Here is a 56,256-nt window from a genome sequence, read left to right on the forward strand (position 1 = left end):
TCCTGTGGTGGCTGCTGATGCTGGGCATGAAAGAACCGCCACGCGTTTCGGCCGCCACCCTGCGCCTGAAGCGCCCGCTGGCAGACCAGGACCTGCCCGCCCTGCAAGCCCGCTTGCAAGCCGTGCCAGGTGTGCAGGAAGTGATGCTGGCGGCTGGCGAACGCGTCGTCTATCTCAAGACTGAACGCGGCCAGTTCCAGCGCGCCGATGCGGCTGCCGCGCTAGGCGACCTGACTGGCGAATAAAGGCGGCAGGCCAAGCTCCCCCGTAAACTCCCGCCAGCCCCCGCCAGCCCCCGCAAGCCCCAAAGCAAAAACCGGGGCCGCGCCACCCAAAGCGCGCGCATAAAAAAACGCTGCATGCCCATCAGGCATGCAGCGTTTTTTGTGCCAGGAGGCCTCGGGCGTTTGCCTGTCTGCCTGTCTGAGCCCAGGGAATCAGATCGGCTGGTAATCCACCGCCAGCGCAATGCAGAGCACCACGACAATGATGATGGAAATCCAGAATACCCGTCTCGCCCAGGCATTGATATCCGTCGTCCGCCAGCCTTGCAGGCTGACCCACAACCAGTAGAGCGACATGCCACCTACCGCGACGACGTAGATCCAGCCCACATACCCGGCCAACGGCAAGGTAAAGACCGACAGCAGGAACAGCACCACGAAACCGACGATATGGCGCCTGGCGGCATCCACGCCCAGCTTCACTGGCAGCACCGGCACGCCGGCAATGCGGTAATCCGCATGGCGGAAGATACCGATAGCGTAGGAGTGCGGCACTTGCCAGAGGCAGAAGATCAGCAGCAGGAACCAGGCGCCGGCATCCAGGTGGCCGCGCACGGCCAAATACCCGATAACCGGCGGCGCGGCGCCAGAGAAGCTGCCGAAAATCGTGGATGACGCCCAGCGCCGCTTGGTACAGAGGCTGTAAACCCCCACGTACACCACGAAACCCACCAGCGCAAAGATAAACGCCAGGACATTGGTCAGGCAGTACAGGATCGCCAGGCCGCCCAGGCCCAGCACGGTGCCATAGGCCAGGCCTGCGGGCCCGGAAATACGCCCCACCACAAATGCCCGGTTGCGCGTGCGCGTCATCCGGGCATCTATATCCTGGTCGATGTAGTTGTTGAACACGCAGCCCGATGCAATGACCAGCGCGACGCCCAACAAGGTGGACAGGAACAAAGCCCAGTCCACCTTTCCCTGCGAGGCCAGCAGGAAACCGCCAGCGACGGAAACCAGATTGCCGTAGATGATTCCGGGCTTCGTGACCTGCAGGTAATCCTTAAGCATTACACGACTTCGAATCAGCCGCTTAATACACCATCATGTTGTCATGCACGTGGATCATGATCCAGATGGAGCCAACAATGACGATGAATAGCGTGATGGCCGTATAGATGAAAGCCATCGAGTTCCAGCGCTGCTCGGAGGACGTGCTCAAGTGCAGGAAGAACACCACCTGTACCAGCACCTGCAGGATGGCGCACACACCCAGAACGGCAATCAGCGCGCCGTTGCTGAGGATGTTATTGCCTGCCACCCGCTCCATCACCAGCCAGAACGGAATGGCGGTGAAGATGACGGACAGTATGAAGCCGAGGATATACGACTTGGTATTGCCATGGCTGGCGCCGAAGGAATCGACATGATTGTCGTGAGCCATCAGAGCACTCCAAACAGGTAGACAAAGGTAAAGACGCAGACCCAGACGATGTCCAGGAAGTGCCAGAACAGGCTGAAGCAGCTCAAGCGCGTGTAGTTAGTCGCCGTCACGCCCTTGGTCTTGACCTGGTGCATCAGGATCAGGATCCAGAGCAGGCCGATGGACACGTGCAGGCCGTGGGTGCCGACCAGCGTGAAGAACGCCGACAGGAACGCGCTGCGGTCCGGGCCGAAGCCTTCCGAAATCAGGTGGCGGAACTCATAGAGTTCGATGGCAACGAAGCCCGCGCCCAGCAGGAAGGTGATGAACAGCCAGAACACCACGCCATTGATGGCCTTCTGGCCACCCTTGTGGCGGGCCAGCATGGCCAGGCCGGAGCTCAGGCTGCTGACCAGCAGGAACGCAGTGTTGATCAGGATCAGATTCAGGTTTTCGCTGAAGATTTCCTTGCTGGTCGGGCCATCAGCGAAGCTGCGGCCCAACACGGCATAGACGGCGAACAAGCATCCGAAGATGATCAAGTCCGTCATCAGGTAGATCCAGAAGCCCAGGACCGTGTTCTCGCCACTGTCGTGGTGCGCATGGTCGTCATGACCGCCATGCGCTGCATTGTTTTTCAGGACATCAGTAGACATGACTTAGGCCGCCTGCTGTTTCATTCGTTGATAGTACTCGTTCTCGATGCGCTCGACCTCGGCCGCAGGGACCCAGTAGTCGATATCGTCATCATAGGAACGCACGATGAAGGTAACGATGGCACCGACGAAGCCGACGATGGCCAGCCACCAGATGTGCCAGACCAGGGCGAAACCCATTGCCAGCAGGAAGCCGCTGATGATCAGGCCCACGCCAGTGCTGCGCGGCATGTGAATGTCTTCGTACTTGGCAGGACGCTGACGGAAGCGGCCTTCTTCCTTGGCCTTGACCACCGGTTCCAGATCATCGACGTAGGGCACCACGGCGAAGTTGTAGAACGGCGGCGGCGAGGAAGTCGCCCATTCCAGCGTACGGCCATCCCACGGGTCGCCGCTCACATCGGCCAGCTTCTTGCGCTGGAAGAAACTGACGATCACCTGCATGAACTGGCAAGCAATACCCAGCAGCACGATACCTGCGCCGACGAATGCCACCCACAGGTACGGCACCCACGGTTCGTAGTCCGTCGTGTTCATGCGGCGCGTCATGCCCATGAAGCCCAGGATATACAGCGGCATGAAGGCCACGTAGAAACCGATCAGCCAGCCCCAGAAGGCGCCCTTGCCCCAGAATTCGTTCAGCTTGAAGCCGGTCGCCTTCGGGAACCAGTAAGCAAAGCCTGCGATGTAGCCGAACACCACGCCACCGATGATGGTGTTATGGAAGTGGGCGATCAGGAACAGACTGTTGTGCACCACGAAGTCAGCAGCAGGCACGGACATCAGCACGCCGGTCATACCGCCGATGGCGAAGGTGATCAGGAAGCCCAGCGTCCACATGATGGGCACCGAGAAACGCACCCGTCCGCCGTACATGGTAAAGACCCAGTTGAAGATCTTCACCCCTGTCGGGATTGATATCAGCATCGTCATGATGCCGAAGAAGGCATTGACGTTGGCCCCCGCTCCCATGGTAAAGAAGTGGTGCACCCAGACGATGAACGACAGGAAGGCAATCGCCATCGTGGCGTAAACCATCGACTTGTAGCCGAACAGACGCTTGCCGGAGAACGTGGACACCACTTCGGAGAAGATACCGAAAGCAGGCAGCACCAGAATATAGACCTCGGGGTGACCCCAGATCCAGATCAGGTTCACGTACATCATGGGGTTGCCGCCCATGTCATTCGTGAAGAAATGCATGCCCAGGTAGCGGTCCAGCGACAGCATGGCCAGCGTAGCGGTCAGCACCGGGAAGGCAGCGACGATCAGGATGCTGGAGCACAGCACGGTCCAGGTGAACACCGGCACCTTCATCATGTCCATGCCAGGGGCACGCATCTTCAGAATGGTGACGATGAAGTTCACGCCAGTCAGCAAGGTTCCCAGGCCTGATATCTGGAGACTCCAGATATAGTAATCGACCCCGACCCCCGGACTCATTTCGATCCCCGACAGCGGCGGATAGGCCAGCCAGCCCGTCGTGGCGAATTCACCGATACCCAGCGACACGTTGACCAGGGCGACGCCGACCACGAACAGCCAGAAGCTGAGCGAGTTCAACAGCGGGAAGGCCACATCGCGCGCGCCGATCTGCAGCGGCACGATGATGTTCATCAGGCCGGTCATGAAAGGCATGGCCATGAAGAAGATCATGATCACGCCGTGCGCGGTAAAGATCTGGTCGTAGTGCTCAGGGTGCAGGTAACCCTCGTTGCCGCCAGTGGCGACCGCGAGCTGGCTGCGCATCATGATGGCATCCGCGAAACCGCGAATCAGCATCACCAGGGCAACCAGGATATACATGATGCCGATCTTCTTGTGATCGACGGAGGTGAACCATTCTTTCCAGAGCCACTTCCAGCGGCCCAGGAAGGTCACCAGAAGCACCAGGGCGACGATACCCGCCGCAGCGCCCGCCGCAGCGGACAAAGCGATGGGATCATGCGGAATGGCGTTGAGTGTAAGTTTTCCGAAAATAGGATCGGTGGGGATCGCATTCGGAGAGATATTTTCTAGCATTGCTGAGTCCTCGCTACCCTACTAGTGCTGGACGGCGGCGCCGTGCGCCTGGCCATCATGCTGCGCGCCTTCGACGGCGGCATTCTCGCCCTGACCAGCGGCGGGCTGTTCCGCAGCGCCGTGCTCCACGGCATCGGCGGCATGCTCAGCTGCGGCGGGCGCCGATGCGTCCGAACGCGGCTGGTGATGATGCTGCTGGCGCTGGCTCTTGCCGGCTGCCTCAACCTGTTGAACCAGGTCGGGATCCATGCGGCCACCCATGTAGGTGTCGAGGATCTGCAGGAACAGGCCAGGCTGCACCGAACCAAAGTATTCCGGCTTGTTATTGCGGCTCTTGACCATCAGCTGGTCATAGCTGGCGTCATTCAGCACGGCGGGCGACTGGCGCACCTTGTCCACCCACTGATCGAATTCAGCGTTAGACACAGCATAAGTCTGGAAGCGCATGCCGGAGAACCCTGCGCCGCTGTAGTTCGTCGATTGGCCGAAGTACGTCCCCGGCTCATTGGCGATCAGGTGCAACTGGGTCTGCATGCCGGCCATGGCATACACCATGCCGCCGAGCTGCGGAATATTGAAAGCGTTCATCGCGGTGGCCGACGTAATGTCGAAACGCACGGGACGATCCACCGGAATGGCGATCTCGTTGATCGTGGCGATGTTCTGTTCCGGATAGATGAACATCCACTTCCAATCCAGCGACACGACCTGAATCGGCAGCGTCGGCTGATCGGACTCGATGGGACGGTACGGGTCGAGCTTATGGGAAGTGACGTAGGTAACGTAGGCCAGGAAAGCGATAATCAGACAGGGGATGCCCCAGACCACCACTTCAATCGCCGTCGAGTGTGACCACTTGGGACGATACTTGGCTTTCGTGTTGGACGCACGATACTTCCAGGCAAACAGCACGGTCAGCACCATGGCCGGGATGACCGCAATCAGCATCAAGCCGAAAGCCTGGTAAATCAGGGCGACCTGCTGCTGTCCGATCTCACCCTTGGAGTTCAGCACCACGGCTTCGCTGCAAGCAGCGAGCACAACAGCAGCTAGCGCTACTGAGAAAATACCTAATAGTCTCTGTTTCATTTCACAACCCTGACGGCAGGCCCCTTTCGTTGCATCACTCGACCTATATGGAAACTGTGGCCACCACAAACGAAGTCCCAGTCATAGACCCTCATCCGACCCTGTGACAGCTTGCGGCGCAAGGCCGAAAGCCAGGGCAGAGAACGCTTGCAGGGCAGGCGCTTCAAAAGTGGCGATGGAGCAAAACCGGCGATGGCGACACGCTTGCGATCGGCAATAGCAAACGCACCGCGTCACCTTCGCGGCGCCCGCATCATAGCAACAAATCAAACCTAACTGTACCTCTGCAATGGTTTTTGGCGCTATCCCCTACTTTAATTAGGGTTTTTTCTTTCCTGTCAGCCGCCCTGAGTTAAACACCAGGCTTGCGAACGGCAGCGGCCCGTGCGCCGGCAGCTTGCCCGGCAGTGCCCGCGACCGTTCCCAATGCAGGCAAAGCGCTGCCGCATACCCTGCAGCAGCAGGACGGCGAATTCCCTGACAGCGCCCGAAGCTCCTGTGGATAAATCTGTGGATAAGCCGTTTGACGGCATGGTTCTGCGGCAGTGCCGCCCCTGGCGGGCTGGCGCCCCGGCCTGTCACCGGCCCAGACGGCCGGCGGCTCGGCCAGCCGCAGCGCCCCGGCGCCCAGCGGGATCTCAGGCGGAGGCTGCGGCGTGGCGCCATACCAGCTATGCACCAGCTCCACCGCATTGCGCACACCGAGCTTGCTGAAAATCCGGGCGCGGTGCTTTTCCACCGTGCGCATGGAAATGCCCAGGTCGATGGCCACCACCTTGTTCGAGCGCCCTGCGGCAATATATTCCAACACCTGGCGTTCACGCGCCGTCAGGCCCTGCGGCCCCGCCTCACGGCCCGCTCCCTGCCGCCAGTTGCCGCCACCCCATGCCGCCATGCCAGTCTCCCAGAAAGAGACTTCATTCTGTCACCGGCCCTGACCCGAGGGTAACTGTCAGTTCTGACAGGACGGAATCCCCCCATTCCACGCCCCCATTTTCACGCCCCATCGCGCCCCATCGCGCCCCGCGCGCAGCCAGCCTGGGCATCCTAAGGAGCCCGCCCAGGCTGGCTGCGCGCGGCGGGCAAGCGCCCGCTGGCAGCCGGTTCGCCTCAGTAGCCGCCGCCAAGCTCCGCGTCGTCCTGGGCCGGGGCGTAAGTCAGGCGCACATAAATAGGCGCATAAGGCTCAGCCTGCGTGATTTCCAGCAGCGACTCCCGCGCCAGTTCCAGCATGGCCAGAAAATGCACCACAATGACTGCGGCCGGTTCGCCCATTTCCAGGCGCTCGACGAACAAAGCTGTGAACTCCATGAAACGCACATCCCCCAGACGGCGCAGGATATGCGTCATGTGCTCGCGCACCGAGAGCTGCTCGCGGGTAATCTGGTGGCTGGCATTCAGCTGGGCGCGTTTGAGGATATCGGCCCAGGCAGCGCGCAAATCTTCGACGCTAACATCGGGCAAGGCGCGCGATACGCTGATATCAGGAAACGCCTGGGCGCGCTGAAAGTCACGCCCCAGCACTGGCAGCTCGGACAATTCGCGCGCGGCCAGCTTCATGCGCTCGTACTCCAGCAGCCGGCGCACCAGCTCGGCGCGCGGGTCCTCGACCTCTTCGTCGGTATCTGCCTTACGCACGGGCAGCAGCATGCGCGACTTGATTTCAATCAGCATGGCGGCCATCAGCAGATACTCTGCCGCCAATTCAAGATTTTGCGCGCGTATCTGTTCAATATAGGACAGATACTGGCGCGTCACTTCCGCCATCGGGATATCCAGCACGTTGAAATTCTGCTTGCGTATCAAATACAGCAGAAGATCCAGCGGCCCTTCGAAGGCTTCCAGGAATACCTCCAGCGCTTCCGGCGGAATGTAGAGGTCCTGGGGAATGGAAAAAAGCGGTTCACCGTAGAGACGCGCCAAGGCCACATGGTCCACGACCTCGGGCGTTGAATCCTGTGACGGATTCATGAGCGCATCCAAATCCTGCGGCGCCGCCATCGTCATGGGGAATCAGTCGTTCTGATAGACGTACGGGCGCTGCGGCACGCGCGCGGCGCGCAGACGCTCCTGCAACTCCAGGTCCTGCGCCTTGTCCCACAGGCGGGCGCGGCCTTCCAGCTGGCGCTCTTCCACGCCAGGGTGTTTATCGCGGTACTGGTGCAGGAACTGGGTGATTTCAGATTCGTAACAGGTTGGCTTGCTCATGGAGGCTCCAGCGTCGGGCTTTTCAAGAAAAATCGGCAAACATAGCGCATGCAACCGGCAAGGCAACTCGCAAAAGTACCCGCCAAGCGCCACACGACTGCCAGTGCGGCGGGAAACCCTGCTGCCAGCCCGCTGAAGCGGCAATATTTCCCTCTCCCCCTGATTCTACCAACCCGCACCCTACTTCCCAAGACCAGCCCATTTACAATGTCGTCCATGACGCCATCAGATACAGACCGTCTTTCCCGCAGCCCGGACAACCTGCAAGCCAGGATGATTCCCTATATCGTCGGCTGCGCGCTGTTTATGCAAATGCTGGACGCCACCGTCGTCGCCATTGCGCTGCCGACCATGGCCAAGGCATTCGACACCACGCCGGTGCGGATGAACGTGCTCATCACCACCTACCTGCTGACCGTGGCGGTTTTCGTGCCCATCAGCGGCTGGGCGGCGGACCGCTTCGGCGCCAAGCGGGTCTTTCAAAGCGCCATTCTGCTGTTCACGCTCAGTTCCACGGCCTGTGCCATCGCGCCGTCCATTTCCTGGCTGGTGACGGCGCGCGCCTTCCAGGGGCTGGCCGGGGCCATGATGGTCCCCGTGGGCCGGGTGATCCTGCTGCGCACCGTGCCCAAATCGCGCCTGGTGAACGCCATGTCGCTGCTCTCCATGCCCGCGCTCATCGGCCCCGTCATCGGGCCTTTGCTGGGCGGGCTGCTGGTGACCTACGCATCCTGGCATTGGATCTTCCTGATCAATATCCCAATCGGCATCCTGGGCCTGTTCCTGGTGCACCATTTCATCCGGGAAGCCCCAACGCTGGATCGCACCCCGCTGGATCTGCTGGGCTTCCTGCTGAGCGCCATTTGCCTGGCCTCACTGGTCAGCGCCTTCGATGCCATCGGCCATGGCAGCCTGAGCCCGCTGGAGCTGCTGGCGCTGGTGGCGGCCGGCGTGGTGTGCGGGCTGCTTTACCTGCTGCATGCCCGGCACACGCCCTTCCCCATTATCGACCTGCGCCTGATGCGCCTGCCGTCTTTCCGCATTGCCACGCTGGGCGGCAATCTGTGCCGTTTTGCCGTGGGCGGCTCACCTTTCCTGCTGGTGCTGCTGCTGCAAGTCGGTTTCGGCCGGACAGCCATGGAAGCCGGCATGGTGACATTCGCCGGGGCCGCTGGCGCCCTGCTGATGAAGCTGGTCGCCACGCCGCTTATCAAGCGCTACGGCTTTCGCCGCGTGCTGTCGGTCAATGCCCTGCTGACCGGCGTGTTTATCGTGGCCTGCGCCGCCTTTACCGCCAGCACCCCGGCCTGGGTCATGATTGCCGTGCTGCTGCTCGGGGGTTTTTTCCGCTCGCTGCAATTCACGGGCGTCAACTCGCTGACCTACGCCGAGGTCGGCCATGCCGACATGAGCCGCGCCAGCAGCTTCGCCGCCATGGCGCAACAATTGGGCATCAGCCTGGGCGTGGGCGTGGCGGCTGCCACCATCAACGTTTCCATGCGCCTGCGGGGCGACACGAACCTGGCCCAGCCCGACATCATGGCCGGCTTCATCGCCATCGGCCTGTTGTGCGTGGCCTCCGCGCTTTCGTTCCGGCGCCTGCCCGCCGATGCGGGCGCGCAACTGGAAAAACGCAGCTGACCGATAGGCGGGGCCGCCCGCCAGGAGACCCGCCATGCCTCACGCCCGCGCCTCTTATCTGCTTGCCCTGGATCAGGGCACAACGAGTTCACGCGCCATCGTCTTCGATGCCGATGGCAAGGTCTGCGGCCTGGGTCAGCAGGAAATCCGCCAGTTCTACCCGCACTCCGGCTGGGTGGAGCATGACCCCATGGAAATCTGGCACAGCCAAAGGGATACGGCTCGCACGGCCCTGCGCAATGCCGGGCTGAGCGCCGCCGATATCGCCGCCATCGGCATCACCAACCAGCGTGAAACCACGATTTTGTGGGAACGCGCCACCGGCCGCCCGCTGGGCCGTGCCATCGTCTGGCAGGACCGCCGCGCCGCCGCCATCTGCGAACGCCTGCGCGCCGCCGGGCACGAAGACTTCCTGCGCCAGCGCACCGGGCTGCCGCTGGATGCCTATTTTTCCGGCGTGAAACTGGCATGGATGCTGGAAAACATACCGGGCGCCCGGGCGGCGGCCGAGCGCGGCGAACTGGCCTTCGGCACTGTGGATACCTGGCTGACCTGGCAGTTGACCGGTGGCGCGCTGCACCGCACTGACCCCAGCAATGCCTCGCGCACGCTGCTGTTCGACCTGCATACCCAGGATTGGAGCGATGCGCTGCTGGACTGCCTGGAGATTCCGCGCAGCCTGCTGCCTGAAATTCTGCCCAGCAGCGCCCTGGCCGGGCAAGCGCTGGCCGAACATTTCGGCGGCGCCATTCCCCTGGGCGGCATGGCCGGCGACCAGCAGGCCGCCACCTTCGGGCAAGCCTGCCTGCAACCCGGCATGGCCAAAAACACCTACGGCACCGGCTGCTTCATGCTGATGAATGTCGGCGCCGAACCCAGACTCTCCACCCAGAAACTGATCTCCACCATAGGCTGGACACTGGCCGGCGGCCAGACCAGCCATATGCTGGAAGGCAGCGTGTTCGTCGCTGGCGCCGCCGTGCAATGGCTGCGCGATGGCATGGGCCTGTTTCACCAGGCCGGCGATATCGAAGCCCTGGCGGCGAGTGTGGCAGATTGCGGTGATACCTATCTGGTGCCGGCCTTTACCGGTCTCGGCGCTCCGTATTGGGACCCCTACGCACGCGGCACGCTTGTCGGCCTGACACGCGGCACCACCCGCGCCCATATTGCCCGCGCCGCACTGGAAGCCATCGCCTTGCAAAGCACGGATGTCTTTGATGCCATGCACCGGGACAGCGGCATCGCCCTGACCGAGCTGCGCGTGGATGGCGGCGCGGCACGCAATGATCTGCTGATGCAAATGCAGGCGGATTTCCTCGGCATCCCTGTGGTGCGCCCCCGGGAGCTGGAATCCACCGCCCTGGGCGCAGCGGCGCTCGCCGCACTGGCCTGCGGGCTCTGGCAGGAAGCTGCCCATGTCGCCGCGCGGTGGCAGCCCGAAAAGCGCTTTGAACCCCGCTGGTGTGCCGAACAACGCGAGACAAAACTGCGCCGCTGGCGCCAGGCAATTGCCATCAGCCGCCAATGGCAGGCTGAGCCAGGCTGACAGCCGCGCCCGGCCAGTGTCACCTGGCCCGGATGGCGCCAGCCTGCCGTATCAGGATTCCCGCGAACCCTGCCACTCGGGCCCGCCGACGTCGATGCCGAACATATCCAGCATGCGCGCAACGGTATGGTCCACCATTTCCTCAATCGACGCAGGCCGGTGGTAGAAGGCCGGCAGCGGGGGAAAGACAATGCCGCCCATTTCCGTCACGGCGGTCATATTGCGCAGATGCGCCAGATTGAAAGGCGTTTCGCGCACCATCAGCAACAGGCGGCGGCGCTCTTTGAGCGTCACATCCGCCGCGCGCGTGATGAGATTGTCTGACAGGCCGTGCGCGATCGCAGCCAGGGTCCGCATGGAACACGGCGCGACGATCATGCCGGCGGTATCGAACGCGCCGCTGGCCAGCGTCGCCCCGACATCGCGGATGTTGTATGACACATCGGCCAGCGCCTGCAATTCACTGCGGCCGATATCCAGCTCATGCTTGAGATTCAGCACACCGCTGGCAGAAATGACCAGATGGGTTTCCACATCGGGCACCTCCCGCAGCAACTGCAGCAGGCGCACCGTGTAGAGGGCGCCCGTCGCGCCCGTCATACCTATGACCAAGCGGCGGCGCCCTGCGCGGCTCACTGCGTCGCCCCTGCCTCGTCAAGCAGCGTCTTGAGTTCGCCGCTGGCGTGCATCTCGCCCATGATGTCGGAACCGCCCACGAATTCGCCCGCCACATACAGTTGCGGAATGGTCGGCCAATTGGAATATTCCTTGATGCCCTGACGCACTTCTGCGTCTTCCAGCACATTGACCGTGACCAGTTTCTTGACGCCACAGGACTTCAGGATCTGGATGGCCTTGCCGGAAAAACCGCATTGCGGAAATTGCGCGGTTCCCTTCATGAACAGCACCACGGGATGGCCCGTAACCGTTTCGCGGATAAAAGATTGGACGTCGCTCATATCAGGCTCGCTAAAAAATACCCCACGCTGCGCCATAGACTGCCCTCAAACGGGGCATTTTGCCTAGGCATGACGCGGGCATTGGGCCAGGGCGGCATTGCCTCGTACCGCACGGCGTGAAGAAAACAGGAAATTATAGGTAACCACCAGAAATACGGTCTATTCCCGCAAGGTCCGCATGGCTATTCACTCGCTGGAATCCTGCCCCGGCCAGGATTTCCCTGACTGCCGGCGCCTGATCCCACCCATGTTCCAACCAGAGCGCCCCGCCAGGATTCAGCCAGGCCGGCGCCCCCGCCGCAATCGCGCGAATATCCGCCAGGCCATCGGCCTCGTCCGTCAAGGCCATACGCGGCTCATAGCGCACATCGCCCTGTTCCAGATGCTGATCGCCCGCGGCCACATAAGGCGGGTTGGATACGATCAGATCGTACCGCGCTTTTTGCTGCAAAGCAGCAAACCAGTCTCCGGCCAGAAATTCAACTGTTGCGCCCAAACGTCTGGCATTGTCCTGGGCCACGGCCAGCGCCGCCGGGCTGGCATCGCTGGCCGTTACCTGCGCCTGCGGCGTGGCCAGGGCCAGGGAAATGGCGATGGCGCCGCTGCCTGTCCCCATATCCAGCACACGCGCCCCCGGCCCCAGGCGTTGCAGTTCCGCCAGCGCCTGCTCCACCAGCACTTCGGTATCAGGCCGCGGAATCAGCACGGCGGGCGACACCTGGAATTCATGCCCCATGAATTCACGCGTGCCGAGCAAATACGCCATGGGTTCGCCGTCGCGGCGCCGCTGGGCCAGCTCGTCAAACCGCTCGGCCAACAAGGCGGGCAAGAGATCGTCATCATGCGCCACCAGCCAGGCATGCGGGCGCGCCAACAGGGCTGACAACAACATGCGCCCTTCCAGCCGCGGCAGGCCGCAGGCTGCCAGCGCTGCGCGGATGTTCCGCAGGCCTGCGGGCGCGGCGGCGTCCTGGCCGGGCGCCATTACAGATCCTCGCCCAGCGCTGCCAGCTGTTCGGCCTGATGCTCGGCCAGCAAGGCCCCCGTCAACTCATCCAGATCGCCTTCCATGATGGCTCCCAGCTTATAGAGCGTCAGGTTAATGCGGTGGTCCGTCATCCGGCCCTGCGGGAAATTGTAGGTACGAATACGTTCTGAACGATCACCCGAACCCACCAGGCTCTTGCGCTGCGCCGCCTCCTTGGACTGGCGCTCACGCTGCTCCTTGTCTTTCAGACGCGCGGCCAGCACCTGCATGGCCTTGTCGCGGTTGCGGTGCTGCGAGCGGTCATCCTGGCATTCCACCACCAGCCCGGTCGGCAAGTGCGTGATGCGCACGGCAGAATCCGTCTTGTTGATGTGCTGGCCGCCCGCGCCGCTGGCGCGGAAGGTGTCGATGCGCAGGTCCGCAGGCTGAATCACGATTTCACCGGCCTCATCGGCCTCGGGCATGATGGCAACCGTGCAGGCCGACGTATGCACCCGGCCCTGGGTTTCCGTGACCGGCACCCGCTGCACGCGGTGCGCGCCCGATTCAAACTTCAGGCGGCCATAGGCACCCTCGCCCTCGATGCGGGCGATCACTTCCTTGTAGCCGCCCAGCTCGGATTCACTGCTTGAAATCAGCGAAGTGCGCCAGCCGCGCGATTCGGCATAGCGCAAATACATGCGCAGCAAATCCGCCGAAAACAAAGCGCTTTCATCGCCGCCCGTCCCGGCGCGGATTTCGAGATACACACTGCGCCCGTCGTCAGGATCCCGTGGCAGCAGCAATACCTGCAAATCCGCTTCCAGGGCTTCCATGCGCTCGCGGCAATCCTGCATTTCCTGTTGCGCCAGGGCCTTCATTTCCGGGTCCGACAGCAGTTCCTGCGCCGACAGGCGGCCCTCTTCGGCCTCGACATAGGCATTGAAGGCCGTCGTGACGGGCTCCAGCTCCGCCCGCTCTTGCGAGAGTTTGCGGAACTGGCCACGGTCGCTGGCAATATCCGGCTGCGCCAGCAAGGCGTCGATTTCGGTCAAACGGCGGGACAACTGTTCCAGCCGTGCACGCATGGATGCTTTCATAAAAACCAGGCAAAAACGGGATCGGGCCGGCGATGCGGTACCGCCGGCAAGCAGCAATGGCAAGAATAGCGCCGCTAACGGCGGCGGTCGCGCGCGGAGGGGAATAGACGCGGCAGCCAGTGCATGAGCTGCTCGCGCTCGTCCTGCGGGCTTTGATTGAGCGCTGCCATGGGGCCATGCAAATACTTCTGCGTCAGGCCGTGCGCCAGCTGTTCCAGCACCGCTTCCGGCGCTTCGCCGCGCGCCAGCGCGCGCCGGGCGCGCTCCAGCTCCTGCTGGCGCATGACATCGGCGGCTTCATGCAGATCACGGATCGCCGGCACGACCGCACGCGAAGACAGCCAGTGCATGAAGTTATGCACCCGCGCATCAATGATGGCTTCGGCCTGCAGGACCGCCGCACGGCGCGCGTCGCTGGCATGCTGCACCAGCCGCCCCAGATCATCGACCGAGTAGAGATAGACATCATCCAGACGCCCGACCTCTTGCTCGATATCCCGCGGCACGGCCAGATCGACCATCACCATGGGGCGGTGACGGCGCATGCGCACCGCGCGCTCGACCATCCCCAACCCCAGCAGGGGCAGGGAGCTTGCCGTACAGGACACGACCACATCGAATTCCGCCAGGCGATTGGACAATTCGGACAGCTTCATGGTCGATGCCGCGAAACGCCCAGCCAGATGCTCGGCGCGTTCCAGCGTGCGGTTGGCCACCATCATGCCTGCCGGCTGGCGCGCGGCAAAGTGCGTGGCGCACAGCTCTATCATTTCGCCCGCGCCGATGAACAGCATGCGAGTCTTGGAAAGATCGCCGAACACACGCTCTGCCAGGCGTACGGCTGCCGCCGCCATGGAGACCGAATGCGCGCCAATTTCCGTCTGCGTGCGCACTTCCTTGGCGACTGCGAACGTGCGCTGGAACAATTGGTTCAGCGTCACGCCCAGGCCGCCGACCTCTCCGGCGGCACGCACCGCGCTTTTGATCTGGCCCAGAATCTGCGGCTCGCCCAGCACCATGGAATCCAGGCCGCTGGCGACACGGAAAGCATGCCGCACGGCAGCGTCGCCATCATGGCGGTACAGATAGGGATACAGGTCGTGCGGATCCAGCTGCTGATAGCTGGCCAGCCAGGCCGGCAGTTCCGCCGCTGCGCTGCGCTCGGCAGCACAGTAGATCTCGGTGCGATTACAGGTGGACAGAATGGCGGCTTCGCGCACGCCCTTGCCGAATGCGCTGCGCAGACAGGCGATCGCCGGCCGGATGATTTCTTCCGACAGCGACACACGCTCGCGCACCGCGAGCGGTGCCGTGCTGTGATTCAAACCGAGTGCGAGGACTTCGACGGACATGGGCAGTGCGGTGCGGGCCATGGCCTGCGAATCCGCCCCCGGCAAGGCCGGGAGACTGAATATCATTCGCAAGCCATTGAGTTATATGATATTTCCGCGTAATTATAGCGCACTTATCCACAAGCAGCAGCGCATCCCCGCGGCGCTGCGGCGCCAGCCACGTTCCGGCCTCAGGCCGCCGGCGGCATTCCCCTGCGTTCCAGCACGACCGGCGCCGTTTCCCGCATCGACACCGCGCACCAGGTCGATACGACGCCCAGCAGCGAAAACAACACTGCCGGCCCTATCCAGCCCACCATGCTGTACAGACCCGTCGCAATAAACGGCAACAGGCCCGCCACGACGGACGCGCCGTTGTAGCCCAGGGAAATGCCCGACGAACGGACATTGGCAGGGAACTGTTCAGAGAACCAGCTGGACTCCACCGCGAAGATGGGGTCATGGCTCAACAGCAGCGCCAGCGAGATCGCCACGATGACCATCATGGCCGCCCCGGTATTGATGAGCATGAACATCGGGATGCCGAATGCGATCGTGAACAGCGACCCGAGCAGGAACACAGGCTTGCGGCCAATACGATCGCTCAGGGCGCCATAGAACAAATGGCTGATCAGCCCCAGCGCGGACCCGATCATCGTGCCCCACAACACATTATCCCGCGTTGTCACGCCGGCCAGCAGCACATAGGACAGCATGAAGCTGGTCGCAATGTAATAGCCGCCGGTTTCCGCCAGGCGCAGGCCAATGATGCGCAGGATCTTGCCCCAATCACGCCGCATGACTTCCAGCGCAGGGCGCTCCACCATCGTGTTGGCGGCCTTCACTTGTTCAAATTCCGGCGACTCTTCCACGCCCAGACGGATATAGGTGCCCACCGCGACCATCAGGATGGAGGCCAGGAACGGCGCCCGCCAGACCCAATCCCCTTCCAGCAAGGCGCCAGACAGCAGGAAAGCGCCATTGGCCATCAACAGCCCCAGCGGAATACCAATCTGCGGCACTGCGCCGAAAAAGCCCCGCCGCCTGGGCGGCGCGTGCTCGCACGCCATCAGCACCGCGCCGCTCCATTCGGCGCCAAAGCCCAGCCCTTGCACCATGCGCAGCAAAATCAGAAGAATGGGCGCCAGAACCCCGGCCTGCGCATACGTGGGCAAGGCGCCGATCAGGACCGTCGCCACGCCCATGGCCAGCAAAGACCACAGCAATACCGCCTTGCGGCCGATGCGGTCGCCATAATGGCCCGCCAGATAGCCGCCCAGGGGCCGCATCAGGAAGCCGACGGCCATGGTCGCGAAGGCTGCCAGCACACCAATGACCGGCTCGTCGGTATCAAAGAAGATCTTGCCGAACCAGCCCGCCGCAGCCGTTCCGTATATGAAAAAGTCGTAGCTTTCCACTGCGGATCCAATCATGGATGCAAAGGAAACCTTGGATGCGCTATCCCTGGACCCGGCCTGCGCCGCTGTCGTGTTACTCATGGTTTGTCTCCGTTCTTATCATTCGACGGGGGACGGGCAATAACGATGCCTGGCCCCCTTTATCTGTTTTTTTTACCGGTCACGGCACCGGCCTGCCCTGCGCCTGTGCTATTGCCAGGTTTCAATGACCCGGCTGTCGTCACGCGCCGCCAGGCCCTGCTTTTCCGCCTGCAGATAGCGGTCATGCGCCGCGTCCAGCAAAGGCGTGGCAGCGCCGCATTCCCGCGCCGCCTGCGCCACCAGGCCGCTATCTTTGACGAAGATGCCGATGGCGCTGGTCACCCGCGTATCGGTTCCTTCCAGCATGCGCGGGCCGCGATCGGACAGCATCCAAGACCCTGCCGCGCCGCGGCTGACCAGGTCCAGCACCAAACGCTGATCCAGGCCCAGAGACTGCGCCAGGCTCAAAGCCTCGGCCGCCGCGACGATATGCACCGAACACAGATGCTGATTGACGACCTTGATCGCCTGCCCGTCCCCGGCGCGGTCACCCACCGGGCGCACCGTGCCCATGGCGTCCAGCACGGGCGACACCGCTGCGATTGCCGGCTCCGCCCCGGCGGCGAAAATCATCAGCTCGCCAGTTTCCGCGCGGGCCACGCCGCCCGTCACCGGCGCATCCACTACTGTCACGCCCAGCGCCGCCAGCCTGGCAGCCTGCTCACACACACAATCCGGGCCAACCGTGGACATCACCACCCAATATTGTGTCTGCGCGGCCGGCAGCACGCTATCTACCACCTGCGCCAGCTGTTCCGGCGTCGCCACCATGACCACGACTACCTCGGCGGCGGGCGCTGCCGCCAGCCCCGCCACCGCCGTCACACCAGCCGCCGCGGCCCGCTCCCGGCCCGCCGGGGAAAGCTCCACGCCAGTCACCAAGTGCCCGGCAGCCTGAATATTCAACGCCATAGGCAGGCCGATTGCCCCCAGGCCAATAAATGTCACCTTCATGCCAGCTCCTTACACCAGCCACTGCTTGATGGCAGTGACCATGGACTGCGTGGAAATCCCGTACCGGTCATGCAAAGTCGGCAAGGCGCCAGCATCCAGGAAACGGTCAGGCAAAGCCACATGTTTCAAGACCGGCATCACCCCTGCCAGCAGCAAAGCCATGGCGACGGCTTCCCCCAGGCCGCCGATCTGGGAATGGTTTTCCGCCACCACCACCAAACGGCCCTCGCGCCTGCACTGCGCAATGATTTCCTGCTCATCCAGCGGCTTGAGGGTAGGCACATGCAGAACGCCAACATCCACCGCATCCCCGGCCAGCTGTTTGGCCACTTCCAGAGCGCGCATGGTCATGATGCCCGATGCGATGATCAGCACATCGCGCCCGTCACGCAGCAATTTGGCCTTGCCCATTTCGAACTGGTAGCCATACTCGTCGAGCACCAGCGGCACTTTGCCGCGCAGCAAGCGCATATAGACCGGCCCTTCATGCGCCACCATGGCAGCCACTGCCTGTTCGGTTTCCAGCGCATCGCAAGGGTCCAGCACCGTCATGCCGGGCACGGCGCGCATCATGGCCAGGTCCTCAGTCGCCTGATGGCTGGGGCCGTACCCTGTCGTCAGGCCAGGCAAAGCAGCGCAAATCTTAACGTTCAGATTTTCTTCGGCGATGACCTGATGAATGAAGTCATACGCCCGCCGGGTGGCGAAAACGGCATAGGTCGTGGCAAACGGGATGCAGCCTTCTTTCGCCATGCCGCCCGCGGCGGCCATCAGCAACTGTTCTGCCATCCCCATCTGGAAATGGCGTTCCGGCATTGCCTGCGCGAGGATATGCAAATCCGTATATTTGGACAAATCAGCGGTCAGCCCGACGATGCGATCATTTTTCCGGGCCTGCTCCACCAGGGCATGGCCGAAAGGCGCCGCTTTGGTCGCCTGGCCTTCGCCCGCAATGGAGGCAATCATCGCCGAGGTCGTCAGCTTGGGTTTCTTCATAGTGGTCTGACTCATGCCTGGCCTCCTTGATGATGCGCCGCGTCCAGCAATGCGATGGCCTCTTGCCATTCATTGGCCTCGACCCGGATGAAATGGTTTTTCTCGCGCGTTTCGAGAAAAGACACGCCCTTGCCCATGAGCGTGTCGAACAGAATGATGCGGGGCGCCGCTTCGGGAGACTGGCGCGCGTGATCGAATGCCTGGATGACCGCAGGCAAATCATTGCCATCGACCCGCTGCACATGCCAGCCAAAGGCACGCCATTTTTCCTCCAGGGGTTCCACGCGCAGAATGTCCGCCGGATTGCCGTCGGCTTGCTGCCGGTTCAGGTCAACCAGCACGATCAGGCGGGACAAACCATGGTGCGCGGCAGATAAGGCGGCTTCCCAAACCGCGCCTTCATCCAGCTCACCGTCGGACATGGACACATAGACATATGCCGGATTCTGCTTGGCGCGCAGCCCCAGCGCCATGCCGACCCCGATGGCCAGGCCTTGCCCCAAGGAACCGCCGGACATTTCCATGCCCGGCGTGTAGCTCGCCATGCCTGACATGGGCAGACGGCTATCGTCGGAGCCATAGGTTTCCAGTTCACTTTCGGCAATCACACCGGCTTCAATCAGGGCCGCATACAGGGCAATTGCATAATGCCCATGGGACAACAGGAACCGGTCCCGTCCTTCCCATTCCGGTTCATCCGCACGATATTGCATGGCATGGCAATAGGCCACGGCCAGAACGTCAGCCCAGCCTAGCGCCTGGCCTACATAACCTTGCCCCTGCACTTCGCCCATGCGCAAGGCAAAGCGCCTGATACGCCAGGCGTGATCGGCCAGGCGGGTCACGAGGCCGGCCTGGGCCGCTTCCGCTTCTGTTGTTTCAGTCATTGTCTCCACTCCTTTCCGAGTCAAACGTCCCGGCTGTCCTGATCGGCGCCTGGACTCACGAAAGGAGACTATCATTCACGATATAACAGTGACAAAAGGATTATTTACAAGGATTGATGAAATGAATTCATCTATAAGCGCTGGCCTGTTTCGCAAGATTCCATTGCCTGCATTGCGCATTTTCGAGGCGGCCGGACGCGCCCAATCCTTTGCCACGGCTGCGCATGAACTCAGCCTGTCTCCCAGCGCCATCAGCCATGCCATACGCAAGCTGGAAACCGACACCGGTTTGACGCTGTTCGAGCGCAGCACGCGCGAAGTCCGCCTGACGCGGCACGGCGAATTGCTACTGGAACATATTCAGCGCGGGCTGGAAGAAATGCGCCGCGGCTTCGCGCTGATTGCTGCCGACGAGCCCAAGCCGCTGCGCCTGCACACGGCCCCCAGCTTCGCCACCCAGTGGCTAATGCCAAGGCTGGCGGATTTCGTCCGCGACCATCCCAATATCGACCTGCGGTTCTCGGCCAGCACCGACTATGCCGACTTTGAAACCGACGCTTTCGATCTGGATATCGTCTATGGCGAACCGCGCCCTTCGCCCCATGAAAAAATTCCGCTCGCGCTGGAAAGCCTGACCCCGCTATGCAGCCCGGCCCTGGCCGCCAGCATCCGCTCCCCCCAGGATCTGTACCACCAGACCTTGATTCAATGCGATGTGCAAATGCGCCAGTGGAAAGGCTGGTTCGAAGCCAACAACCTGCTGCCTCCCACGCACTACGGGCTGCGCTTCGACCGCAGCTCCATGGCGATTGCGGCAGCCGCAGATGGCCTGGGCGTTGTGCTGGAATCTACCTTGCTGGCCGAGCGGGAATTGCAATCCGGGCGTTTGCTTGCCCCGCTGCGCCACAACTCCCGGGAAATCCGCTACATCGGCCACTATCTGGTCCATCCGCGCCGCCTGCGGCCGCATGATGCCTTTGAAGTCTTCAAGCATTGGCTGCTGAGCGCCCTGGGCCCCGCTGATGGCCAAGCCAGCGGGCCCCACCCGCCCTGATGCAAACAGGCCCGTCAGCACATGGCTGGCGGGCCTGCCGGAGTCTCTCTGGCAAACTCAATGCGCCAGGATTTTGTGCAGGAAATCCTTGGTGCGCGGCTGACGGGCTTCCGGGTCGCCGAAGAATTCATCGGTCGGGCAATCTTCCAGGATCTTGCCGCCGACATCCATGAAAATAACCCGGCTGCTGACCTTGCGGGCAAAACCCATTTCATGGGTCACGCACATCATGGTCATGCCATCGTGCGCCAATCCGACCATGACATCGAGCACTTCACCCACCATTTCCGGGTCCAGCGCGGAGGTCGGCTCATCGAACAACATGACGATGGGGTCCATGCTCAGCGCCCGCGCAATGGCCACACGCTGCTGCTGGCCACCCGACAATTGCCCCGGGTACTTGTTCTTGTGCGCAAGCAGGCCCACACGATCCAGATACTTCAGACCATGTTCGTGCGCTTCGTCCTTGCTGCGCCCCAGTACCTTCATCTGCGCGACGGTCAGGTTTTCAGTGACTGACAGATGGGGAAACAGCTCAAAATGCTGGAACACCATACCGACCCGGCTGCGCAATTTGGGCAGATTGGTCTTGCGGTCATGAACCGGCGTGCCGTCAACCCAGATTTCTCCCTGCTGAAACGGCTCCAGCGCATTGATGGTTTTAATCAAGGTGGACTTGCCGGAACCGGACGGCCCCGCCACCACCACGACTTCCCCTTTTTCGATGTTCGTTGAACAATCGGTCAGCACCTGGATGTCGCCATACCATTTCGAGACATTCTTCATTTCAATCATCTTGTGCTTCCCTTCTGACTAACGAATGATGGCGATCTTGCGATGCAGTTGCTTGACGAGCCAAGACAATGCATAGCAGATGATGAAGTAGGCGACAGCCGCGGCAATATAGGCTTCGATGGGCCGGCCGAAGTTCTTGCCCGCGGTCTCGAAGCCCTTGAGCATGTCATAGGCGCCAATGGCATAGACCAGCGACGTATCCTGGAACAGGATGATGGTTTGCGTCAGCAAGACCGGTAGCATATTGCGCAAGGCCTGCGGCAGCACCACGATGCGGATGTTCTGGCCGTACGTCATGCCCAAGGCCTGCCCGGCATGCACCTGGCCGCGGGGAATGGCCTGAATGCCCGCCCGCATGATTTCGCTGAAGTAGGCGGCCTCGAAAGCCACGAAAGTCACCACGGCCGATGTGCCCGCGCCCACCGGAAAACCGACAATCAGCGGCACCAGCAGGAAGAACCACAAAATGACCATCACCAGCGGGATGCTGCGCATGCCGTTGACATAGATGGCGGCCGGCAGAACCAGCCAGCGCCGGCCCGACAGGCGCATCAGCGCCAGCATGGTGCCCAGCGCAATGCCGCCCAGCGTGGCAACGACCGTCAGCCATACGCTGAAGTAAAAGCCCTTGAGCACATAATCGCTGATCAGCGCCCAGTTATAAAAACCGAAATCGAGATTCATGCTCAGTGCCCTCCCTGATTGCCGCCGCTGGCGATAAAGCCCGGGATGGTCAGGCGCGTCTCAATAAAGGTCATGACGCGATTGATGGCGAAGGCCGTGATGATGTAGAGCAGCGTCACGCCCAGGTAGATTTCAACCCCGCGGGAAGTTTCTTCCTGTGCCTGCATGGCGAACATGGTCAGCTCGGCAATCGACACCGCGAAGGCGACCGACGAGTTCTTGACGATATTCATGGATTCGCTGGTGAGCGGCGGAATGATGATCCGGAACGCCAGCGGCAACAGCACATAGCGGTAAGACTGGAACGTTGTGAAGCCCAGCGCCATGCCCGCGTAACGCTGGCCGCGCGGCAAGGACTGGATCCCGGCGCGCACCTGTTCGGCGATACGCGCGGAAGTAAAGACGCCCAACGCACAGACCACCAGGGTAAAGCCGGAGACGTGGCGCATGGCAGGGATCAGCGACGGCACTACGTGGTACCAGAGGAAGATTTGCACCAGCAGGGGGATATTGCGGAACAGCTCCACCCAGGCATTGCCCAGCCGCGCCCACACCCGGCTATTGGGCAGCGTGCGTATCGTGCCGACCAGAAACCCCAGCGCCAGCGACAAGACCAGCGCCGACAGGGAGACCGAAATCGTCCAGCCCCAGGCCGACAGCATCCAGTCCAGGTAGGTGACGTCCCCTCCCTTGCCAAAACAACCTTCGACCACCCGCTGGTCCAGATTGTCCTGGCAGAAAATCTGCCAATCCCAACTCATACTGCCCCCTTTGCAACCTTGGTTGCCCGCCACCAGGAGAAAACGCCGGCCCGGGCCTGGGAAATTGCAGAAAAAAGGCGCCCCTCAGTGCTACTGCAGGGGCGCCTGGACTTCAGAAAGATCAACGCATGATGCTAACTACATAACCGCCGGGATTACTGGATGACGTAATCTTCCATGGGCTTGTCGTTCGGGTGTTCCCAAGCCTGCTTGGTGGCTTCGGACAGAGGCAGGCCCACGACGGCGCCAGCAGGCGGCGTGGGTTTCAGGAACCACTTATCCCACAGCGCGGCCAGGGTCCCGTCGGCAATCTGGCGGTCGATACTCTTGTTGATGGCGGCCTTGAAAGCCTCATCATCCTTGCGCAGCATGCAGGCAATCGGCTCGACCGACAGCACTTCGCCGACGATCTTGTAATCCGCCGGGCTGCGCGACTTGGAAATATTCGCCGCCAGAATGGAACCATCCATCACGAACACATCGGCGCGGCCGGTTTCCAGCAGCAGGAAGCTGTCGGCGTGATCCTTGCCCATGACTTCCTTGAAGTCTATGCCTTCGGCGCGCTTGTTACGGCGCAGCGTCTGCACAGACGTCGTGCCGGTCGTCACGGCAACATTCTTGCCATTGAGGTCGGCGACGGAATTGATGCCGGAATCCGCCTTGGTGGCCATACGGACTTCTTCCACATAGGTGGTGTGGGCAAAGTCCACGTCCTTCTGACGGGCGCGATTATTGGTGGTGGAGCCGCATTCGAAATCAACGCTGCCGTTCTGGATCAGCGGAATGCGGTTCTGCGAAGTGATGGGCTGATATTTGATTTCGATTTTCTCAAGCCCAAGATCCTTGCGCAGATCGTCAATGACGTTTTCAGCCATTTCCGTGTGGAAACCGACGTACTTGCCGTTACCCAGGGTGTAGCCCAGCCCGGAAGATTCACGCACGCCCAGCGTCACGGCGCCGCTATCGCGAATCTTGGCCAGCGTGTCGCTTGCCTGTGCCATACCGCTACCTGCGGCCAGTGCGAAAATCGCTGCGGCCAGAATATGCTTTTTCATACCATCTCCTTGAAACAAAACTGCATCAACTGACGGATATAGACATATGGGTACAGCTCGGAATGCCTGCTTATCCATTCTAGCAACATTGTTAAGGAGAACCGGCACTATTTCCCACCCAGGAAAATACTAAGACTGCGTTTTTCTCACAATTCTTATCCTTTGGCTGCGCCGGAATAGCCCTTGCGCGAAGCATTCCGGCCTGCAAGCCAGGACTGGCGCCTCAGCCTGCGGCAGGCGCCCCGCCGGCATCAGAATACAAAGACCGTCCGCGCCTGCACGGCCCGCAGCGGGCTGCCATTGCGCACATGGACATCTTCGGCATACTGCAACTGCAACTGGAAGCTGTCCGTGAATTGATGCGCCCAGGTAAGCATCAGATTGGTATCGTTCTTGGAACCCAGCACCTTGTCGCCATACAGCGTTTCACGCGACCCCCAGCTCTGGCGCACGGTAAAGGCCAGCCGGGTCTGTTCCGACCAGTGGTAGCTCACATGCGCAAAAGCGCGCGCCATGGGCCGGCGGTGCGTATCGGCCGCGCCGTCATGGGTATAGGCTTCAAGCTGCCCGATGAGATCCAGCGACCAGCGCCCGCCCAAAGGGGTCAGGTAGGCAGCCTCAAGATCGAGCGCATAGCGGTCTTCGCTGATGGCAAAGCCATCCTTGCGATGCGACCCCGTCGGCAGCGTCAGATAAGCCGCCCATGCCGCGTAGCGGCCGGCTTCGGTGTCTTCCAGCATCCAGTAAGTGGTGCCCAGTTGCAGGTTGCCCAGGCCGCGCTCGCGGTCATCCATGGAGCGGACGCGCTGGCGCGCATAAGGCAGGATGACCTCGACATCCATGGTCTTGCCGCCAACGCTCATATAGTGCATCAGGCGCGCCACGCCAATATCCAGCCGCAATCCCAGCCCATCCTCGACCTTGTGGCCGCTGGCATAAACCTTGTCGGATTTCATGTGCTGCGCATACAGCGCAAATACGGTGGCGCCGGCCGGGGCAGGCATATAGTCGCCCGGATCCGGCGTGCCGGCGGCCTGGGCCGCCGGCACAGCCAGCCCGGCCAGCCCGGCAGCCGCCATGCTCAACACGGCACGCGCCAGGCGCCCGCGGAAGAACGGCGGCAGGCCAGGGCGGGCGGGGGCAGAAACATTGTGGTCAGTCATGATGCGGGGCTCCTTTTTTTTCGTTGTTGTGTCGTGAAGAGCGCCAGGCAAAAGGGCGGCTCGCACCTATTCATTAACCTCTAAATTTCGTTTTTCGGTATATAACGACCGTGCCACGTTCCTGCTCCCCCGTGACACGCCTGGCCTTCCCCCTGGCCGCACCCGGGTTAACCCGCACGCAGATTCTTGGGTTAACCCTAAATGAATCCCCCCGCGCTTCATGGTTTGATTGCAGCACTCCATTTGCCGCCTGGCCCTGCTTGGCCAGCGGCCTGATCACACCGACTGCGGCCTCAGGACCTTCCGCGACCGCAAGCAAAGGCTTGGACAGGCATGGCCGCTGCCAGACATTCCGTACCCGACCGGGCATTCGACGCCTGGATTACCGCCATCAACCAGACTTGCGGGCGCTTTCGCGCAGACCTGCACGCTGGCGGTTTCAGCGGCGGCCTGAAAGCCTATGAAAGCAGCGCCGTGCGGGCCAGCATGGTGGATGCCAGCGGCGGCACGCGCCTGTACCGCACGCCAGAAGAAGTCCAGGCGGACGACAGCAGCAAGTTCTTCGCCGTGCTGCAACTGCGCGGACACTGCGGCGTCGCGCAAAGCGATACGGAAACCGTGCTGTCGCCGGGCGACATGACCCTGGTCGATGGCGCGCACCCGTTCAGCGTGAAATACATGGCGAACTCCCGCCAGGTTTCACTGATCCTGCCGCGCCAGGCCATCGAACGGAACCTGCGCGCCATCCGCGTGCGCTGCGCCCAGCGGGTGCCAGCTTCCACCTCGGCGGCCGGCTTGGCGCGCCACCTGATCCTGGCTACTTTGCGCCAGACCCATCACGGCTTGAGCCGCACCGAGGGCGAAGCCGCCCTGGACGCCGTCGTGCATTTGCTGAGGCCCGCCCTGGGCCCTGCGGAAGAGCCGCGCCACCCTGGCGCTGACCGCCTGCAACAGGCGCTGGATTTCATCGACCGGCATATCGACGCCGATGCCCTCACCCCGGAAATGATTGCCCAAAGCATAGGGATTTCCGTGCGCGGACTCTATCGCCTGTTCGCCACCCAAGGGTTGGTCGTCGCCCAATACATCCGCAACCGGCGTCTGGATCTATGCGCCGACACCCTGCGCGGGGCCAACTGCCCGCAAAAGCTCGCTGCCGTGGGGTATGCCTGGGGCTTTACCGATTCCAGCCATTTTTCCACGGCCTTCAAGACACGCTTTGGCATGGCGCCGGGCGAATACCGGCGTCAGCACACTGGCAAATCTCTGGCTGGCTGAGCCCTGCCGCCACCGCTATTTCCGCCCCCCTTCGGCCACGCCCGCCACTTACGCCCTGCTGGCAGCCTGACACATGAACTAGGCAGGCACAACAAATCCCCCCTGCGCCATTACTCCTAATATCGGTCTCATCGCACCGGCCCGTATCCGTGCGCACAATAAATTCATGGAGACAACGATCATGGCGCAAGTCGAACTGCTGGCTGCCGTACAGGCATTCCTGGCCCGCCCGCACGGCAGCTTTATCGAAGGCAAGGCAATCGCGGCCAGCCGCACCCTGCCGGTCTATAACCCCGCTAGCGGCGAAACCATCGCCACTGCCGGCGACAGCGATGCCGATACCGTGGACCAGGCCGTGCGCAGCGCCCACACGGCGCTGCGCGATGGCCGCTGGAGCGGCTTGCGCCCGGCCGACCGTGAACGCATTCTGCTGGCCTTTACAGCGCTGGTGGAAGCCCACGCCGAAGAGCTGGCGCAGATCGAAACCCTTAACCAGGGCAAATCCATCAATCTGTCGCGCGCGCTGGACACCGGCGCCACCACGGAATTCATGCGCTATATGGCCGGCTGGGCTACCAAGCTGCACGGTGAATCGCTGGATCTCTCCATCGCCATGCCGCCAGGCACACGCTACACCGGCTACACCCGGCGCGAACCGGTAGGCGTGGTGGCAGGCATCGTGCCCTGGAACTTTCCGCTGATGATCGCCGCGTGGAAAGTCATGCCCGCGCTGGCGGCTGGCTGCAGCGTCGTCATCAAGCCCTCGCCGGAAACGCCGCTGTCGGCCTTGCGCCTGGCAGAACTGGCGCTGGAGGCGGGCGTGCCGCCCGGCGTCTTCAATGTGGTGACCGGCGCCGGCGCAACCGGCCAGGCGCTGGTATCGCACCCGCTCATCGCCAAGGTGTCTTTCACCGGCTCCACCCAGACCGGCAAGCTGGTCGGCCACGCCGCTGTGGAACACATGGCCCGCTTTACACTGGAACTGGGCGGCAAAAACCCGATGATGGTCTTTGCCGATGCCGACATCGGCAAAGCCGTGCAAGGCGTGATGCTGGGCGGCCTGCTGAACCAGGGCCAGGTCTGCGCCGCCGCATCGCGCATCTATGTGCACAAGTCGCGCCATGACGAGTTCGTCAATGCGCTGTCGGGCGCCGTATCTACCCTGACGCTAGGCCCGGGCATGGATCCCGGCGCGCAGGTCAATCCGGTGGTCTCGCGCCGCCAGCAGCAGGCCATCGAAAGCTACATCGAATCCGCCCGCCAGGAAGGCGCCACGCTTGCCGCCGGCGGCAAGCCCGTCGATGCGCCGGGATTCTTCGTGCAGCCCACGATTCTGTCTGGCGTGTCGCAAGAGATGAAGGTGGCACGCGAGGAAATCTTCGGGCCAGTGCTCTCCGTGCTGACCTTCGAAAGCGACGAAGAAGCCGTGCAACTCGCCAACGACAGCCACTACGGCCTGGGCGCCAGCCTCTGGACCAGCGACATCAGCCGCGCCATGAACCTGATCCCGCGCATCGAGGCCGGCACGGTCTGGGTCAACACCCATGTGTTGCTGGATCCGAGCATGCCCTTCGGCGGCTACAAGCAATCCGGCATCGGCCGCGAATTCGGGCGCCATGCGGTCGAAGGCTGCACCGAAATCAAGTCCGTCTGCATCGCGCACTGAAATTTGCCCGGCCTGTCTGGCGCGCGCCCCCATCCCCTCCAGGGATCTCCGTGAACTTCGCCCCCGCAGCCGCTTACCCGGCCCAGGGGGCATTTTTTTGACGGCGCTCAGACGCTGCGCATGCGCTCGCGGAAACGCGCGGGGGAAACGCCGAAGGTATGCCTGAAAGCCAGCGTGAAGGCGCTCTGGCTTTCATAGCCAGCCTGCAGCGCCACTTGCGCGATGGCCTGCCCCTGCAACAAGGCATCCAGCGCCGCCATCATGCGTGCCTGCTGGCGCCAGCGCCCGAAACCCAGGCCAGCGCTGTGGCGGAAATGGCGCTGGAACGTTTTGCTGCTCATGGCCAGCGCCCGCGCCCAGCCGTCCGCATCCTGGCTGTTGGCGGGGTCTGCCAGCACGGCTTCGCAAACGGCGGCCATGCGCGTGTCTTCCGGCCAGGGCAAATGGAACGGCAGTTCGTGCTGGCCGCGCAGTTCTTCCAGCAAGAGTTCGGCCAGCAACCGGCCCCGCCGCGTGGCGCACACATGCAGCCCCAGCTGGGCCGCCTGGGCGATCAATTCCCGCAGCAATGCGGACACATGCAGCACGCCATCGCGTTCCGGCAAACCCATGGCGGCATCCGCCGTGACAAAGACGCTGCGTACCTTGACCGCGCCCTGCATCAGCAAGCGATGCTCGATCTCCGGCCGCAGCCAGACCGCGGTTGTCGGCGGTACCGTCCAGCGGCCCGTCGCCGCCTGCACCACCATCACGCCCTGCACCGCATAGAGCAACTGGCACCGCTCATGCGCATGCCATGGCGTCGCATGCGCGGCCGGGTAATCCATCGCCACGCCGGTCATGAACGCCAGCGGCTGTTCGCCCCTGCCCAGGCCTGCCTCTATGCAAACCGCCTGCCCCTCACCCTCAGGGCCGGCGCCTGCCTCATCTGGCGTCGCGGCATGGGACAGCGAGGGCTGGCCCAGATTGTCCTTTTTCATATATGAATTGTCTTTTTAAATAAAGAAAGACACACATGCCCATCGTACACTTTTCCACACTGACACGCTGCGCCCAAGCGCCCTGCGGTCAGCCCGCACAACACTGCATCACGAGCTCCCCCATGTCTGGCTTTTTGTCGCTACGTTCCCCGCTGCTAGCCCTGACCCTGCGTCGGGGTCTGAGCACGTTTGCGTGCGCCCAGACCTGCACTGATTCCCCCTGACCCCGACCACGCCGCAGCTTGCCCAGGCAAGCCAGGGGAATCAGTCACACCAGGACACCGGAGAGACTCCCCATGCTGCAGCAACCCGACACCAAGTATCAGCCCTTCCCGCCCATTGCGCTGGCAGACCGCCAGTGGCCGTCACGCGTCATTACCCAGGCGCCTGTCTGGCTCTCCACGGATCTGCGCGACGGCAACCAGGCGCTGTTCGAGCCCATGAACCGGCAGCGCAAGCTGCGCCTGTTCCACGAACTCGTCCGCCTGGGCTTCAAGGAAATCGAGGTCGGCTTCCCCGCGGCCTCGCAGACCGATTTCGACATCGTGCGCAGCTTGATCGACGGCGCGCAGATTCCTGCCGATGTCACGCCCATGGTCATGACGCAATTGCGCGAAGACCTGATCCGCCGTACCGTGGAGAGCGTGCGCGGCGCGCCCCGCGTGATCGTGCATTTCTACAATGCCATTGCGCCGGCCTGGCGCGAACTGGTGTTCGGGCTGAGCGTGCCCGACATCATCACCCTGGTGGAAAAACACATCGCGCTGCTGAAGCAGCTGACCGCGCAGCACCCGGAAACCGAATGGGTACTGCAATACTCGCCTGAAACCTTCTGCATGGCCGAACTGGAGGTCTCGCTGGCGGTCTGCAACGCAGCCATCGCAGCCTGGGACGCCGGCCCGGCCCGCCCCATGATCATCAACCTGCCCACCACGGTGGAAGTCGCCACCCCCAATGTGTTCGCCGACCAGATCGAATGGATGGACCGGCATTTGGACCGGCGCGAGCACATCGTGCTGTCGGTACACCCGCACAATGATCGCGGCACCGGCGTGGCCTGCGCGGAGCAAGCCTTGCTGGCTGGCGCCCAGCGGGTGGAAGGCTGCCTGTTCGGCAACGGCGAACGCAGCGGCAACGTGGATATCGTCACGCTGGCGCTCAATCTTTATACCCAGGGCGTCCACCCCGGGCTGGATTTCTCGGATATCGCCGCCGTCGCCCGGGTCGCCGAAGAATGCACCTCGCTGCCCATCCATCCGCGCCACCCCTATGCTGGCGATCTCGTGTTCACGGCTTTTTCCGGGTCGCACCAGGATGCCATCGCCAAAGGCTTCGCCGCGCAGCAGCCCGGCAGCCTCTGGCGCGTGCCCTATCTGCCGGTGGATCCCAAGGATCTGGGCCGCACCTACGACAGCATCGTGCGCGTCAACAGCCAGTCCGGCAAAGGCGGCATTGCCTATCTGCTGGAACGTGACCACGGCATCGCCATGCCGCGCCGCATGCAGGTGGAATTCAGCGCCATCGTGCAGCGCCATGCCGATACCAGCGAAACGGAAATCAGCAGCGAAGCGATCTGGGATCTGTTCCGCCAGACCTATCTCATGCCGTGGCAGCCAGGCCGCTACCGCTACCTGTCGCATCATCTGCAAGAAGGTGGCGCCGGCCAGGAAATCAGCCTGCAACTGGCCACGCCGGGCGAGGCTGAGCGGCCCATGAATGCCAGCGGCCAGGGCAACGGCCCGATCGCCGCCACCGCAGCCGCGCTGGATGCTGCGCTGCGCATCGACGCCTACGAGCAGCGCAGCCTGGGGGCCGGCGCGCAGGCGCAATCCATCGCCATCATTGAAATGGCGCATCCCGGCATCACGGGCAGCCGTTTCGGCGCGGGCATTCATGAAAATATCGCCACCGCCTCCATCATGGCGGCGGTCAGCGCCTACAACCGCATCCTGCAAGGGCTGGCAGCGGCTGGCTAAGGCGCGCCACGCGGCGCCAGCACGCCATGCCCGCGCCTCTATGCAGAGTCATGGGCATGGCGATTACAGCAGCGTCGTGACAAACTGCCGGAACCGGCTGCCTTCCGGGCTATCGCGCAGGAAGTTGCGCAATTCGGCCTGGAAGGCCTGCAAAGCCAGGGGCTGATAGCGCTCCACATTGCGGACGGCCGATACCACCTCTTCCACCCAATGCCCGTTGAGCGTCAAAGGCACCACATCCTTGTGGTGCCACTGGCTGACCGCGCTGGATGACACCACGGCCACCCCCATGCCGGAGCGCGCCAGCGCCCACAGCGTCTGCGTGCTGGCGCTTTCCGTGATGCGGTTCAGGCGCAGGCCGGCATCCTCGCAAGCCTGGTCAAACATACTGCGCGTCATGAAACCGCGCCGCAAGGACAGGATAGGCCCCTCCCCCAGCTGCGTCAGTTCCAGTTCCCTGGCGCCTTCCGCCGCATGCCCGGGCGGCAGCACCGCATACAGGCGGGCCTTGAACAAATCCAGGCGTTCAAATTTCTGCTCGTGCGGCGCCCAGGCGATAGCGGCATGCACCGTGCCGCTTTCCACATAGTCCAGCAAACGCTCATTGGGCCCTTCGACCAGATGGATTTCTATGCCGCTGTGATTGCGGCGCAGCGCCCGCAGCACCGGCGCCAGCAGGGCTTCAATGGTCTGCGGCGTCGCCCCCAGGCTGAGATAGCCCGCCTCGCCGTTGTGCAGACGCTGAATGCGGTCGGACAGGCCATTGGCCTGTTGCAGCAATTGGCTCATCTTCGGCAGCAAGTCCTCGCCTTCCGCGGTCAGTGACAAGCGCTTGCCGGCGCGCTCGAACAAACGCACGCCCAGGTCTTCTTCCAGGCCCTGAATCTGCCGCGACAGCGCGGACTGACTGATATGCATGGCTGTCGCCGCGCGCGAGACGCTCAAGCGCTCGGCCACGGCAATGAACAACTGCACGGTACGCAAATTCAACACGGCGGCCGCCTTTTACTTATGCACGAATTGCATAAATTAACACGTTGAATTTGCATTGGACTCCCGAATAGCTCCTACCTATAGTGACCAGGCATGCCGCACACATAACAGCAGTTTTCCACCCGGAGAGAGACATGAAAAAAGCCGTGCTTGCATCCTTTGTCACCCTTGCCGTCCTGGTCCATGGCGCCGCGCGCGCCGACTGGCCCGAGAAACCCATCATTGTCACGGTCGGCTTTGGCGCCGGCGGCACGACGGATATCGTGGCGCGCGCCGTGGCGGACGTGGTCAGCCGCGAAATCGGCCAGCCGCTGGTCGTCGAAAACAAACCTGGCGCCGGCGGCGCCGTGGCCGCTACCGCCATTTCCCGCCAGAAACCCGATGGCTACAACCTGGTCGCCACGACCTCCACCACCATTACCCTGGACCCGCTGATTGCCAAGCTGGGCTACAACGCCGACGATTTTTCCTATGTCGCCGCCATCGGCCAGTTCCCTGAAGCCTATATCGCCCTGCCCGGCAAAGGCTGGAAAACGATCAAGGACGCCACCGACGCCGCCCGCTCGGCTGGCCAGCTGACCGTCGCTTCCAATACGGCGCTCGACAAAATGCTGACGCGCTATATCGCCAAGCAGGACGGCGTCAACCTCAAACCCGTGCCGACCCGCAGCGGCGCGGAAGTCGTTACCCAGATCATGGGCGGCCACCTGGATCTGGGCTATAGCTCTGGCGCCTACTACCCGCAGGCGGAAAACGGCGATGTCGTGGTGCTGGCGGCTCTGGCTGATGAACGCATCAGCGGCCTGCCGGATGTCCCTACCCTCAAGGAACAGGGCTATGACGTTTCCAGCGTCAATCTGGTGATGTTTGTCGCGCCCAAGGGGCTGCCCGCTGACATTCAGGCCAAACTCACCGCCGCCTTCGATGCCGCAGGCCGCGACCCGAATGTGCTGGCGCTGCTCAAACGCCGCAGCGTTGATCCGGTCGTGCTGAGCGGCGCGGCGCTGGAGCAAACCGTGGACGCGCATATTGCCGGTTATCGGCAACTGATAGATGCCACCAGCGGAGACTGAGCATGACCAGCGCGCAACACCCCCTTCCACACGACCTTCCTGACGCCGCCCCGCACGCCACGCCGCCCACGCCAGCGGCGGGCGCCGAGGCTGACGCCCCCCTGGAAACACGCCGCGCGGCGCCCGCCTGGGATATGGCGGCCCTGGCCGCCATATCCCTCTGGCTGGCCTTCGGCTTCATTCCGGCGCAAATTCCGGCTGCCGATGCGCTGGGACTATCGCCCGCGCTGTTGCCCAAGGCCGCGGCCTTGGGCATGGCGGTGCTCTGCGCCGCCGGCTTTCTGCTGTCTCTGCGCCGCGATGCGCCGGCGCTGCTGCTGGCCCGCCTGCCCTGGCGGCCAGTCACCAGCGTCATGGCGCTGTGCGTCGTCGGCGTGCTGATTGTCAGCTACGCCAGCCTGGCGGCCGGAGCGCTGTTCCTGATCCCGACCCTGATGCGCCTGCTGGGCGAACGCCGCTGGCTCTATTGCCTGCTGCCCGCGCTCTTCATCGCGGCCCTGTTCCACTTTGTCGCAGCCTGACGCAAGGAGACCATTATGGATATGGCACTCAACGGCCTGCTCGACGCCCTCGACCCCTCCGTCATTCTGTTTGTCTTCCTCGGCATCCTGCTGGGCTACGCCGTCGGCGTGCTGCCCGGCCTGAACCGCCCCGCAGCGCTGGCGGTAGCCGTCCCGCTGAGCTACTACATGTCGCCGCTGGCGGCCGTCGCTTTCCTGATCGGCATCGCCAAGGCCAGCGGTGCCGGCGGCGCGACCACGGCCATCCTGCTCAATACACCGGGAGAACCCAGTTCCGCCCCGACCTGCCTGGACGGCTACCCGCTGACCAAAGCAGGCAAAGGCGAAAAAGCCCTGAAAGTCGCGCTGTATGGCTCGGTCATTGGCGATCTCGTCGGCACCCTGCTGCTGATCGCCATTGCCTTGCCGCTGGCCCGCTTTGCGCTGCGCGTCGGCCCGGTTGAAATGACCGCCATTATGTTCCTGGCGCTGACCTTCATCGCTGCGCTGGCCGGTACCTCGGCCATCCGCGGATTGATCGCCGGTCTCTTCGGCATTCTGCTCGCCTGCGTCGGCATGGATGCGGAAACCGCCATGCCGCGCATGACCTTCGATCACGTCGAACTGATGGACGGCATTCCCCTGCTGGCCGTCACGGTAGGCATGCTCGCCATGACGGAAATGTTCATTCAGGCCGAACGCCTGCTGCTCCATGGCGAAGAGCGCAGCGAATTCACCGAACAGCCCAGCAAACGCGACCGGGGGCTCAGCTGGCCGGAATTCCGCCGCGTGCTGCCCACCATCGTGCAATCCAGCGGTGTCGGGATTGTCGTCGGCATCATTCCCGGCCTCGGCCCTACCGTCGCCTCCTTCCTGGCCTATGGCCTGGCCAAGCGCACGGCCAAGCCTGGCGACTGCTTCGGCAAAGGGGAAATCAAGGGCGTGGCAGCGGCCGAAACCGCCGATAACGTCGTCACGCCAGCCAGCCTGATTCCGCTATTTGCCCTGGGGATTCCCGGCAGCGTCTCGGCCGCGGTGCTGATTGCGGCCTTCATGATTCACGGCGTCGTGCCCGGTCCGCGCATGTTCGAAGAACACGGCCAGCTCATCTACGGCATCTATGGCGCCATGCTGGTCGCCAGCCTGCTCATGCTGCTGGTGGGCCGCCTGGGGCTGGTCGGCTTCGCCCAGCTCACCCGGGTGCCGGTACGCATCATCATCCCCATCGTCATCATGCTTTGCATGCTCGGCTCCTATCTGGAAACACGCTCCATGTTCTCGGTGCAGCTGATGTTCGGCTGCGGCGTGCTGGGCTACCTGATGCACCGCTTTGATTTCTCGCGCATCACTTTCCTGATCGGCTTTGTCGTGGGGCCGCTGTTCGAACTGTCACTGCGCCAGAGCCTGATCATCACCAATGGCAACCCCCAGGCGCTGCTGCAGCACCCGGTGGCGCTGGGCATTGTCGTGATCTCCCTGGCGGCCCTGGTTTCCTTCTTGCGCAAGCCTTCCTGAACCCACTCATCAAGAGAGTCTTCTATGAAAATCAATCTGAACGCCGATATCGGCGAAAGCTACGGCAAATACACCATCGGCGCCGACCCCGAACTGATGCGCCTGATCGGCTCGGCCAATGTGGCCTGCGGCATGCATGCCGGAGACCCGTCCATCATGGTGCGCACCATAGGCCTGGCCCAGGAAAACGGCGTGTCCGTCGGCGCCCACCCCGGCTTCAATGATCTCTGGGGTTTCGGCCGCCGCCAGATCCGCATGAACCCCAAGGACCTGGAATATCTCGTGACTTACCAGATCGGCGCCCTGCAGGCCCTGGCGCGGGCGCAGAACGTCAAAGTTACCCACGTGAAACCGCACGGCGCCCTGAACAATATGGCGCACGATATCGAGGACTACGCCATGGCCATTGGCCGGGGCATCAAGGCCGCCGATCCCGATCTGATCTATGTGGCCAATACCGGCTCACAGATGACGCAGGCCGCTGCCCGCCTGGGCCTGCGGGTGGCCCATGAATCCTATGTGGACCGGCGCTATGACGACAACGGCAAAATGCTGTCGCGCGAACTGGAAAACTCCGTCATCAAGGATCCTGACGAAGCCGTCGCCCATGTCATGCGCATTCTGGAAGAGCGCGCGATTTTCTCGGTCTCGGGCAAGCGCATTCCCTGCGACGTCCACACCTTTTGCATCCATGGCGACGAACCCTCGGCCGTGCCCGTCGCCCGCGCCGTGCGCCAGGCGCTGGACGCCGCGAATATCCGCGTGGTCTCCCTGCCGGAGCTGATCCAATGAGCCAGCACGCCTTCCAGCAACAGCTGCACATAGACGCCATCTGGCGCCAGAGCCGGGACGAGGCGGCGTTCCAGGCCGCCATCACCCGCACCGTGCCCGCCGAGCTGTGCCGGCAGGCGCAAGCCGACATCACCCGGTGGGAGCAATATCAGGCCACGCCGCTGCAGTCCCTGCCTGCCATGGCGGCCGCGGCCGGGCTTGCCGCCATCCATTGCAAGGACGAAGGCCCGCGCTTCGGACTGGGCAGCTTCAAGGCTCTGGGCGGCGCCTACGCCGTCGCGCTGGCGGCCGCCCAGCAGCCTGGCGGTATGACCGTGGCTTGCGCCACCGAAGGCAACCATGGCCGCTCTGTGGCATGGGGCGCGCAGCGTGCCGGCATAGACTGCGTGATTTTCTTGCACGAGGGCGTCAGCCCTGCCCGCGAAGCCGCCATTGCCCAATACGGCGCGCGCATCATGCGGGTGCCCGGCAGCTACGATGACGCCGTGCGCGCCTGCGCCCAGGTCTCCACGCAACAAGGCTGGCAAATCATCTCGGATACCACTTGGGAAGGCTATGAGGACATCCCGAAATGGGTGATGGCCGGCTATAGCGTCCTGGCGCAGGAGCTGCAAACGCAACTGCCACAAGCCCCCACCCACGTCTTTCTGCAAGGCGGCGTGGGCGGCATGGCCGCCGCGCTGATGTGCAGCCTGGAACGCACCTGGCCCGATGCCGCGATGCGCTACATCGTGGTCGAGCCGCGCAGCGCCGCCTGCCTCATGGCCAGCGCCCGCGCTGGCGGCCAATTCCGCAGCACGCCCGGCCCGTTCGATACCATCTCCGCCGGGCTGGCCTGCGGCGACCCCTCGCGCGCCGTGCTGTCGCTGATTTACGAGGGCAGTCAGATGATGCTGGCGGTGGACGACACGGCAATCAAGCACGCCGTGCGCGTCTTCGCCCGCCCGGCAGGCCAGGATCCGACCATTGTGTCCGGGGCCTCAGGCGCGGCCGGCCTGGCCGGACTGCACAGCGTGCTGGCCGTCCCGGCGCTGCGCCAGGCCCTGGCGCTGGATGCGTCCAGCCGGGTGCTGCTCATCAATACGGAAAATGACACGGACCCGCAGGCCTACCGCGACATTCTGCAAGAAGCCTGACGCGCCGCCGTGCTGCCTGCCCTGCGCCCGGCGCTGCCTTAGCAGAGCCGGGTGCCCAGCGGCACCGACTCGTCAGGCACGCACAGCGCAACCGCGCCGTTTTCATTGTGAAAGCCGGTGACCAGGCATTCAGACATCAAAGGCCCGATTTGCTTGGGCGGGAAATTGACCACCGCCACAACCAGCTTGCCCAGCAAGGATTCCGGCGTGTAAAGATCCGTGATCTGCGCGCTCGACTTGCGCTGGCCGATCTCCGGGCCAAAATCCACCATCAGTTTGAAAGCCGGCTTGCGCGCCTGAGCAAAGACTTCCGCCTGGACGATACGTCCGACGCGCAACTCGACCTTGGTGAAGTCATCCCACGAAATGAATGCCATGACAGATTTCCTGCTCCTGAATTGAAAAAATAACCTTCCAGCGCGGCTCACACGGCTGCGGATGGCGCCGCCCCGGACACGGCCCTGCTGGCCCGGCGCGGCCAGGTAATGCACACCAGACATGCCAAGATCAAGATGACGCCTATCCAGCCCGACGGGGGCAGGCGCTCGCCAATCACGGCAGCCGCCAGCCCCGCCGCAAACACTGGCTCCAGCAAGGTCACGGTGGTCGCCGTACTGGCAGAAACGCGTGCCAAACCGTAGCCAAAACACACATAGCCCAGGAACATCGGCACCAGCGCCATATAAATGCCCACCGCCGCGTTATTCCATGACGCCAGAAAGGGCGCCCCAGTCGCGAACAGCACCGGCATCAGCAACAGGCCGCCGCCGCCGAAAATCGCCCCCATCGAGGCACGCGACGGAATACCGTGCTGCATCAGGCGCCGCGCGGCCCATGAGTACAACGCATAACTCAAGCCTGCCAGCAAACCCAGGCCGACGCCCATGGGCACATCGCTGGCCACCGGCGCGCCTGGAGGACCGCCTTCCGCCAGGCTCAACAGCCCCATGCCTGCCAGCCCCAGCGCGGCGCCGCCCGCCCAGCGGGCGCTCACACGCGTGCCGTCCAGCACCCGCTCTATCACTGCCGATAACAGCGGCGCCGAACCCAGCGACACCACCGTGCCTATCGTGACCCCGGCCAGGCGCATGGAGGCATAAAAGGCCAGGGGATAAACCGCCACGGCCAGGGCGCCCAGCACCCACCACTGCCACTGCTCACGCAATGCCGCCATGCTGCGGGCAATGGGCCGCACGGCAATGGCGGCCTGAAGCAGCCCCCCTATCCCCATGGCAGCGGCCCCGATGGCCGCCGCTCCGACCTCTGGCGCGAAGGTGGCCGAAACACCGGTAGTCGCCCACAAGATGCAGGCAAACAGGATGGCTGCCACCCCCAGCAGATACTCCCTGCCCGCCGTCTTGCTCTCGCCTGGCGCGGTGGCGGGCACAGCATGCTTTCGTGTCTGCATCAGGGTTCCAGCCAGACCGCTGCCATCTGGCGGGCCTGCTTCAAGCATTGGCTATTGCCTTCCAGGCCGGCACGGGCCACCGCCCCTTCCAGCAGGAACGCCAGTTGCCGGGCCAGCAGCGCGGCACGCTGCGCATCTCCGTCCATCAGCCGCGCCACAGGCCGCGCTAGCAGCGCTTCCACTTCTTCCTTGTACGCCCGGATAGCTTGGCGGCTCTCATGGTCCGCCGGCAGTTCCGCCGCCGCATTCCATTGACCGCAACCGCGAAAGCCCTTGTCGTACGCAAACTCCGCGTGATCCACATAAGCATCGAACACGGCCAGAACCTGCTCCGCCGGGCTGCCCGTCAGGCTCAGCCGCGCCTGATACAAGGCCAGCCATTCTTCATGCCGGGCCTGCAAATACGCCGCCACCAGCTCCGCCTTGGAACTGAAATTGTTGTAGAGGCTTTTCTTGGCCACCCCGGCCTGCTTCACAATGGCATCTATGCCTGTGCCAGCGATGCCGTCCCGATAAAACAGCATTGCCGCCGCCCCCAGCAGCCGGTCATAGGCAGGCACGCGCGCCGTGCCAGGCTGTTGAACTCCCGCCATGGTCTTGTCCTTTACCCATAAAAGTAGTTAGACCAGTATAGCTACTTAAATGATAAAAAACACGCCGGGGCTTGCGGCCCAGGCGGTGAAACATGAAATCTGGCGCAGGGTATGCGGCGTTTCACGCCGCCCCGGGCATCGTCAAGGCTGAAAAGCCTGACTTCATGCGAATGCCTTAATGCGGATGCCTTAATGCCAGCCGTACCAGGTGTCGGCCAATTCGCCGACCGTCACTTGAGACACCTCGGGCCGTTGCTGCAGCCATTGCTGCACCGCTTGCCGGTCTTCTTCGGAAGGTGAACCCTGGCGGGCAGACACCACGCCATCGAGCACGCCGCGGCCAATGCTGCCGCCGAAGAACAAATCGCGCGCTTCGATCATGTCGATCAAACCATCAAGCAAGGCATCGCTGCCGTCATCCGCTTTGAATGCGGCCCGGACTTCGAAAATGAATTGCTGGAATTCGCCCGCATGCAGCTTTTTACGCTGGCGGGCATTGAGGCGACGCAGTCGCTTGCCCGTTGGGGCTTTGGAGGAGATAAAGGTAGCGGACATAAAAAATCCCCGATGATACGGGGATTTTTAGGAATTTTGAATTTTTTGGTGGCCTGGGGCGGAATCGAACCACCGACACGCGGATTTTCAATCCGCTGCTCTACCAACTGAGCTACCAGGCCAACGCTTGCACAAGCAAGAATTGCATTCTAGCACTGTTTTTTTGAGATTGTCCAATATATTTTTCAGGCCAGCCCAGCAGGCCATCTTACGCTGGCCTCATGCAATGCTCATACAGGCCTGGCCGCACGCGTCCTCCGGCGGCATACTCTCCCTTTCTTATGGAGCCACGCCATATTTGCCGCCACCCATGCCGCCACCCATGCCGCCGGACAGCCTGCCGCCAGCCCCGAGCACAGTGCCTCGTCCTGGCGCCGCTGTTTTCTGGCCCTGATACCGGACGCCGCAACCGCAGCCGCGCTGTCACAGACCGCGCTGCCTGCCACGGTGCAGCCCGTCGCGCCCGCAGACCTGCATCTGACGCTGGCTTTTCTGGGGGCAGTCACCCCTGAGCAAGGCCTGGCCCTGACCCAGGCGCTGCCGCAGCTGGCACGCCCCCTGCCGCCCCTGCCCGGCCAAGGCTGGGCAACCTGGCCGGACGCACAAGCCCCCAGGGTGGAAGTCGCCTGCTATGCCTTCCCGAGCGAACTCCAGGCCCTGCTCGCCAGCGTCCACACCGTTTTACGCCAGCTCGGCCTGCCCATTGAAGCGCGCGCTTTCCAAGCGCATATCACGCTGGGCCGCTACCCGCGGCCATCAGCCTTTCGTACGCCCGCCCCGGGCGCCGGACAACGGCCCCTGCCTTTGCCCGCCGCCCGTTTCACGGCACTGGGCCTCTACACCAGCCTGCGCCATACCGCCGCCGCGCCGAAGTCGCGTCTTCATGACTCAGATCAATCCCATGCCAGCCCTCACTATGCCGTGATAGCCAGACATGAGCTATAACCCTTTCAGGCTTATGGTTTCATTTATAAACATTTTTTGAGCTTCTTTGTCTCCAAAAATCCAGATATTCCTCATATGCTTAACAGGAAATATATGGCAGCAACAGGACGCCGACAGGCAGCCGCGTTGCCATATCGCCGGCAGCCGCGCTCCACGCTTGCCGGTGCTGCAGTGCAGGAGCCAACGAATTTCACAGTCACCCTTATTCGGAGTCTGAAATGAAAAAAACCGCATGCATGATCGCTCTCGCCAGCGCCGCCGTCCTGCCTTTCGCCAGCCAGGCCAATGCTGAAAAGCCCGTCGCCCAGTGGCTCTGCAGCGATTACGTCACCCTGGACGAAAGCTATCGCCCGGTAGCAGTCGGTTTCGCTGCCGCCGTCAACAACGACGGCAAGGTCGAAGATGCCGTGCTGGATTCCGCCGGTATCGCCAAGGTACAGCCGCAACTGCTGCAAGTCTGCAATGAAAACCCGCAAATCGCCCTGCGCGACGCGCTGGTTCAGGCTCAAGGCAAGATCGCCAAGTAAGGATGCCGTCCGGCAAGCCGGCCGCCAATACCGTTACCGCGCGGCCAGCGCAGCCTGACACGCCATCCTGAAGCCAAATAAGGCCGTTCCGGCCTTTCAACAGGCCCCGCCCCCGGGGCCTGTTGCCATTTCAGATCCATGTCAGCCGGTGCCAGTCCGCCACCGGCTGACATGGCGATGCACAGATCCTGACTCCCGCCTGCTGCGTCCGCTACAATCAATGCTTACGCGCGCGCGCAGTTCCAATCCGCATGCCGTGTCCATCCATGCCCCGGCCCCACTGGCCGCCAGTTCCCGCATGGGTGTTTCTCCCTCCCGTTCATTGCGCCCGCCCCGATTGGAGTTGATCTCACGAACAACTGGCTGGCGCCGGAGTTTCTTTTGTCTCAGCCCATTTCCTTTACCGACCTCGGACTCGCGGAGCCGTTGCTGCGCGCCATTGCCGACGTTGGTTACAGTCAGCCCACCCCCATCCAGGCCCAAGCCATTCCGCAGGTTCTGCAAGGCGGCGACCTGATGGCGGCCGCCCAGACTGGTACAGGCAAGACCGCCGGCTTCACCCTGCCCATCCTGCACTTGCTGCTGGAGCGCCCGATCTCGGGCGGTCGCCGTCCTGGCCGCCCGCGCGTCCTGATCCTCACGCCGACCCGCGAACTCACTGCGCAGGTCGAAGAGTCGGTCAAAACCTACGGTAAATACACCCAGCTGAAATCCATGGTGATGTTCGGCGGCGTCAATATCAACCCGCAAATCACCACGCTGAGAAAGCCGCTGGATATCCTGGTCGCCACCCCTGGCCGGCTGCTGGATCACGCCTCGCAGCGCACGGTCGATCTGTCCGCGGTGGAAATCCTCGTACTCGACGAGGCCGACCGCATGCTGGACATGGGTTTCATCCGCGATATCCGCAAAGTGCTGGCGCTCTTGCCCGCCAAACGCCAGAACCTGCTGTTTTCCGCGACCTTCTCCGACGAAATCCGCACCCTGGCGCGCGGCGTCCTGGCCAACCCGGCGGAAATCTCGGTGGCCGCACGCAATACCACCGCCGAGCGCGTGGACCAAAGCGTGCATCTGGTCGCCCAGGCGCACAAGCGCGATGCCGTCAGCCACCTGATCCGCAACAACGGCTGGCATCAGGTGCTGGTCTTCACCCGCACCAAGCACGGCGCCAACCGCCTGGCTGAAAAGCTGGTGAAAGATGGCCTGTCCGCCGCCGCCATCCACGGCAACAAGAGCCAGTCGGCGCGCACCCGCGCCCTGGACGGTTTCAAGAACGGCCAGGTCGCTGTCCTGGTTGCCACCGATATCGCCGCACGCGGCCTGGATATCGACCAGCTGCCGCAGGTCATCAACTTCGAGCTGCCCAACGTCCCCGAAGACTACGTCCACCGCATCGGCCGCACGGGCCGCGCTGGTGCCGCAGGTTCGGCGATTTCGCTGGTGGACGGGGAAGAAATCAAGCTGCTCAAAGCCATTGAAAAGTTGATCCGCCGTCCTATCGAGCAATTCCCCATTCCCGACTGGACCCCTCCGGCCGTGACCGAACCGGCTGACCCGCGTGAAGAACGCGATCTGCGCAATAGCCTGGGGCGCGGCCGTGGCGGCCCGGCTCCGCGCCGCAGCCAGCCCGGCCAGCGCTCTGGCGACAGCCGTCCGCGCAGCGCAGGCCCTGGCGGCAATGCCCGTTCCGGCGGCGGCAATCGCAGCAGTTCGGGTGTGCGGCGCTCAGGCAACGACCGGGGCGGCAAGGCTTAACCCCGGCAGGCCGACCGCTTACAATTCCGCTTTCTTTCCGCGCGCCTGAACCGCCATGACTTTCTCCACCTGGCTTGCCTTTTTTGCCGCGTCCTGGGCGATTTCCTTTTCGCCCGGTGCCGGTGCCATTTGCGCCATGTCCTCCGGACTGCGCTATGGCTTCGCGCGCGCCTGGTGGAGCACACTGGGGCTGATTCTCGGCATCATGCTGCAAATCGCCATTGTCGGCATCGGTTTGGGCGCGCTGCTGGCCACCTCGGAATTGGGCTTTGCCATCGTGAAATGGCTGGGCGTGGCCTACCTGATCTATCTGGGCTGGAAGCAGATCCGCACCGATGCCGCACCGGTCGATGCCTCAGGCAGCCAGCCCCGCATCAGCGCCTCCGTCCGTGAGCTGGTGATGCGGGGCTTTTTCATTAATGCCAGCAATCCCAAAGGCACGGTGTTCCTGCTGGCCGTCGTGCCGCAGTTCCTCGATGCCAGCCGCCCGCTGCTGTCGCAATACAGCGCCATTGCCGGCACCATGGCGTTCACCGACCTGGTTGCCATGTCTTGCTACAGCCTGCTGGCGACCCGGGTCCTGAGCCTGCTGCGCAGTCCGCGCCACATCCGCTGGATGAACCGTACCTTCGGCGGGCTTTTCATTCTCGCCGGCGTCGTGCTTGCCGGCTTCCGCCGCCACTAACCCCTTACCATGACGCTGGCGGCCCGGCCCTGACGGGCGGCGCCGCCAGCGCAGAACCTGTCATCCGCCATGTCGATTTCCTCCGAAGTTTCCCGGCGCCGCACCTTCGCCATCATTTCCCACCCTGACGCCGGTAAAACCACCATTACGGAAAAGCTGCTGCTGTTCACGGGCGCAATCCAGATCGCGGGCAGCGTCAAGGCGCGCAAGGCCTCCCGCCACGCCTCGTCGGACTGGATGGAAATCGAAAAACAACGCGGCATTTCCGTCGCCTCATCGGTCATGCAGACCGAATACCGCGACTACGTCATCAATCTGCTCGACACCCCGGGCCACCAGGACTTCTCCGAAGATACCTACCGGGTGCTGACCGCGGTTGACGCCGCCCTGATGGTGATTGACGCCGCCAACGGCATCGAACCCCAGACCATCCGTCTGCTGCAGGTCTGCCGCGCGCGCAACACGCCCATCATCACCTTCATCAACAAGCTGGACCGCGAAGTCCAGGAGCCGCTGGACCTGCTTTCGGAAATCGAAGAGCACCTGGGCATGGATGCTGTGCCCTTTTCCTGGCCAGTCGGCATGGGCAAGCAGTTCAAGGGGGTCTTCGACATCCGCAATAACCGCATGCGCGTGTTCCAGCCGGGCCAGGAGCGCCTGCCCAGCGATGACGAAATCATCGAAGGCCTGGACAACCCTGCCATCGCCAGCCGCTTCGGCGACAACTACGATAAGGCGCACGGCGAGATCGAACTCATCCGCGAAGCCGCCCCCGCCTTCGACCGCGAAGCCTTCCTGTCCGGCCGCCAGACACCTGTCCTGTTCGGCTCGGCCATCAATAACTTCGGGGTGCAGGAAGTGCTGGATACGCTGGTGGACCTGGCGCCCTCGCCCGGACCGCGCCCCGCCGTCGAACGGGAAGTCCGCCCGGACGAGCCGAAGTTCAGCGGCATGGTCTTCAAGGTGCAGGCCAATATGGACCCAGCCCACCGCGACCGCATTGCCTTCATCCGTGTCAGCTCCGGGAAATTCACACGCGGCATGCGTCTGAAGGTCAGCCGCACGAACAAGGAAATCCGCCCCAACAACGTCGTCTCCTTCCTGTCCCAGCGCCGCGATCTGGTGGAAGAGGCCTATGCTGGCGACGTCATCGGGATTCCCAACCACGGCGTGCTGCAACTTGGCGACGTCCTGACTGAAGGCGAAACCCTGCATTTCACCGGCCTGCCATTCTTTGCCCCCGAGCTGTTCCAGCAAGTGGAAGTCAAAGACCCGCTGCGGGTGAAGCAATTGCGCACTGGCCTGGTCCAGCTGGGTGAAGAAGGCGCCATTCAGGTGTTCCGCCCGATTGCCGCTGGCGGCGCGATGCTGCTGGGCGCCGTGGGCCAATTGCAGTTCGAAGTGGTCATGCACCGCCTCAAAACCGAGTACGGCGCCGAAGCGCGCATGATGCCGTCGCGCTATACCATGGCACGCTGGATAACTTCCGAGAATCCGCGGGCATTACAAAAATTCATGGATGCCAATGCCGCCCATATCGCCTATGATGTGGTCGATGCTCCGGCATTCCTGGCCACATCCGGCGCGGCTCTACGGGTTGCGCAGGACCTTTATCCCGACGTCCAGTTCCACGCCATGCGTGAACATGGAGGCCACGTTTTCAGTAAAACGCCCTGACGGCGCACGTATGGAAATCAACAACAACGAGCAACGTTCATGTCCTGGCGATCTATTCTGATCATCCTCGTCCTGCTGTTTGGCGCCGCCGGCATTTCCGGCATGCAGCTGGGCGACTGGCTGGTATCACGCGCACCCACCACATCCCCGCCGCCCCATGCGGCGGGGCAAGACGCCGATAGCGTGCTGGATGCCGATGGGCGCCCCTATGTAGCACAACCGCCACAGCCCCGCCTGAACGGCACCTTGGGCGTTCCCGAGCCGCATCGGGCCGAGTGGAACATCCCCATGGTGTCCGTGCTCGATAAGGTCAAAGACCCCAATGTGCTGGTGTCCCGCGCCAAGGCCACGCCGGAAAGCATGCGCCTCGCCAACCGCGGCAATGCCGCTGCGGCCGCCAACGCCAGACCTGATGACCTCCCGCCGCCCCCTGCCGATATCCGCGATATCAGAGAACTGCGGGCAGCACTTGCCGATGATCCCGGCTACCCGACGGCACCTCCCCCCCAGGCTTCGCGCACTGGCGGCGGTGACTGGCAATCCGCGCTGCGCCGTGAACTGCAAGTCTGTGCCGACACCATGGGCTTTTTCGAACGCCCCAGCTGCGCCTGGGCGGCGCGCCGCAAATATTGCGAACCCAATAACGCCTGGGGCACCTCACGCGATTGCCCGGAACGCCGCTAAACCGGCGCATCGGGCGGCCATGGCATAGAGGCCGCCCATAGAGTCCCAAAAAAAACACCACGGCGGCCCTGAGGCCGCCGTGGTGTTTTAAGGGCACAGAACAATGGCCGCGGCCATCAGTCCTCTTCGTGCATCTGGTGCTGCAGATAGTTTTGCAGGCCCACCTGTTCAACCAGGCCAATCTGGGTTTCCAGCCAGTCGATGTGCTCTTCGGTATCGTCCAGCACCCGGCGGAACAGATCGCGCGTCACATAGTCCTGCACCGATTCACAGTAGGCAATGGCTTCGAGCAGCGTGGCGTGCGCCCCGCGTTCGAGCGTCAGATCACAGGACAGGATTTCCGGCACATCCTCACCGATACGCAGCTTGTGCAGATCCTGCAGGTTCGGCAGCCCGCCAAGCATGAAAATACGCTCCATCAGCTTGTCCGCGTGCTTCATTTCGCTGATGGACTCATCGTACTCATACTTGCCCAAACGGTTCAGGCCCCAGTGGCGCAGCATGCGCGCATGCAGGAAGTACTGGTTAATGGCCGTCAGCTCATTGGTCAGTTGCGCATTCAAATACTTGATAACCTGTCTATCACCTTTCATGATCGGCTCCGGCTTTATAGGGTTCTTGGAAGGCAGCGGCCCGGCATGCTGGCAGGCGCAACATCCGCATGGCAGCCATGCGAAACAGTGCAGGAAATCCGGCGCAAACGCCCGCAGGACAGCCGGGCCAGCCGCTGTAAACCCGATCAGGCTAGCATCCATGCGGGTAAAAGCCCATGGCGGCCATGCATCTGGTAAACCGCGGCGCAACCCATGACAGGAAAGCTCTGGCGAATGAGAATGCGTCTGCAACTGCAAAATGCCGCCAGGCGAACCCAAGCGTGGCGCGGCGCCGGGAACGCAAATTGCATGAAAACCATTTGATTTTCATGCAAAAAACCAGAGAAAAGAGGGAATTTGCCAGGGCTGGCGGTGTCGGCCAAATGAGAATGGCCTATGCCTGATGTTGTTTAAATCAGACAAATCAGAAACCCGGCCATGCAAGCCGGGCGAGGTGAGGCAAGCCTGTCAGGCCGCGACTTCCGGCACTCCAGCCGGCGGGATGGGCTGCGCCGCGCCGACCGGCAACGCGACCGTCGCCACGGTGTGGCATGCGCCGCCAGGCAAATAGGAGCAAGCGCTCTCAGCGCAACGGCCACAGCAACTGGCCACGCCAAGCTCATATTGGAGATCATCGAGCGTCGCGGCGCCGGAATCGACGCAGGCGCGAACCTGGCGCTCAGTGACAGCGTTACAAATACAAATGTACATGAGACTAATTATCGGGAAAGTCCATGTCATATGCAAGTGGATTTCCCCTATAAAAACACCGGGTTTTCCCGACGCCCCAGGCGGCTGCGCGGCAGGCTGGGCGCGGCCTGGCAGACAGAAGCAGCGCTTCCTAGCGCGTGCGCCGGTAAGGCCCGGGGCCGTGCGGCAGGTAGCGCCAGAACACGGCTGCGGCAGCCAAACCCAAAGCTCCGACGGTGAACGTGCCCACGGCCAGCGAAATGGCGCCTGTCAGCGCGGACAACAGCAGCGGGCCGGCGCTGGAACCGACATCGGAAACCAGCCGCCATAGCCCCAGGAAGTGATGCCGCCCTTGCGCCGGCGCCGCATCGGCCGCCAGCGTCATGATGATGCCCGAGCTGATGCCATTGCCAAACCCCAGCATCAGGGCTGCCGCCATAAATGAAATCACGCCTGAGGCGAAAGGCATCAGCATCAGGCTGGCGCCCATCAAAATGACCGAAGGCACAGCCACCCACACGCGGCCGTGCCGGTCCATGACCTTGCCCGCATGATAGAAAACCGCCATATCCAGGGCCGCCACCAGGCCGTAAATCACGGAAATGGCGACGGAATCCAGGCCCAGCTGCTCCGCCCACAAGGGCAGCACGACCTGGCGTGTAGCGCGCAGCACGCTGATCAGCAGCACGCCAATACCCAGGGTCAGGAACACACTGGCATGCGAACGCGCAATGGACGCCAGCGACACCTTGCCCCCGCCTACCGTCGCCAAGGGCGCGGGCAGTTCCAGCTCCGGCACTTTGTAGGCCAGCACGCCGGCGCCCAGCATGGCGATCAATGCCAATAGATAGGCCCCAGGCAAATCCATCAGCGCAATCAGGCCTGCCCCGGCAAACGGCCCCACGAACGCGCCTATGCGGGCGGTTCCGCCCAGCACGGACATGGCGCGGGCGCGCATTGCCAGCGGCACCGCCTGCACCAGATAGCTCTGCCTGGCCAGCTGAAACACCGAGGCCGCCGCGCCGACCAGCAACGTGGCCACGGCCAGCATCCAGACCGTATGCGCCACCATGGCAATCAACATGGCCACGGCGCTCAGCAGCGATGCCCCGACCATGGCGCGCCGCTCGCCATAACGATTGACCAGCAGTGCCGCGGGAATATTGCTCACCAGCGAGCCCAGGCCGATCAAGGCAGCCACCAGCCCTGCCACGGCATAGGACGCCCCCAGCCCGCGCACGCTCAATGCGATCACCGGCGTCACGGCTCCAATGCCAACACCGAACAAGACGGACGGCCCGTAGGCCGCCACTGCAATCTTGCGCAAACTGAAAGAAGAATCGTCCATGTGCCAGCTATTACCCTCGGGCGTTAACAATCATCCATACGCAACAAGGCCATGGCTTTACGCTGCGAGGCCGTCGGCACCCGCATCCCTTCCCGGTATTTTGCCACTGTCCGGCGCGCCAGCTCCACACCCCGCTCGGCCAGCTTGTTCATCAGCTGGCTGTCGGACAGGGGCTTGCGCGGGTCTTCCTGTTCCAGCATCTCGCGCATCATCGCCTGGATGGAAGCGGCTGACGCCGACTCGCCGTCGGCCGCAGGCACGGCAGTACTGAAGAAGCGCTTGAGTTCCAGCGTGCCATGCGGCGTGGCCATATACTTGCCCGCCGTCGCCCGTGACACCGTGGACTCATGCAGGCCCAGGGCTTCCGCAATTTCGCGCAGCACCATGGGCCGCAAAGCCACCATGCCCGAATCAAAAAAGGCCTGCTGGCGCGCCACGATTTCGGCAGCGACCCGCAACAGGGTTTCGAAACGCTGCGCCACCTGACGAATCAGCCAGCGGGCCTGCTGCACATGGGCCTGCAAACCTTCATAGCTGCCCCGCGGCTCCTGGCCCAGGGCCTGCACATAGGCATCATTTACGCTCAAGCGCGGCATCAGCTCGCCATTGAGCCGGGCGCGCCAGGTTTTGCCGCTACGGTATGCAATCACATCCGGCACGGCGTAATCCGCCACCGGCACTGTCCACGCCCGGCCTGGATACGGATCCAGCCGCCGGATCAAGGCATGCGCCAAACGCACCTCGGCCGGTGAACACTTAAGTTCTTCGCACAGATAGGCCAAGCGGCCAGCCGCCAGAGCCTCCAGGTGCCTGTCGCACAAGCGGCGCGCCACGGCCACAATGGCAGGGTCACGCGCTTCGGGCCAGATCGCCGGGTCCGGCCTGCGCAATTGCAGCAGCAGGCACTCCTTCATGTTCCGCGCCGCAATCCCTGCCGGCTCCATGTTCTGCAGCAAGGCCAAGGCCGCATCCAGCTCGCCCTGCTCCACCTCCAGCGATACCGGCAGATACGCCAGGATGTCTTCAAAACTGGCGGCCAGGTAGCCGTTGTCATCCAGCTCGTCGATCAGAACTGTTATCAGCGCCACATCACGGCGGCTGGCACGGGTACAGGTGATCTGGGCCAGCAGATGCTCGCGCAACGAAGGCGTGGCTGCCGCTTCGGGAAAAAAATCATCATCCCCATCGTGCCGCGTGCCCGAAGCGCCGGAAAAGAGCTCGTCCGGCGCCTCGCCTTCGCTGGCGGGTTCCGGCGCTTCCAATTCCAGCACTGGGTTTTCATTCAGTACCTGCGCGATTTCCTGCTGCAAATCCAGCGACGACAGTTGCAAGAGGCGCAAGGCCTGTTGCAACTGTGGCGTCAGCACCAACTGCTGACTTTGGCGAATTTCCAGCGCGGGTCGTATCATGGGAACCATATTTTGCACCATAAGACCCGCCATGACTGCATCCAGCCAATATGATCTACAAGTGTTGAATAATTATCTGCGCGCCAAAGCACAGCCTGCGCTACTGCGCGATGGAGGAATAATCGTTGTTGCCGCCCTGGCCTGGCTATGGGTTTGCTGGCAAGGCCTGTCATACGGCCTGGCCCAGCGTTATGAGTTTCTTGCCAAGTTCAGCGCCAATGCTCAGGATATGGCTTTGCGCAGCGGCCCCTATGTCTGGTGGACGCTGGCAGCATTGTTGAGCCTGGGAGTCTTGTCCCTGCTGCGCGCCTGGGCGCGTGAGAAAATCAACCGTCATTGGGAAAAAATTGTACCGCCAGGCGAATTGGCGCCCTTATGCCGCGACCTGTCCAGCGATGGCCGCGCAGTCCTGGACTGGGTTTGGCAAGACAGGGATATGCCACTGGCATTGGGCGACCTGAAACGCACCGTCGCGGAATTGGCCAGCGGCAGAATTGAAAAATTCCATATTGCCCGGGAACAGAGCGCTACCTTGGCCGCCGCAATGAAACCGGCAGTCGAACCGGCGGCCGCCACGCCCGCCAATCTGAGTTCGCCATTCAAACCGCAGCGGCAGGAACCGCGTCTGCAAACAGAATGACAACCCGCCGGCATTTTCCGCATTACCCGGGCGCATTGCCCGGATAATGCGGGAACCGGCACAGGATCAGGCCGCGCTCGCGACTGAAACTGGCTGGCGCGCGCGAATCAGTGCGAATGCGCAGCGGTGCGCCACATCGGCAGCCGCAGGCTCGCGATGAATCGCCATTGCCGCCATTGCGCCTTCATAACAAAGCGTCAATTCGTTTGCCAGCGCCTCGGCATCATCCGTCAGGCTGACAACCAATTCCGTAAACATCTGCTGCAACCAGCTGCGGTACTCACGCGCCACCGCCAGCACAGGCGCGCAGCCTTCATTTTCCGCCACGGCCAGCAGAAAGGCACAGCCCCGGTATTCCGTGCGCGCGCCCATTTCCTGCAGAATGCGGTAGGGCAACACGGCTTTTTCTGCCGGATCCTGCTGCTCGTTTTCCAGCACATGCTCACGCAGATATTGCGTAATCCTTTCGTACCGATCCCTCAGATACGCAACCACCAATGCTTCCTTGGTCGCGAAATGCCGGTACAACGTCGCCTTGGCAATACCTGCCTCGGCAATGATGCGATCCACGCCCACGGCCCGAATGCCCTCGGCATAAAACAAACTGCCCGCGACTTCAATAATGTGTGCGCGCATATCCATATCAGATCCCCTACGGCCAACTTCGAAATGACTACGGTCATCTCTCAGGCCAGACAACAAAGTCCAACGCGAATGGCAAACATTGAACATACCCTGCCTAACAGAGTACGGCTGTCACTACCGTTCACAGGTTCAATGCTATCAAATAATAATTCGCCTGGTTTTAACACCAATGCATTAGATCGCATCATGCCGCATAGCAAAAGAAATTCCAACCCCTACGAAAGGCGAAGCTCCCGGGGATTTTTCATAGAATTTCAGAAAATTCACGAACCTAGACGGACAACAACCGGATAATTACGCATATTTTCCATCATTTGTAATCCGCAACGCCAATATCCGGATTTACCCCAAAAAAACCGACATTATTTGAAGCTGAAAAATCAGCATTTTTGCCATACCCAGCCATGTCAATCCCGAAACCAAGGTATTCACCAATGGCAGGCGCGGCGTGCTGCTATCACACTTATTTGCTTCTCCCTGCCAATCGCTGGCCAATTAGTCCTACAAATAGCCCGGCGGAGATAGGTTCATTTACGTTGTTGTAACAGTTCAATCCCTGCTCGCAGATCGTGCAGGCGCAGATCACAATGCCGATCTCATTACAGTTTTTTTTAATAAACGGCCATTTATTTTCTTATATCTGAAATAACCGATAATCCCTCTATCAGTTCAAAACCTGAATACAACTCACAGGTCAACCTTGCCAGTTATGGCAATACAAAATGGCCCGCCCCCCAGGCCTTGCAAGCGGCGGCTGCCATGGCCTGGTTGTCAGAAGCCGACACCGCCGCGCCCAAACTCAAATGGGAATCGCCCGGCGGCATGTATACATTGACTTTTCATACCAGACATGTTGGACTATAGGAACTATGGCCAATCTGTCGAACCCCTCTCTCGACTTCCACGCAAGCATTTCTGCTCTGCGCGCTGGCCTGCGCCTGTCTATTGGCGCCTCCATTGCCTCGCTGCAAATTCAATCGCTACTACTACCGATCGGTTGCCGAGCCTAGTGCTCAGTGGCAGTTCGGCAGCCTGTCGCCACGCCTATACCCGTTCCCCGTTCAATGCCGCCGGCAAAACCGGCACCCATGACCCCGGTCATGGGCGGGAGCCAGGCCGTGATTCAAATACCCCCAGCGGCTGACTCCTTGATCCAAAGGTGCATCATGCTTGCCAATCCTTCTACCAAGTACCGTCCCTTCGTCCCGTTTACGCGTGATTTTTCCGAGCGCACCTGGCCCAGCCGCCGCATCGAGCAAGCACCGATCTGGATGAGTACCGACCTGCGAGACGGCAACCAGGCCCTGATCGAACCCATGAGCGTGGAACGCAAGCTGCGGTTCTTCGACCAGCTCATCAAAATTGGTTTCAAGGAAATCGAAGTCGGCTTTCCGTCCGCGTCGCAAACCGATTTCGACTTCGTGCGCAAGCTCATCGACGAAAAGCGTATCCCGGACGATGTGCGCATCATCGTTCTGACCCAATCGCGCCAGGATCTGATCGAACGCACGGCCGAAGCCGCTGCGGGCGCCAAACAGGCCATCATTCACCTGTATAACGCCTGCGCACCGGCCTTCCGCAAAATCGTCTTCAAGATGTCGCCCGAAGAAGTGCGCGACCTCGCCGTGCGCGGCACGCAATGGGTCATGGAAGCCCAGGCCAAGCATCCCCAGACCCAGTGGGGCTACGAATACTCGCCCGAAGTCTTCAGCACGACCGAGCCCGAAGTAGCACTGATGGTGGCCGATGCCGTGGCGCGCACCTGGGATGCCACCCCCGCGAAGAAGCTGATCCTGAACCTGCCCGCGACGGTTGAAGCGACCACGCCCAATCTGTACGCCGACCAGATCGAATGGATGCACCGCAACCTGGAACGCCGCGACAGCATCGTGCTGAGCGTCCACCCGCACAACGACCGCGGCACGGCAGTGGCCGCCGCCGAATTTGCCGTGATGGCTGGCGCCGACCGCATCGAAGGCTGCCTGTTCGGCAGCGGTGAGCGTACCGGCAACGTCGATCTGGTGACGCTCGCGCTGAATCTGTATTCCCAAGGCGTGCATCCGGGCCTGGACTTCTCCGATATTGATGAAGTCCGCCGCTGTGCCGAATACTGCAATCAATTGCCGGTACACCCGCGCCACCCCTATGCGGGCGACCTCGTCTTCACGGCCTTTTCAGGTTCACACCAGGACGCCATCAAGAAGGGCTTTGCCGTCCAGCAAGCCGATGCGCTCTGGGAAGTACCCTACCTGCCTATCGACCCGGCCGACGTTGGCCGCAGCTACGACGCGATCATTCGGGTCAACAGCCAATCGGGCAAGGGCGGTGTTTCCTACCTGCTGGAAAACGACCACGGCCTGGTATTGCCGCGCCGCCTGCAGATCGAATTCAGCCGCGCCATCCAGCATGTGACCGACACGACCGGCAAGGAAGTGACGGCGGAAGACGTGTATGACGTGTTCAGCCGGGAATACCTGGACCGCACCAAGCCCTGGCAGCTCGTGCGCCACCGCATCGAAGGCGATCCGACCCAGGAAGAAAAGCGCCACTTCCGCGTGGAAGCCGTGCTGGAACATGATGGCGAAACGCGCACCGTGAGCGGCGAAGGCGAAGGCGCCATCACCGCCTTTGTGGCCGCGCTGGGCCTGCCGGTGCGCATCATGGACTACCACGAACACGCCATCGGCACCGGCACGGATACCCGCGCCGCCTGCTATGTGGAAGTGCGTCTGGGCGAATCGCAAACCCGCTTCGGCGTCGGCATTCACCGTGACATCGTGACGGCCTCGTTCCTGGCCGTGCTGGGCGCGGTCAATCGCCACCTGTCGGAAAACCCTGAGCTCGCCGCCACCGCCAACGCGAACTGAGCCAGCCCCTGATTTCCTTGGAAGACTGAAGGGCGGCCACCGCCGCCCGCCGGAGCCCTGGTGCTAACCGCGCCAGATCCGCTCCTTGCGCGCAAACCTGGCGGCAGCCAGGCGCGCGGCGGCCTGCCGGCCTATTCCGGCAAGCCGACCGGCACCGGCCACAAGCCAGCCACCGGCACGGAGAAACCTGCTTCACCCTCTATCCTGGCACGGCGCCAGGCGCCAGCCCGCGCCATGCGGGCCATCACAGTACCGTAGCGGTGCCATGCGGCGCCAGACGCGATGCCGGTCAGGCATCAATCCTGCGGCAAGCCTGCCGTGCGCCTATCCAGCGCGTGGCACAGCGCGAATTGCTCCGGCTCCCCATCCTTCCAGGCGTCCCCCAACTTTGCCACCGCATAGCGGGCAGCAGCGGCCAGGGCCTCCGGCGCCACCGCTTCAATCACCAGCAGAGCATCGAACGCGCCGTCATTGCCGCCGCGCATGGCCTTTTCCTCGGTCGGCACATTCGTGACGTCCGGATCGACCTGCATGATCCAGGCCGCGCTTATGGCGTCCATCGCCACCAGCTCGTTGACCAGCACATGCGGGTTCACCGTCAGGGCCGGCAGCGTGAAACGCATGGGGCTGATGACGCCACCGCGCCCCTGGCCGGCATGCACCAGCACCCGGCCGCCGCCCCGGCGGAAATTGCCCAGGGTAGGCATCACGCGTTGTGACCAGGGGGTAGGAGCGTTCTGGCGCGCCATATAGGATGGCCCGGCCAGCACATCGGGCGCTTGCAGCTCATACAACACACAGTAGCGCCGCAAACCGGCATCCAGACAACGGAACAGACGCCCGGCAATAAAGCCGTCCACGCCCACCCGCTCGGCCATGTGTTCGCGCGTCAGCCAATGGCGGTAGTCTGTTTCCGTTTGCGCCGCCAGATCACTCCAGATGGCCAGCACGCCCTGGGTACGTTGATTCATGTATTGTCTCCATGGATAGTCGGCGGCCACAGCGGCCCGCCGTTTTTTTTATTCCCTGAAATCATAGGCTACCCCCAGGGCCATGGACAGGCACGGGCCGCTGCCCGTGCCTGAAGACTCCCATGAATTGCACCCGAAACCCGCGCCTTAACGGCAGCGGATCCGCCGCCACAGCGGGCCAATCACCGGCAGCAGCAGCATGATGACTGCCAGCGTCATGATGCTGCCCGCCAGCGGATTCGACCAGAACACCCCCAGAGAGCCGTCCGACAGCAACATGGATTGGCGGAAGGCATCTTCGGACTTATCGCCAAGAATCATCGCCAGCACCAGGGGCGCCAGGGGGAAGTCCAGTTTCTTGAACACATAGCCCACGACACTGAAGATCAACAGCAGCCAGAGATCGAACGGCGCCGAAGCCACGGTATAGGCGCCCGTCACGCAGACAATCACGATCACCGGCCCGATCACGGCAAATGGAATCCGCAGGATGGCGGCAAAAATCGGAACGGTCAGCAAGGCAGTGAACACGGCGACCACATTGCCCAGATACATGGATGCAATCAGCCCCCAGACAAAGTCCGGCTGCTCGGCAAAGAGCGTCGGCCCTGGCGTCAGCCCCCAGATCAGCAGGCCGCCCATCATCACGGCGGCTGTCGCCGAGCCGGGGATGCCCAGCGCCAGCATGGGCAGCATCGCGCTGCTGCCCGCCGCGTGATCGGCGGTTTCCGGCGCAATCACGCCTTCCGGCTCGCCCTTGCCGAAGTTATCCCCCCGGCGGGACAGACGCTTGGCAATGCCGTAACTCATGAACGAGGCCGCCGTGGGACCGCCAGGCGTCACCCCCATCCAGCAGCCAATCACGATGGAGCGCACATAGACCACCGCATAGCGCGGCAACTGCAGCACGGTGGACAGAATGGCCCGCATACTGAGGCGTGACGCCACGCCATTGAAGCGCAAGCCCTCTTCCATCGTCAGCAATAGCTCGCCAATCCCGAAGATACCGATCACTGCCACCAGGAAGCTGATGCCGCGCACCAGTTCATCCGTTCCGAAAGTCAGCCGCATGGCACCGGAAATCGTATCCATGCCGACAGTCGCGCACGCCAGGCCAATACCGATGGACAAGAGCGTTTTGGCCGGCGCCGCCCCGCTCAGGCCAACAAAGCTGGCGAATGCGAGCAGATAGACGGCAAAGTATTCCACCGGTGAAAACTGCATGGCGAAGCTGGCGACCCAGCCCGATACCAAGGTAATCAGAATCACCCCGGCCAGCGCCCCGATCCCGGCCGAGCAGAACGCAAAGGTCAGCGCCTGCGCCGCTTTGCCCTGCTT

General features: G+C 62.6%; 56 protein-coding genes and 1 tRNA gene (1 of these 57 only partly in view). 21 read left to right on the forward strand and 36 right to left on the reverse strand.

All coding sequences use genetic code 11. The features are described from left to right. Positions 1–245, forward strand: a 245-nt coding sequence (locus tag ACTJGZ_RS01390; RefSeq protein ID WP_441661167.1) for a hypothetical protein, incomplete at its 5' end; no start/stop codon positions are given. A 192-nt stretch (positions 246–437) separates the two neighbouring features. Here the strand turns inward: ACTJGZ_RS01390 and cyoE are convergent. The 8 genes from cyoE to ACTJGZ_RS01430 all read right to left on the reverse strand — a co-directional run bounded on the left by cyoE (position 438) and on the right by ACTJGZ_RS01430 (position 7,622). Then, on the reverse strand, positions 438–1,295 hold the full coding sequence (gene cyoE / locus ACTJGZ_RS01395) for a heme o synthase (RefSeq protein ID WP_441661168.1): 858 nt from the start codon (positions 1,293–1,295) through the stop codon (positions 438–440). A gap of 22 nt (positions 1,296–1,317) precedes the next feature. Continuing rightward, positions 1,318–1,668 (reverse strand): cytochrome o ubiquinol oxidase subunit IV, encoded by a 351-nt coding sequence (gene cyoD, locus ACTJGZ_RS01400; protein ID WP_441661169.1) that lies wholly within the window; start codon positions 1,666–1,668, stop codon positions 1,318–1,320. Continuing rightward, positions 1,668–2,303 carry a cytochrome o ubiquinol oxidase subunit III gene (gene cyoC, locus ACTJGZ_RS01405; RefSeq protein WP_441661170.1) on the reverse strand — a complete coding sequence of 212 codons (636 nt, stop codon included), beginning with the start codon at positions 2,301–2,303 and terminating at the stop codon, positions 1,668–1,670. Before cyoC ends, cyoD begins: the two co-directional genes overlap by 1 nt. A gap of 3 nt (positions 2,304–2,306) precedes the next feature. Next, entirely contained in the window at positions 2,307–4,283 is a 1,977-nt protein-coding gene (gene cyoB / locus ACTJGZ_RS01410) for a cytochrome o ubiquinol oxidase subunit I (protein ID WP_441661258.1), read from the reverse strand. A 63-nt stretch (positions 4,284–4,346) separates the two neighbouring features. After that, positions 4,347–5,414 carry a ubiquinol oxidase subunit II gene (gene cyoA / locus ACTJGZ_RS01415; RefSeq protein WP_441661171.1) on the reverse strand — a complete coding sequence of 356 codons (1,068 nt, stop codon included), beginning with the start codon at positions 5,412–5,414 and terminating at the stop codon, positions 4,347–4,349. A 352-nt stretch (positions 5,415–5,766) separates the two neighbouring features. Continuing rightward, positions 5,767–6,309: a response regulator transcription factor gene (locus ACTJGZ_RS01420; protein ID WP_441661172.1), complete on the reverse strand. Its 543-nt coding sequence runs from the start codon at positions 6,307–6,309 to the stop codon at positions 5,767–5,769. 215 nt (positions 6,310–6,524) lie between these two features. Further along, on the reverse strand, positions 6,525–7,415 hold the full coding sequence (locus ACTJGZ_RS01425) for a segregation and condensation protein A (RefSeq protein ID WP_441661259.1): 891 nt from the start codon (positions 7,413–7,415) through the stop codon (positions 6,525–6,527). A gap of 12 nt (positions 7,416–7,427) precedes the next feature. Further along, on the reverse strand, positions 7,428–7,622 hold the full coding sequence (locus ACTJGZ_RS01430) for a DUF3460 family protein (protein ID WP_441661173.1): 195 nt from the start codon (positions 7,620–7,622) through the stop codon (positions 7,428–7,430). Positions 7,623–7,838: 216 nt separating this feature from the next. Here ACTJGZ_RS01430 and ACTJGZ_RS01435 point away from each other — a divergent pair, with 216 nt between their 5' ends. Together ACTJGZ_RS01435 and glpK are read left to right on the forward strand one after the other, a co-directional pair. Beyond that, positions 7,839–9,263 (forward strand): DHA2 family efflux MFS transporter permease subunit, encoded by a 1,425-nt coding sequence (locus ACTJGZ_RS01435; protein WP_441661174.1) that lies wholly within the window; start codon positions 7,839–7,841, stop codon positions 9,261–9,263. Between the two features lie 34 nt (positions 9,264–9,297). Next, positions 9,298–10,812 (forward strand): glycerol kinase GlpK, encoded by a 1,515-nt coding sequence (glpK, locus tag ACTJGZ_RS01440; protein WP_441661175.1) that lies wholly within the window; start codon positions 9,298–9,300, stop codon positions 10,810–10,812. 51 nt (positions 10,813–10,863) lie between these two features. On the opposite strand, the gene ACTJGZ_RS01445 is transcribed toward glpK, so the two are convergent. From ACTJGZ_RS01445 to ACTJGZ_RS01485, 9 genes are all read right to left on the reverse strand, one after another. Next, the gene (locus ACTJGZ_RS01445) at positions 10,864–11,448 is read right to left on the reverse strand and encodes a UbiX family flavin prenyltransferase (RefSeq protein ID WP_441661176.1); all 585 of its coding nucleotides are present in this window, start codon (positions 11,446–11,448) and stop codon (positions 10,864–10,866) included. After that, positions 11,445–11,771 carry a Grx4 family monothiol glutaredoxin gene (gene grxD / locus ACTJGZ_RS01450; protein WP_441661177.1) on the reverse strand — a complete coding sequence of 109 codons (327 nt, stop codon included), beginning with the start codon at positions 11,769–11,771 and terminating at the stop codon, positions 11,445–11,447. Before grxD ends, ACTJGZ_RS01445 begins: the two co-directional genes overlap by 4 nt. 133 nt (positions 11,772–11,904) lie before the next feature. Continuing rightward, a complete protein-coding gene (prmC, locus tag ACTJGZ_RS01455) occupies positions 11,905–12,720 on the reverse strand; it encodes a peptide chain release factor N(5)-glutamine methyltransferase (protein ID WP_441661260.1) in 816 nt (271 codons plus the stop codon). Between the two features lie 35 nt (positions 12,721–12,755). After that, positions 12,756–13,838 carry a peptide chain release factor 1 gene (gene prfA / locus ACTJGZ_RS01460; protein ID WP_441661178.1) on the reverse strand — a complete coding sequence of 361 codons (1,083 nt, stop codon included), beginning with the start codon at positions 13,836–13,838 and terminating at the stop codon, positions 12,756–12,758. Positions 13,839–13,912: 74 nt separating this feature from the next. Continuing rightward, positions 13,913–15,190, reverse strand: coding sequence for a glutamyl-tRNA reductase (hemA, locus tag ACTJGZ_RS01465; protein ID WP_441661261.1), 1,278 nt, complete (start codon positions 15,188–15,190; stop codon positions 13,913–13,915). A 170-nt stretch (positions 15,191–15,360) separates the two neighbouring features. Next, complete coding sequence (locus ACTJGZ_RS01470; RefSeq protein WP_441661179.1) at positions 15,361–16,668, reverse strand: MFS transporter; 1,308 nt, start codon at positions 16,666–16,668, stop codon at positions 15,361–15,363. Positions 16,669–16,776: 108 nt separating this feature from the next. Continuing rightward, positions 16,777–17,622: an NAD(P)-dependent oxidoreductase gene (locus tag ACTJGZ_RS01475; RefSeq protein WP_441661180.1), complete on the reverse strand. Its 846-nt coding sequence runs from the start codon at positions 17,620–17,622 to the stop codon at positions 16,777–16,779. A 9-nt stretch (positions 17,623–17,631) separates the two neighbouring features. After that, positions 17,632–18,633, reverse strand: coding sequence for a transketolase family protein (locus ACTJGZ_RS01480; RefSeq protein WP_441661181.1), 1,002 nt, complete (start codon positions 18,631–18,633; stop codon positions 17,632–17,634). Continuing rightward, on the reverse strand, positions 18,630–19,505 hold the full coding sequence (locus ACTJGZ_RS01485; protein ID WP_441661182.1) for a transketolase: 876 nt from the start codon (positions 19,503–19,505) through the stop codon (positions 18,630–18,632). Before ACTJGZ_RS01485 ends, ACTJGZ_RS01480 begins: the two co-directional genes overlap by 4 nt. A 121-nt stretch (positions 19,506–19,626) precedes the next feature. On the opposite strand from ACTJGZ_RS01485, the gene ACTJGZ_RS01490 reads away from it, so the two are divergent. Then, positions 19,627–20,559, forward strand: a complete 933-nt coding sequence (locus ACTJGZ_RS01490; protein WP_441661183.1) for a LysR substrate-binding domain-containing protein — start codon at positions 19,627–19,629, stop codon at positions 20,557–20,559. 57 nt (positions 20,560–20,616) lie between these two features. On the opposite strand, the gene ACTJGZ_RS01495 is transcribed toward ACTJGZ_RS01490, so the two are convergent. The 5 genes from ACTJGZ_RS01495 to ACTJGZ_RS01515 form a co-directional block, all read right to left on the reverse strand. After that, on the reverse strand, positions 20,617–21,354 hold the full coding sequence (locus ACTJGZ_RS01495; protein WP_441661184.1) for an amino acid ABC transporter ATP-binding protein: 738 nt from the start codon (positions 21,352–21,354) through the stop codon (positions 20,617–20,619). An 18-nt stretch (positions 21,355–21,372) separates the two neighbouring features. Next, positions 21,373–22,038: an amino acid ABC transporter permease gene (locus ACTJGZ_RS01500; protein ID WP_441661185.1), complete on the reverse strand. Its 666-nt coding sequence runs from the start codon at positions 22,036–22,038 to the stop codon at positions 21,373–21,375. Positions 22,039–22,040: 2 nt separating this feature from the next. After that, positions 22,041–22,799 carry an amino acid ABC transporter permease gene (locus ACTJGZ_RS01505; protein ID WP_441661186.1) on the reverse strand — a complete coding sequence of 253 codons (759 nt, stop codon included), beginning with the start codon at positions 22,797–22,799 and terminating at the stop codon, positions 22,041–22,043. Between the two features lie 155 nt (positions 22,800–22,954). Continuing rightward, positions 22,955–23,854, reverse strand: coding sequence for an amino acid ABC transporter substrate-binding protein (locus ACTJGZ_RS01510; RefSeq protein WP_441661187.1), 900 nt, complete (start codon positions 23,852–23,854; stop codon positions 22,955–22,957). A gap of 251 nt (positions 23,855–24,105) precedes the next feature. After that, positions 24,106–25,017, reverse strand: coding sequence for a transporter (locus ACTJGZ_RS01515; protein ID WP_441661188.1), 912 nt, complete (start codon positions 25,015–25,017; stop codon positions 24,106–24,108). 333 nt (positions 25,018–25,350) lie between these two features. Here ACTJGZ_RS01515 and feaR point away from each other — a divergent pair, with 333 nt between their 5' ends. Then, a complete protein-coding gene (gene feaR / locus ACTJGZ_RS01520; RefSeq protein ID WP_441661189.1) occupies positions 25,351–26,295 on the forward strand; it encodes a transcriptional regulator FeaR in 945 nt (314 codons plus the stop codon). Between the two features lie 181 nt (positions 26,296–26,476). After that, complete coding sequence (locus tag ACTJGZ_RS01525) at positions 26,477–27,961, forward strand: aldehyde dehydrogenase family protein (protein ID WP_441661262.1); 1,485 nt, start codon at positions 26,477–26,479, stop codon at positions 27,959–27,961. 107 nt (positions 27,962–28,068) lie between these two features. Here ACTJGZ_RS01525 and ACTJGZ_RS01530 read toward each other — a convergent pair whose 3' ends face one another. Continuing rightward, a complete protein-coding gene (locus tag ACTJGZ_RS01530) occupies positions 28,069–28,941 on the reverse strand; it encodes an AraC family transcriptional regulator (protein WP_441661190.1) in 873 nt (290 codons plus the stop codon). A 296-nt stretch (positions 28,942–29,237) separates the two neighbouring features. On the opposite strand from ACTJGZ_RS01530, the gene ACTJGZ_RS01535 reads away from it, so the two are divergent. Further along, entirely contained in the window at positions 29,238–30,917 is a 1,680-nt protein-coding gene (locus ACTJGZ_RS01535; RefSeq protein ID WP_441661191.1) for a 2-isopropylmalate synthase, read from the forward strand. 63 nt (positions 30,918–30,980) lie between these two features. Here the strand turns inward: ACTJGZ_RS01535 and ACTJGZ_RS01540 are convergent, their stop codons facing one another. Beyond that, positions 30,981–31,910 (reverse strand): LysR family transcriptional regulator, encoded by a 930-nt coding sequence (locus ACTJGZ_RS01540; protein WP_441661192.1) that lies wholly within the window; start codon positions 31,908–31,910, stop codon positions 30,981–30,983. 134 nt (positions 31,911–32,044) lie between these two features. Here ACTJGZ_RS01540 and ACTJGZ_RS01545 point away from each other — a divergent pair, with 134 nt between their 5' ends. Genes ACTJGZ_RS01545 through ACTJGZ_RS01565 form a run of 5 tightly spaced genes read left to right on the forward strand, consistent with a single transcriptional unit; the run spans position 32,045 to position 36,926 of the window. Continuing rightward, positions 32,045–32,983: a Bug family tripartite tricarboxylate transporter substrate binding protein gene (locus ACTJGZ_RS01545; RefSeq protein WP_441661193.1), complete on the forward strand. Its 939-nt coding sequence runs from the start codon at positions 32,045–32,047 to the stop codon at positions 32,981–32,983. A 2-nt stretch (positions 32,984–32,985) separates the two neighbouring features. Next, the gene (locus tag ACTJGZ_RS01550; RefSeq protein WP_441661194.1) at positions 32,986–33,504 is read left to right on the forward strand and encodes a hypothetical protein; all 519 of its coding nucleotides are present in this window, start codon (positions 32,986–32,988) and stop codon (positions 33,502–33,504) included. Between the two features lie 15 nt (positions 33,505–33,519). After that, positions 33,520–34,998, forward strand: a complete 1,479-nt coding sequence (locus ACTJGZ_RS01555) for a tripartite tricarboxylate transporter permease (protein WP_441661195.1) — start codon at positions 33,520–33,522, stop codon at positions 34,996–34,998. A gap of 24 nt (positions 34,999–35,022) precedes the next feature. Then, positions 35,023–35,790, forward strand: a complete 768-nt coding sequence (locus ACTJGZ_RS01560) for a LamB/YcsF family protein (protein ID WP_441661196.1) — start codon at positions 35,023–35,025, stop codon at positions 35,788–35,790. Continuing rightward, complete coding sequence (locus ACTJGZ_RS01565) at positions 35,787–36,926, forward strand: diaminopropionate ammonia-lyase (protein ID WP_441661197.1); 1,140 nt, start codon at positions 35,787–35,789, stop codon at positions 36,924–36,926. Before ACTJGZ_RS01560 ends, ACTJGZ_RS01565 begins: the two co-directional genes overlap by 4 nt. A gap of 38 nt (positions 36,927–36,964) precedes the next feature. On the opposite strand, the gene ACTJGZ_RS01570 is transcribed toward ACTJGZ_RS01565, so the two are convergent. From ACTJGZ_RS01570 to ACTJGZ_RS01590, 5 genes are all read right to left on the reverse strand, one after another. Next, positions 36,965–37,303 carry a tRNA-binding protein gene (locus ACTJGZ_RS01570; RefSeq protein WP_441661198.1) on the reverse strand — a complete coding sequence of 113 codons (339 nt, stop codon included), beginning with the start codon at positions 37,301–37,303 and terminating at the stop codon, positions 36,965–36,967. A 47-nt stretch (positions 37,304–37,350) separates the two neighbouring features. After that, positions 37,351–38,334 (reverse strand): DMT family transporter, encoded by a 984-nt coding sequence (locus ACTJGZ_RS01575; RefSeq protein ID WP_441661199.1) that lies wholly within the window; start codon positions 38,332–38,334, stop codon positions 37,351–37,353. Continuing rightward, positions 38,334–38,927, reverse strand: a complete 594-nt coding sequence (locus tag ACTJGZ_RS01580) for a TetR/AcrR family transcriptional regulator (RefSeq protein ID WP_441661200.1) — start codon at positions 38,925–38,927, stop codon at positions 38,334–38,336. The genes ACTJGZ_RS01575 and ACTJGZ_RS01580 overlap by 1 nt, the downstream gene beginning before the upstream one ends. A gap of 189 nt (positions 38,928–39,116) precedes the next feature. After that, on the reverse strand, positions 39,117–39,482 hold the full coding sequence (locus ACTJGZ_RS01585) for a YggL family protein (protein ID WP_441661201.1): 366 nt from the start codon (positions 39,480–39,482) through the stop codon (positions 39,117–39,119). A 46-nt stretch (positions 39,483–39,528) separates the two neighbouring features. Then, positions 39,529–39,604, reverse strand: a tRNA-Phe gene (locus tag ACTJGZ_RS01590). Positions 39,605–39,866: 262 nt separating this feature from the next. Between ACTJGZ_RS01590 and thpR the strand changes: the two genes are divergently transcribed. The 6 genes from thpR to ACTJGZ_RS01620 all read left to right on the forward strand — a co-directional run bounded on the left by thpR (position 39,867) and on the right by ACTJGZ_RS01620 (position 45,755). Further along, the gene (thpR, locus tag ACTJGZ_RS01595; protein ID WP_441661263.1) at positions 39,867–40,427 is read left to right on the forward strand and encodes an RNA 2',3'-cyclic phosphodiesterase; all 561 of its coding nucleotides are present in this window, start codon (positions 39,867–39,869) and stop codon (positions 40,425–40,427) included. A 218-nt stretch (positions 40,428–40,645) separates the two neighbouring features. After that, positions 40,646–40,954 carry an acid-activated periplasmic chaperone HdeA gene (hdeA, locus tag ACTJGZ_RS01600; protein WP_441661202.1) on the forward strand — a complete coding sequence of 103 codons (309 nt, stop codon included), beginning with the start codon at positions 40,646–40,648 and terminating at the stop codon, positions 40,952–40,954. A 381-nt stretch (positions 40,955–41,335) separates the two neighbouring features. Next, the gene (locus ACTJGZ_RS01605) at positions 41,336–42,709 is read left to right on the forward strand and encodes a DEAD/DEAH box helicase (protein ID WP_441661203.1); all 1,374 of its coding nucleotides are present in this window, start codon (positions 41,336–41,338) and stop codon (positions 42,707–42,709) included. A gap of 55 nt (positions 42,710–42,764) precedes the next feature. Further along, the gene (locus ACTJGZ_RS01610; RefSeq protein ID WP_441661204.1) at positions 42,765–43,394 is read left to right on the forward strand and encodes a LysE family transporter; all 630 of its coding nucleotides are present in this window, start codon (positions 42,765–42,767) and stop codon (positions 43,392–43,394) included. A 69-nt stretch (positions 43,395–43,463) separates the two neighbouring features. Then, entirely contained in the window at positions 43,464–45,071 is a 1,608-nt protein-coding gene (locus tag ACTJGZ_RS01615) for a peptide chain release factor 3 (RefSeq protein WP_441661205.1), read from the forward strand. Between the two features lie 39 nt (positions 45,072–45,110). Then, positions 45,111–45,755, forward strand: coding sequence for a hypothetical protein (locus tag ACTJGZ_RS01620; protein ID WP_441661206.1), 645 nt, complete (start codon positions 45,111–45,113; stop codon positions 45,753–45,755). 116 nt (positions 45,756–45,871) lie between these two features. On the opposite strand, the gene bfr is transcribed toward ACTJGZ_RS01620, so the two are convergent. Further along, a complete protein-coding gene (gene bfr / locus ACTJGZ_RS01625; protein WP_441661207.1) occupies positions 45,872–46,348 on the reverse strand; it encodes a bacterioferritin in 477 nt (158 codons plus the stop codon). 176 nt (positions 46,349–46,524) lie between these two features. On the opposite strand from bfr, the gene ACTJGZ_RS01630 reads away from it, so the two are divergent. Continuing rightward, on the forward strand, positions 46,525–46,752 hold the full coding sequence (locus ACTJGZ_RS01630) for a hypothetical protein (RefSeq protein WP_441661208.1): 228 nt from the start codon (positions 46,525–46,527) through the stop codon (positions 46,750–46,752). 64 nt (positions 46,753–46,816) lie between these two features. Here the strand turns inward: ACTJGZ_RS01630 and ACTJGZ_RS01635 are convergent, their stop codons facing one another. The 3 genes from ACTJGZ_RS01635 to rpoN all read right to left on the reverse strand — a co-directional run bounded on the left by ACTJGZ_RS01635 (position 46,817) and on the right by rpoN (position 49,795). After that, positions 46,817–47,059, reverse strand: coding sequence for a (2Fe-2S)-binding protein (locus ACTJGZ_RS01635; RefSeq protein WP_441661209.1), 243 nt, complete (start codon positions 47,057–47,059; stop codon positions 46,817–46,819). A 130-nt stretch (positions 47,060–47,189) separates the two neighbouring features. Then, positions 47,190–48,386 (reverse strand): MFS transporter, encoded by a 1,197-nt coding sequence (locus ACTJGZ_RS01640; RefSeq protein ID WP_441661210.1) that lies wholly within the window; start codon positions 48,384–48,386, stop codon positions 47,190–47,192. 23 nt (positions 48,387–48,409) lie between these two features. Next, positions 48,410–49,795, reverse strand: coding sequence for an RNA polymerase factor sigma-54 (gene rpoN / locus ACTJGZ_RS01645; protein WP_441661264.1), 1,386 nt, complete (start codon positions 49,793–49,795; stop codon positions 48,410–48,412). 31 nt (positions 49,796–49,826) lie between these two features. Here rpoN and ACTJGZ_RS01650 point away from each other — a divergent pair, with 31 nt between their 5' ends. Beyond that, positions 49,827–50,435, forward strand: a complete 609-nt coding sequence (locus tag ACTJGZ_RS01650; protein ID WP_441661211.1) for a hypothetical protein — start codon at positions 49,827–49,829, stop codon at positions 50,433–50,435. Positions 50,436–50,501: 66 nt separating this feature from the next. Here the strand turns inward: ACTJGZ_RS01650 and ACTJGZ_RS01655 are convergent, their stop codons facing one another. Beyond that, positions 50,502–51,077, reverse strand: a complete 576-nt coding sequence (locus ACTJGZ_RS01655; protein ID WP_441661212.1) for a TetR/AcrR family transcriptional regulator — start codon at positions 51,075–51,077, stop codon at positions 50,502–50,504. A gap of 1,166 nt (positions 51,078–52,243) precedes the next feature. Here ACTJGZ_RS01655 and leuA point away from each other — a divergent pair. After that, a complete protein-coding gene (leuA, locus tag ACTJGZ_RS01660; protein ID WP_441661265.1) occupies positions 52,244–53,947 on the forward strand; it encodes a 2-isopropylmalate synthase in 1,704 nt (567 codons plus the stop codon). Positions 53,948–54,243: 296 nt separating this feature from the next. Here the strand turns inward: leuA and ACTJGZ_RS01665 are convergent, their stop codons facing one another. Together ACTJGZ_RS01665 and ACTJGZ_RS01670 are read right to left on the reverse strand one after the other, a co-directional pair. Beyond that, on the reverse strand, positions 54,244–54,918 hold the full coding sequence (locus ACTJGZ_RS01665) for a hypothetical protein (RefSeq protein ID WP_441661213.1): 675 nt from the start codon (positions 54,916–54,918) through the stop codon (positions 54,244–54,246). Positions 54,919–55,065: 147 nt separating this feature from the next. Beyond that, positions 55,066–56,256: the 3' portion of a tripartite tricarboxylate transporter permease gene (locus tag ACTJGZ_RS01670; RefSeq protein ID WP_441661214.1), read on the reverse strand. The gene runs 303 nt beyond the window's last position; only the last 1,191 of its 1,494 coding nucleotides appear in the window; its start codon lies off the right edge, out of view — the gene reads right to left on this strand; the stop codon is at positions 55,066–55,068.

It is taken from the genome of Kerstersia sp. (genome assembly GCF_052103615.1).
GTDB lineage: Bacteria > Pseudomonadota > Gammaproteobacteria > Burkholderiales > Burkholderiaceae_B > Kerstersia.

Excerpts from the sequence above, each read along its gene's own strand:
- ACTJGZ_RS01535 (WP_441661191.1), top strand. The coding sequence starts at position 29,238 with ATGCTGCAGCAACCCGACACCAAGTATCAGCCCTTCCCGCCCATTGCG.
- ACTJGZ_RS01580 (WP_441661200.1), bottom strand. The coding sequence starts at position 38,927 with ATGGCGGGAGTTCAACAGCCTGGCACGGCGCGCGTGCCTGCCTATGAC.
- ACTJGZ_RS01665 (WP_441661213.1), bottom strand. The coding sequence starts at position 54,918 with ATGAATCAACGTACCCAGGGCGTGCTGGCCATCTGGAGTGATCTGGCG.
- ACTJGZ_RS01630 (WP_441661208.1), top strand. The coding sequence starts at position 46,525 with ATGGCGGCCATGCATCTGGTAAACCGCGGCGCAACCCATGACAGGAAA.
- hemA (WP_441661261.1), bottom strand. The coding sequence starts at position 15,190 with ATGTCCGTCGAAGTCCTCGCACTCGGTTTGAATCACAGCACGGCACCG.
- ACTJGZ_RS01475 (WP_441661180.1), bottom strand. The coding sequence starts at position 17,622 with ATGAAGGTGACATTTATTGGCCTGGGGGCAATCGGCCTGCCTATGGCG.
- ACTJGZ_RS01470 (WP_441661179.1), bottom strand. The coding sequence starts at position 16,668 with ATGAGTAACACGACAGCGGCGCAGGCCGGGTCCAGGGATAGCGCATCC.
- hdeA (WP_441661202.1), top strand. The coding sequence starts at position 40,646 with ATGAAAAAAACCGCATGCATGATCGCTCTCGCCAGCGCCGCCGTCCTG.
- cyoE (WP_441661168.1), bottom strand. The coding sequence starts at position 1,295 with ATGCTTAAGGATTACCTGCAGGTCACGAAGCCCGGAATCATCTACGGC.
- ACTJGZ_RS01555 (WP_441661195.1), top strand. The coding sequence starts at position 33,520 with ATGGATATGGCACTCAACGGCCTGCTCGACGCCCTCGACCCCTCCGTC.
- ACTJGZ_RS01615 (WP_441661205.1), top strand. The coding sequence starts at position 43,464 with ATGTCGATTTCCTCCGAAGTTTCCCGGCGCCGCACCTTCGCCATCATT.
- ACTJGZ_RS01505 (WP_441661186.1), bottom strand. The coding sequence starts at position 22,799 with ATGAGTTGGGATTGGCAGATTTTCTGCCAGGACAATCTGGACCAGCGG.
- ACTJGZ_RS01495 (WP_441661184.1), bottom strand. The coding sequence starts at position 21,354 with ATGATTGAAATGAAGAATGTCTCGAAATGGTATGGCGACATCCAGGTG.
- rpoN (WP_441661264.1), bottom strand. The coding sequence starts at position 49,795 with ATGATACGACCCGCGCTGGAAATTCGCCAAAGTCAGCAGTTGGTGCTG.
- ACTJGZ_RS01565 (WP_441661197.1), top strand. The coding sequence starts at position 35,787 with ATGAGCCAGCACGCCTTCCAGCAACAGCTGCACATAGACGCCATCTGG.
- ACTJGZ_RS01575 (WP_441661199.1), bottom strand. The coding sequence starts at position 38,334 with ATGCAGACACGAAAGCATGCTGTGCCCGCCACCGCGCCAGGCGAGAGC.
- ACTJGZ_RS01480 (WP_441661181.1), bottom strand. The coding sequence starts at position 18,633 with ATGAGTCAGACCACTATGAAGAAACCCAAGCTGACGACCTCGGCGATG.
- cyoD (WP_441661169.1), bottom strand. The coding sequence starts at position 1,668 with ATGGCTCACGACAATCATGTCGATTCCTTCGGCGCCAGCCATGGCAAT.
- ACTJGZ_RS01545 (WP_441661193.1), top strand. The coding sequence starts at position 32,045 with ATGAAAAAAGCCGTGCTTGCATCCTTTGTCACCCTTGCCGTCCTGGTC.
- ACTJGZ_RS01490 (WP_441661183.1), top strand. The coding sequence starts at position 19,627 with ATGAATTCATCTATAAGCGCTGGCCTGTTTCGCAAGATTCCATTGCCT.
- ACTJGZ_RS01500 (WP_441661185.1), bottom strand. The coding sequence starts at position 22,038 with ATGAATCTCGATTTCGGTTTTTATAACTGGGCGCTGATCAGCGATTAT.
- ACTJGZ_RS01530 (WP_441661190.1), bottom strand. The coding sequence starts at position 28,941 with ATGAAAAAGGACAATCTGGGCCAGCCCTCGCTGTCCCATGCCGCGACG.
- bfr (WP_441661207.1), bottom strand. The coding sequence starts at position 46,348 with ATGAAAGGTGATAGACAGGTTATCAAGTATTTGAATGCGCAACTGACC.
- ACTJGZ_RS01610 (WP_441661204.1), top strand. The coding sequence starts at position 42,765 with ATGACTTTCTCCACCTGGCTTGCCTTTTTTGCCGCGTCCTGGGCGATT.
- cyoC (WP_441661170.1), bottom strand. The coding sequence starts at position 2,303 with ATGTCTACTGATGTCCTGAAAAACAATGCAGCGCATGGCGGTCATGAC.
- cyoA (WP_441661171.1), bottom strand. The coding sequence starts at position 5,414 with ATGAAACAGAGACTATTAGGTATTTTCTCAGTAGCGCTAGCTGCTGTT.
- ACTJGZ_RS01430 (WP_441661173.1), bottom strand. The coding sequence starts at position 7,622 with ATGAGCAAGCCAACCTGTTACGAATCTGAAATCACCCAGTTCCTGCAC.
- ACTJGZ_RS01515 (WP_441661188.1), bottom strand. The coding sequence starts at position 25,017 with ATGACTGACCACAATGTTTCTGCCCCCGCCCGCCCTGGCCTGCCGCCG.
- ACTJGZ_RS01485 (WP_441661182.1), bottom strand. The coding sequence starts at position 19,505 with ATGACTGAAACAACAGAAGCGGAAGCGGCCCAGGCCGGCCTCGTGACC.
- glpK (WP_441661175.1), top strand. The coding sequence starts at position 9,298 with ATGCCTCACGCCCGCGCCTCTTATCTGCTTGCCCTGGATCAGGGCACA.
- ACTJGZ_RS01585 (WP_441661201.1), bottom strand. The coding sequence starts at position 39,482 with ATGTCCGCTACCTTTATCTCCTCCAAAGCCCCAACGGGCAAGCGACTG.
- ACTJGZ_RS01420 (WP_441661172.1), bottom strand. The coding sequence starts at position 6,309 with ATGGCGGCATGGGGTGGCGGCAACTGGCGGCAGGGAGCGGGCCGTGAG.
- ACTJGZ_RS01620 (WP_441661206.1), top strand. The coding sequence starts at position 45,111 with ATGTCCTGGCGATCTATTCTGATCATCCTCGTCCTGCTGTTTGGCGCC.
- ACTJGZ_RS01655 (WP_441661212.1), bottom strand. The coding sequence starts at position 51,077 with ATGGATATGCGCGCACACATTATTGAAGTCGCGGGCAGTTTGTTTTAT.
- feaR (WP_441661189.1), top strand. The coding sequence starts at position 25,351 with ATGGCCGCTGCCAGACATTCCGTACCCGACCGGGCATTCGACGCCTGG.
- ACTJGZ_RS01550 (WP_441661194.1), top strand. The coding sequence starts at position 32,986 with ATGACCAGCGCGCAACACCCCCTTCCACACGACCTTCCTGACGCCGCC.
- ACTJGZ_RS01640 (WP_441661210.1), bottom strand. The coding sequence starts at position 48,386 with ATGGACGATTCTTCTTTCAGTTTGCGCAAGATTGCAGTGGCGGCCTAC.
- ACTJGZ_RS01560 (WP_441661196.1), top strand. The coding sequence starts at position 35,023 with ATGAAAATCAATCTGAACGCCGATATCGGCGAAAGCTACGGCAAATAC.
- ACTJGZ_RS01570 (WP_441661198.1), bottom strand. The coding sequence starts at position 37,303 with ATGGCATTCATTTCGTGGGATGACTTCACCAAGGTCGAGTTGCGCGTC.
- ACTJGZ_RS01425 (WP_441661259.1), bottom strand. The coding sequence starts at position 7,415 with ATGGCGGCGCCGCAGGATTTGGATGCGCTCATGAATCCGTCACAGGAT.
- ACTJGZ_RS01525 (WP_441661262.1), top strand. The coding sequence starts at position 26,477 with ATGGCGCAAGTCGAACTGCTGGCTGCCGTACAGGCATTCCTGGCCCGC.
- ACTJGZ_RS01635 (WP_441661209.1), bottom strand. The coding sequence starts at position 47,059 with ATGTACATTTGTATTTGTAACGCTGTCACTGAGCGCCAGGTTCGCGCC.
- prfA (WP_441661178.1), bottom strand. The coding sequence starts at position 13,838 with ATGAAAGCATCCATGCGTGCACGGCTGGAACAGTTGTCCCGCCGTTTG.
- ACTJGZ_RS01650 (WP_441661211.1), top strand. The coding sequence starts at position 49,827 with ATGACTGCATCCAGCCAATATGATCTACAAGTGTTGAATAATTATCTG.
- grxD (WP_441661177.1), bottom strand. The coding sequence starts at position 11,771 with ATGAGCGACGTCCAATCTTTTATCCGCGAAACGGTTACGGGCCATCCC.
- ACTJGZ_RS01435 (WP_441661174.1), top strand. The coding sequence starts at position 7,839 with ATGACGCCATCAGATACAGACCGTCTTTCCCGCAGCCCGGACAACCTG.
- ACTJGZ_RS01510 (WP_441661187.1), bottom strand. The coding sequence starts at position 23,854 with ATGAAAAAGCATATTCTGGCCGCAGCGATTTTCGCACTGGCCGCAGGT.